The sequence below is a fragment of the Mycolicibacter hiberniae genome (assembly GCF_010729485.1).
GTDB lineage: Bacteria > Actinomycetota > Actinomycetes > Mycobacteriales > Mycobacteriaceae > Mycobacterium > Mycobacterium hiberniae.
Genome location: NZ_AP022609.1, coordinates 2739754 through 2797424 on the forward strand (window position 1 = coordinate 2739754; position 57671 = coordinate 2797424).

The following is a 57671-nucleotide window of genomic DNA, read 5'->3' on the forward strand; positions in this document are numbered from 1 at the left end:
TCTGCTCGCCCTTGAGCTCGACGGCTTGGTCTTTGTGCGCTTCGAGCGCCTTGGCCCAGGTGTCCAGGGTGCGCACGTAGTTCGAACCGATCATGTGGTGGCGGGTGATCGAGAAGCCGCAACGGGTCGCGTGGTCGTCCACCGTCGATATCTGCGGCAGTCGGCCGCCGGGGTAGATCTCGGTCAGGATGAAATGGATGAAGCGCAGCAGCGACATCGTCTTCTTCAGCCCGCGCCGCTCCCCTTCTTCGGCGGTGGGCACCACGATCGAGTGCAGCAGCATCACACCGTCGTCGGGCAGCACGCGGTGGCACATGGTGAAGAAGTCGTCGTAGCGCTCATAGGTGCCCACTCCGTCGGCGAAATGCTCGAAAGCTCCCAGCGACACGATGCGATCCACCGGTTCGTCGAATTCCTCCCAGCCCTGCAGCCGCACCTGCCTGGAGCGCGCGCTGTCCATTTCGGCGAATTTCTGCTCGCAATACGCCACTTGGTTTTCGCTCAAGGTCAGCCCGATGACGTTGACGTCGTACTTTTCGACGGCCCGCCGCATCGTGGAGCCCCACCCGGACCCGATATCGAGCAGGGTCATACCGGGCCGCAGGCCCAACTTGCCCAGAGCCAGGTCCACCTTGGCCATCTGAGCTTGTTCCAGCGTCATATCGTCGCGCTCGAAATATGCGCAGCTGTAGGTCATGGTGGGATCCAGCCAGAGCCGAAAGAATTCGTTGGAACGGTCATAGTGCGACCGGATGTGGTCGACATCCGGGGCCAGTTCGACGTCGCTCATATTTTTCCTCCGCTGAGAGTGCGGGCGCCGGCATGGGCGGAATGCCGTTGCGCCGTGATCGCGGGCCCCGACACCCTCGCCAACACGGCCGACCGATACCGGACGACCGGACACACGGATTCCCCGGCAACGAACTCGTCAAACCCGACAGTAGCCGCAAATCGAGGTCGAGCGGTGGCCGAATTGTGTCCGGCCACAACAATTGTCAGGCCGGTAAATAATGGCTAGCTGGTCCCGAGCGGGTCGATCGTCGCGGCCACGTAGAGCATCACCGTCGCCGCCGTCGTCATGGTGGCGAAATCCAGGCCCCGGTCGCGCAGCACCAGCAGACCTGCCCGGTCCTCGGACAGGACCAGCCGCAACACGGCCGCCACCCCGGTCCCGATTCCGATCAGCAGCGCTCCGCGCCGCCAGAAATTCGCCCCGGCCAGCACGAACGCCACGGTGAAGATCAAGCCGACCAGCAGGATCGGCCACTGTGCGGCGATCACCCTGCGGACAGCTGCGAGCTTCATCGCGTGCTCTCGACCCGTTCCACGACGTTGGTCAGCAGGAACGCCCGAGTCAGCGGCCCCACCCCGCCGGGGTTGGGCGACACGTGGCCGGCGACCTCCCACACGTCCGGGTGCACGTCACCGACCAGGCCGGCCTCGGTACGCGACACCCCGACATCGACGACGGCCGCGCCCGGGCGCACCATATCGGCGGTCAGCATGTGCGGCACTCCGACCGCGGCGACGATGATGTCGGCCTGGCGGGTCAGCGCCGGCAGATCGCGAGTTCCGGTGTGGCACAGCGTCACGGTGGCGTTCTCCGACCGGCGGGTCAGCAACAGCCCCAGTGGGCGCCCCACCGTCACGCCGCGCCCGATCACCACCACGTGGGCGCCGGCTATGGGCACCTCGTAACGGCGCAGCAGGTGCACGATCCCGCGCGGCGTGCACGGCAGCGCCGCCGGAGTGCCGAGCACGAGCCGGCCCAGGTTGGTCGGGTGCAGCCCGTCGGCGTCCTTGGCCGGGTCGACCCGCTCGAGTGCGGCGTTCTCGTCGAGGTGCTTGGGCAGCGGCAGCTGCACGATGTAGCCGGTGCACTCGTCGTTGGCGTTGAGCTCGTCGATGGTGTCGTTCAGCTGGGCCGGACTGGCATCGGCCGGCAGATCGCGGCGTATCGAGTTGATGCCGACCTTGGCGCAGTCGGCGTGCTTGCCGCGCACGTAGGCCTGCGAGCCGGGGTCGTCGCCCACCAGGACGGTGCCGAGCCCCGGCGTGCGCCCGGCCGCGGACAGCGCCGCCACCCGGGCCTGAAGGTCGACGAAAATCTCGTCGCGCGTGGCCTTGCCGTCCAACGTGATCGCACCCACGCCGCACATTGTGGCATGAAGCCGCCAGGTTACGGCCTGTCGTATGCGCCCACCCCGCGTGTTCGGCCCCGCAGGGCCACCACGGCGGCGGGTCACTTGTAGGCTCCCGCTATGGCTGCTCCCGACGTCTTCAGTCCCGCCAAACTCGGTCCGCTCACCCTGCGCAACCGGATCATCAAGGCGGCGACGTTCGAGAACCGCACGCCGGATGCGTTGGTCTCCGATGACCTCGTCGAATACCACCGGCTGCCGGCCGCCGGCGGGGTGGGCATGACGACGGTGGCCTACTGTGCGGTCTCCCGGGGCGGGCGCACCTCCAACGACGGGCTGTGGATGCGCCCCGAGGCCATCGCCGGGCTGCGGCGGCTCACCGACGCCGTGCACGCCGAGGGCGCCCTGGCCAGTGCTCAGATCGGTCACGCCGGCCCGGTCGCCGACGCCCGCTCCAACGGCGCGCGCGCCCTGGCCCCGGTGCGGTTCTTCAACCCGATCGGCATGCGCTTCGCCAAGAAGGCCACCCGCGGCGACATCGACGAGGTGATCGCCCAGCACGCCGACGCCGCCCGCTATGCCCTCGACGCCGGGTTCGACGCCGTCGAGATCCATCTCGGCCACAACTACCTGGCGAGTTCGTTTCTCAGCCCGCTGATCAACCGCCGCTCCGATGAGTTCGGCGGATCGCTGGCCAACCGGGCCAAGGTGGCCCGTGGCATCGTGGCGGCGGTGCATCGCGCGGTCGGCGGCCAGATCGCAGTGACGGCCAAGCTGAACATGACCGATGGGGTCCGCGGAGGTATCAGCCTCGACGAGGCGCTGACCACCGCGAAGTGGCTGCAGGACGACGGCGGCCTGGACGCGTTGGAGCTGACCGCCGGCAGCTCGCTGGTCAATCCGATGTACCTGTTCCACGGCGACGCCCCGGTGAAGGAGTTCGCCAAGGTCTTTCCGCCGCCGTTGAGCTGGGGCATGCGGCTGACCGGCAAGAAATTCCTGCGTTACTACCCCTATACCGACGCCTACCTGCTGGAGCACGCCCGACTGTTCCGCGCCGAACTGTCGATGCCGCTGATCCTGCTGGGCGGCATCACCAACCGCGCCACGATGGATCTGGCCATGGCCGAGGGCTTCGAATTCGTCGCGATGGCCCGGGCGCTGCTGGCCGAGCCGGACCTGGTCAACCGGATCGCCGCGGAGCCATCCACGCAGTCGGACTGCATCCACTGCAACCGGTGCATGCCGACGATCTACCGGCGCACGCAATGCGTCATTACCGGCGCACCGGACGCAACTCGCTAGAGTTGACTCGATGAGTCACCCAGCCCCGCCGGTGCTGACCGTCCGCTACGACGGGTCGCAAGGCACGTTCTCCGCTGGCCACGACGTGGTCATCGGGCGTGATTTGCGGGCCGACGTCCGCATCCCCCATCCGCTGGTCTCGCGGGCGCACCTGCTGCTGCGCTTCGAGCAGGGCCGGTGGCTCGGGATCGACAACGGCTCCCTGAACGGGATCTACGTCAACGGGCAGCGGGTGCCGGTCCTCGACATCCGCGACGGACAGGCCGTCAACCTGGGCAACCCGGACGGGCCCCGGCTGTCCTTCGAAATAGGCCGGCACCAGGGCCACGCCGGCCGGCCTCCGCAGACCGTCTCCCTTCAGGTTCCGCAGCCGGGCATCGCGCGCCCGGGCCGACCGGCGCCGCCGCCGGGCCGGCCCGTGCCGGCCGACCACACGCCCTACGCCGAGCCGCGCCCGGCCGGGCATGTTCAGCCGCCGCCCTACCGGCCGCCGACCGGACCGGCACCGTACCCGCCACCGCCGGCACCGCCGCGGCCACCGGCCTACCAGCCCGCTCCGCTGGGTCCGGCCGCAGACGCGGCACTACGCCCCGGCTATGCGCCGCCAGCGCCCCCCGCGGAGCCGTTCGGCCCGCACCAGCCGGCCACCCGGATGGCACCGGTGTCGTCGACACCCCCGGATGCGGGCAACCTCGCCACCCGGATGGTCGACATCCTGCGCCCGTCGTCGGCCGCGGCGCCGAACGCGCCGGCCGGGGCACTGACCATCGGCCGTGCCACCGACAACGACATCGTGATCTCCGACGTGCTGGCCTCCCGGCACCACGCCATGCTGGTTCCCACCCCGCTGGGCACCGAGATCCGGGACAGCCGCAGCATCAACGGAACATTCGTCAACAGCGTCCGGATCGGCTCGGCGATCCTGACCGAGGGCGACATCGTCACCATCGGCAACGTCGACCTGGAGTTCACCGGCGGCACCCTGCAGCGGCGCACCGAAGCCGCCGGGCGCGCCGGCGGCCTGGAGGCCCGCGACCTGTGCTTCGACGTCGAAGGCGGCAAGCGCCTGATCAACGACGTGTCGCTGACCGCCCGGCCGGGCACCCTGACCGCGATCATCGGCGGTTCGGGGGCGGGCAAGACGACGCTGGCCCGGTTGATCGCCGGCTACACGCGCCCCAGCAAGGGGTCGATCACCTTCGAGGGCCATAACATCCACACCGAGTACGCATCGCTGCGCAGCCGGATCGGGATGGTGCCCCAGGACGACGTGGTGCACCGTCAGTTGACCGTCAACCAGGCGTTGGGCTACGCCGCCGAGCTTCGACTGCCGCCCGACAGCAGCCAGGCCGACCGCGACCAGGCCGTGGCGCGGGTTCTCGAAGAACTCGAGCTGACCAAGCACGCCGACACCAGGGTGGACAAGCTCTCCGGCGGTCAGCGCAAGCGGGCGTCGGTGGCTCTGGAGCTGTTGACCGGCCCCTCGCTGCTGCTCCTCGACGAACCGACATCGGGCCTGGACCCGGCCCTGGACCGCCAGGTGATGCTGATGCTGCGGTCCCTGGCCGACGCGGGCCGGGTGGTGCTGGTGGTCACCCACTCGACCTCCTACCTCGATGTGTGCGACCAGATCCTGTTGATGGCACCCGGCGGCAAGACCGCGTTCATCGGTCCGCCCGACCAGGTGGAAAGCGCGTTGGGCACCCGCAACTGGGCCGATATCTTCGCCAACGTCGGCGCCGACCCCGACGAAGCCAACCGACGCTTCCTGGAGCGCGAAGGCAATCGGCGCGCCGCCCCGGACCCGGCCACGCCCCCCAGTGACCTCGGCAGCCCACCGGCTACCAACGTGCTCAAGCAGCTGTCGACCATCGCGCGCCGCCAGATACGGCTGGTGATCTCCGATCGCGGCTACTCGGTCTTCCTGGCGCTGCTGCCGTTCATCGTCGGATTGCTGTCGCTGACTGTGGAAGGCAGCCACGGACTGGGGATGCCCGGGCCCGACGCGCCCACCGAGCCGCGCTACGTCATGGTGCTGCTCAACATCGGCGCGGTGTTCATGGGCACCGCGCTGACCATCCGAGATCTGATCGGCGAACGGCCCATCTTCAAGCGAGAACAGGCGGTGGGCCTGTCCACCACCGCCTACCTCATGGCCAAAGTCGCGGTGTTCTGCGCATTCGCCACGGTGCAGGCCGCCATCGCGACCACCATCGTGGTGCTGGGCAAGGGCGGGCCGACCCAGGGCGCGCTGCTGCTCGGCAGCGCGAACTTCGAGCTGTTCCTGACGGTGGCCGGAACCTGCGTGGCTTCGGCGCTGCTCGGACTGTTGCTGTCGTCGTTCGCGGAGTCCAATGAGCAGATCATGCCGATGCTGGTGGTGTCGATCATGTCGCAGCTCGTGCTGTCCAGCGGCATGATCCCGGTCGGCGGCCGGATGGGGCTCGACCAGTTGTCCTGGCTGACCCCGGCGCGCTGGGGTTATGCGGCGGGAGCCTCGACGGTCGACCTCAACACGGTGGTCAATGTGCCGCAGGTTCCCAAGGACCAGTTGTGGGACCACACCAGGGGCACCTGGCTCAAAGACATGGCCATGATCTGTCTGCTGTCGGTGCTCTACACCAGCGGGGTGTGGTGGAAGATCCGGCTCAAGCGCTGAGTCAGGAGTCCTCCCCGCTGTCCAGCCGCAGCCCGCGGGCGGCGGCGTAGGCCAGTGCCTGGGTGATGTCGATCCGAGTGCCGGTCAACGACGCCGTGGTCCACAGCGTCGGGTCGACTCGCGCGCCCCGCAGGTCCGCCTCGTCGAGTCGGGTGCCGATGGTCCGTGCCCCCGCCAGGTCTGCGCCCCGCAGCACCGCCTTGCGCAGATCCGCCTCCACCAGGTTGGCTTCGACCAGCCGGCAGCCGCTCAGGTCCAGCTGCCGCAGATCGGCGCCGCCGAGCCCGGCCAGGGTGAAGTCCACCTCCTCGACCACCAGTGGGCGCATACGGCACTGCGCGAATTGCGAGCCGAGCATGCTGCAGCCGAAGAACTGCGCATGCCACAGCGAGGTCCGCTCGAAGCGGCAATTGCGGAACGCCGACCCCCGGTGCACCGATGCGCGCAGGTCGGCGCCGGTGAAGTCGCAGTCGTCGAACACCACCCGTTCGGTGCGCAACTCCGAGAGGTCGGCATCGCGAAAGTCGTGGCCGGCAAACGCCCGCCCGGACCAGTCCAGGGCCGCGCTCAAGCCTGCGGCGCCAGCGCCGACAACGCGTATTCGCTGATCGCGATGAGGGCGTCGCGGGCCGACCGGGAGTCGCGCGCGTCGACGCTGATCACCGGGATGGCGTCGGGCAGCGCCAGGGCCTGGCGCACCTCGGCGGCCGGGTAACGCGGCGCGCCGTCGAACTCGTTGACCGCGATCAGAAAAGGCAGCTTGCGGTGCTCGAAGAAGTCGACGGCGGCGAAACTGTCTTCCAACCGGCGGCAGTCCACCAGAATGATGGCGCCGATCGCGCCGCGTACCAAGTCGTCCCACATGAACCAGAACCGGCGCTGGCCGGGCGTACCGAACAGGTACAGCACCAGGTCGTCGGCGAGCGTGATGCGGCCGAAATCCATCGCCACCGTGGTGGTCCGCTTGTCCGGCGTGGCCTCCAGGCCGTCGACACCGAGCGAGGCGTCGGTGACCAGCGCCTCGGTGCGCAGCGGCATGATCTCTGAGACCGTGCCGACGAACGTGGTCTTGCCGACGCCGAATCCGCCCGCGATGACGATCTTCGTCGAGGCCGCACCTTTCGGGGCTGCCGGCCTGTCCGGGCGCCTCTCTGGGGGCCTATCCGAGGGCTCGTAGGCCACGAAGCGTCCTTCCTATCAGGTCTCGGCGTTCGTCATGGGTGGATGCCTCGGTCAGTGTGGCACGCACCCGTAGGTATCCCGACGTGACCAGGTCCCCCACCAGGACGCGGGCCACGCCCAGGGGCAGGTTCAGCCGAGCGGAGATCTCGGCGAGCGACGGAGCCGCCTGACATAGTTCGACGATCCGCCCACGCGGATCGCTGAGCGGCCATTGATGGGGCGGAGCCGTCGGTAGTGCCTGCAACGGGGCTTCCAGCGGCAGGGGAACCTCGGTGTGGGTTCTGCCGGCGGTCAGCGTGTAGGGACGCACCAGATTGGGCTCAGTTTCCAGGGGCTGCGGCGCGTTTCGGCGCGCCCACCCCGCGGGGCTGTCCGTCATCATTCACCGGCACCTCCCGTGGGGGTGCCCCGCGACGGGGCCGCGCGGCGCGACGACTGGACCACTGCTCCGACTCGTTCCACCAGGATCGCCATCTCGTAGCCGATCTGCCCGATGTCACTGGAGGTACTGGCCAGCGTCGCCAGGTGCGAGCCGTCCCCGACCCGCATCAGCAGCAGGTAGCCGTGCTCCATCTCCACCACCGACTGCAGTACCCGGCCGCCCTCGAAGAGCTGCGAGGCACCGGTTGCCAGGCTGGCCAGGCCGGACGCGACAGCGGCCAACTGGTCGGCCCGCTCGGTGGGCAGGTGCTCGCTGGCCGCGACGGTCAGACCATCGACGGACACCAGCACCGCGTGCGCCACCCCGGGGACCTCGCGCGCGAAGTTCGACACCAGCCAATCCAGGGAGGCGTCGGCGCTACGGCGGTGTCCGGTGGGGTCGGTGGGGAAAGTCATCGCTGGTTCTGTCCCTGGTCGGTGCCGGGACCGTGGTCCCGGACGTGCGATCGTGCGGCCTGGACCCCGCCGAAGTGGCTGTTGATCGAAGCGCGGATCGCCGCGGGGTCACGTTCCGGTGGCTCGTGTGCGGGTGGGGAGGGCGCGCCGTTGGATGTTACCGGCTGTTCGGGATCACCGGGATCGGGTGCCGGGGCAGGGGTGCCTGTGCCGGCCGTCGGCGGCTCGTCGGCCGCGGCTGAGCCGGGAACCAGCCGGGCACCGGGCTCCCGGACCGGAAGACCGTGTTCGGTGTGGGCAGTGACCGCCACGTTCTCCACATCGGCCGCCACCGACCAGCCGTGGTCCCACACCGTCTGCCAGTCCAGGTCGGCGCGCAGCCCGGGTTCATTCGGGTCGAGGCCCGCGGACTCGGCGAGCATCCGCTGATAGATCGAATCGGATTCGGGGGCGGGGCCGCCGGCCCGGGCACGGGCCGCGAAAAAGCCCGATGTGTCGGCCGGAGCGAACCTCTCGCCGGCCGGTTCCGGTGGGCGCTGCGGCTCGGGCGCTTCCGCGGCGCCCTCCTCGTCGGGCTCCCACCAAGTTTGCGGCGGCTCAGGGCGCGCCTGCGGCGCGGCGGCCGGCGGTGGCTGCGCGGGCCCCGCGGTGATACCGCTGGACCCCGGGGTGCGCTGCGGCAACAACGACGGGCCGGGTTCGGCAACCGCGACCTGCGCACGGTGCTCGTCCGGCTCATAGGGCTCGTCCGGCTCGGACCCGGGTTCGGGCATCGGGGGTGGCGGCGGCTCGGCGAAGCGGTCCTGCGGCGCTGCCGGCGCGGACGCCTCGACGGGCCGGGTGGTCAGCAGGTGCGGAGGCAGGTACACCTCGGCGGTGATGCCGCGGGCCCCCTGCGACGCCGGGAACAACCGGACCTCGATCTGGTGCCGGGCCGCCAGCCGGGAGATCACGAACAGGCCCATGTGGCGGGCGTTCTCCGGGCTGAAGTCCCCGCCGGCCGCCAGGCGCATGTTGGCCATCCGCAGGTCGGCGTCCGTCATCCCCAATCCGGCGTCGACCACCTCGACCACCACCCCGCCGTCGTTCTCGAAACCGGCGACCACCCGCACCGGCTCCGTGGGCGCCGAGTACCGCAGCGCGTTGTCCATCAGTTCGGCCAGCAGGTGCACGCAGTCGGCTGCGGCGGCGCCGATCACGGTGGCGTCGGGCACCAGCACCGTCTGCACCCGCTCGTAGCCCTCCACCTCCGAGGCGGCCGCGCTGATCAGGGTCGCCAGCGCAACCGGCCGGCCCCGTTCGTGCGGTGCCCGCGCACCGGCGAGCACCAGCAGGTTCGCGCCGTTGCGCCGCATCCGGGCGGCCAGATGGTCGAGGCGGAACAGGCTCTCGAGGCGGTCCGGGTCGTCCTCGTTGCGCTCCAGCCGGTCGATCAGGGCCAACTGCTGGTCCACCAGCGACCGATTGCGCCGCGACATCGTCTCGAACATCTCGTTGACCAGGCGCCGCAGCCGCGCCTCGTCACCGGCGAGCAGCAGTGCCTGGGCGTGCAGTTCGTCGACGGCATGGGCGACCTGCCCCACTTCCTCGGTGGTGTAGACGGGCAGCGGGTCGGGGTCGCGCTCCGAACCGGACTCACCGGCCCGCAGCCGGGCGATCTCCTGCTCGAGATCGGAGTGGGCGACCTTGAGCGCGCTGTCCCGCAAGGTGCGCAGCGGGCGCACCAGCGAGCGGGCCACCAGCCACACCGCCAGCAGTGTGGCGGCGATCGCGGCCAGCACCAGCACGATGTCGCGCACGGCGGCGGCACGCCGGTCGGCGGCCCGATCCTGCACCGCCGACGTCACCGCCACGGTGTTCTGGCTGATCAACCGGGAAGCGATCTGGTCGGTGGTGCGGATCGAGTCGCGCAGTACCGGATTGTTGGGCAGCACCTGCTCCGGGTCGGACATGATCGACAACCGGGTCACCAGCTGCTGTTGCAGCGACTTGGCGTCCGGGGAGTCCACGCCGAGCACCTCGGTCATGCCGAACAGGGTTGACGGCTCGGTGCCGGCCAGGGTCGTCATCGAGCTGCGCAGCTCTGGATCGGGAAGCTCGCCACCCCGGTTGAGCAGCAGTTCCTGCAGCATCATCTGGCCGCGCGCACCCACGGCCCGGCTCAGCGCCGCGGTTTGGGCCCGGATGCGCTCGCTGTCCACGCGCACCGACCCGTTGATGGTGTCCTCGGCGGTCAGCAGGATCGGTGCGTAACCGGTCACCTCGTCGCGCAGCCCGATACCGGTGGTCGACACCTGACTCAGCAACGCCTGGCCGCGCTCGATCAGCGTCTGAACCCCGGACCGCACGTCGGTCGCCACGTCGGTGTGCGCCAGCCGCGACCCGAGCTCGTACTTGCGGTTCTCGAAGTTCTTCCAGGCTCCCTCGGTGTCGCCGTCGGAGGATGCGGCCACCAGCGCGTCGTCCAGCGCCGACATGTAATTGGTGATGGCGGGGATCATCTGGGCGCGGTCGGCGACCAGTCGCAGCCCGCTGGACTCGGCGAGCGCGTCGGAGACCCGCAGCCCCCCGAACAGCCCGGCCAGGGCCAGCGGCAACAGCGCGATCGCGAACACCTTCCACCGCACCGGCCAGTTGCGCACCGACCACCGCGGCGGGCGTTCGACCGCCGCGGCCTCCGGCTCGTGACCGCCCTCGGCTGATTCCTCCTGGGTCTGGCCCACCCCGTCCGGGTGGTCAAAGAGTGTCACCGGTCGGCGGCCAGTTCGCCGGCCGCTCGGCTGAGATTCACCGTCTGCGCCTCATTCATAGGACTCTCCGGACATCGCACCCGCCCAACGGGTTGCGGTGTGATTCACGGCATAGCAATTGGACGAGTATGACAGTCAGCCGTAGGCATGACCAGAATTTTTACTGAACAGAACACTGGCCGAGACCTGCGCGTGTCTTGCCCGAGTCCGGTCGAGCAAACAGTCCGACGAGCTGTCATGATCAACGCCATGATCCGGGTGCTGTTCTATTCGCCCCGCATTCCGCCCAACACCGGCAACGCGATCCGGATGGTGGCGGCGACCGGTGCCGAACTTCATCTGGTGGAACCCATGGGTTTCGACCTGTCCGAGCCGAAGCTGCGGCGGGCCGGTTTGGACTATCACGACCTGGCCTGGGTTCGGGTTCACCCCTCGCTGCCGGCGGCGTGGGAGGCGCTGGGACCGGCCCGGGTGTTCGCGTTCACCGCGGGAGCCCGCACCCCCTACACCGACGTGCGCTACTCCCCCGGCGACGTGTTGATGTTCGGCCCCGAGCCCACCGGGCTGGACGAGGCGACGCTGGCCGACCCCCGCATCACCGCGCGGCTGCGCATCCCGATGCTGGCCGGGCGGCGCTCACTGAACCTGTCGAACGCCGCCGCGGTCGCGGTCTATGAGGTGTGGCGCCAGCACGGGTTCACCGGCGGGGTGTGAGGCCGGGAGTCACCAGGTGTCCCAGTGCGCCACCTGTTCGGCCGGCAGCCGCTTGGCCGGTTTGAAGTCGGTGCCCTTGGTGTAGGCGATCGGGAACAGACCGCCCTGGCTGTAGTTCTCGTACGGAATGCCGAGCACCTCGGCGGCCTGCCGCTCGCCGTCGCCGAGCAGGTGCAGGGTGGTCCAGCAGGAGCCGAGTCCGCGGTTGCGCAGCGCCAGGCAGTAGCTCCACGCGGCCGGGAACAGCGACGCCCAGAATGATGCGCTCAACCCCAGCGACCCATTCTCGGGCTTGCCCTCCAGGCACGGGATCAGCATCACGGGCACGTCCTGCAGGTTCTCGGCCAGATGTTTGGCCGAGTCGCCGATGTGCCCCATCCGTTCGCTGCGTACGTCGCCGTCGCCGTAGTCGGGCATCGCCCGATTCAGGTACGGCAGTGCGTTGGCGCGGTAGATGTCGGCGAGCGCCTGCTTCTTGACCGGGTCGGTGACGAACATCCACTGCCAGCCCTGGGCGTTGGATCCGGTGGGCGCCTGCAGGGCGATCTCCAGGCACTCCATCAGCACGTCGCGGGGAACCGGCTTGTCGAGATCGAGGCGCTTGCGGACCGATCGCGTGGTGGTCAGGACTTCGTCTGCGGACAAGTTCAGGTTCATGGGTGGAGGTTACCGTCGGGCTTGCTGCGGCGGTCCAGCTTCGGCTCTCCTGCGTCGAACCTCGCTGACCGCCGGGGGCTACCGAAAATCCCGGGACCGCGAACGCACGGCCAGTTCCAGGGCGCCCAGCCGATCGGCCAGCACGGTGACCGCCCCGCTGGCGTTCTGCACCCGTCCGCGGATCAGCAGCGCCGTCGCGGTCTGGGCCAGTCGTCGATACCGCGCCCACACCCCCGGTGTGCACAGCACATTGACCATCCCGGTCTCGTCCTCGAGGTTGATGAACGTGACCCCGCGGGCGGTCCCCGGCCGTTGCCGGTGGGTCACCGCTCCGGCCACCAGCACCCGGGTACCGTCCGCGACGGCACTCAGGCCACCGGCCGCAATCACCCCGAGTGCGTCGAGATCGGCGCGCAGGAACTGGGTCGGGAAGCTGTCACAGGAGATCCCGGTGGCCCATACGTCGGCGGCGGACAGCTCGATCTCGCTCATGCCGGGCAGGGCCGGGGTGTGCGTCGCGACACCCACTCCGGGCAGCCGGTCGGGACGCTGCCCCGCCGCCGACCCGGCCGCCCACAGCGCCTCCCGGCGTGACACCCCGAACCCGGCAAACGCCCCAGCGGTCGCCAGCGCCTCGACCTGTGGCACCGAAAGCTGCACCCGTGCAGTGAGATCCAGCATCGACGCGAACGGCCCGTGGACCTCACGGTCGGCCACCAACCGCTCGGCGAGATCGGTACCGATGCCCCGCACAGCGCCCAGCCCCAGCCGGACCTGCGTTCCGGCCTCGGCCAGGGTGGCGTGCGCCAGGCTGGCGTTGACATCCGGGCGGTGCACCACCACGCCGTGCCGGCGGGCGTCGGCGACCAGCGACTGCGGCGAATAGAAACCCATCGGCTGGGCCCGCAGCAGCGCGGCGCAGAACGCCGCCGGGTAGTGCAGCTTGAACCAGGCTGAGTAGAACACCAGCGATGCGAAGCTCATCGCGTGACTCTCCGGAAATCCGTAGTTGGCGAAGGCTTCCAGCTTCTCGTAGATCCGGTCGGCCACCTCGCCGGTGATGCTGTGGCACTGAGCCATGCCGTCGTAGAACCGGTCGCGCAACCGGCGCATCCGCTCTGGTGATCGTTTGGAGCCCATGGCCCGGCGCAGCTGGTCGGCCTCGCCCGCGGTGAACCCGGCGCAGTCGACCGCCAGCGTCATCAGCTGTTCCTGAAACAGTGGAATTCCCAGGGTTTTGTGCAGAGCTCTCGCCATACACGGATGCTCATAGGTCACCGGGTCGATACCGTTGCGGCGACGGATGTAGGGATGCACCGATCCGCCTTGGATCGGCCCGGGGCGAATCAGCGCCACCTCCACCACCAGGTCGTAGAACACCCGGGGGCGCAGCCGTGGCAGGGTGGCCATCTGCGCGCGCGACTCGACCTGGAACACCCCGACGGTGTCGGCGCGCGCCAGCATCTCATACACCGCCGGCTCGGACAGATCGATCGCGGCCAGATCCACCTCGACGCCGCAATGCTGTGCCACCAGGTCGATCGCATAGTGCAATGCCGACAGCATTCCCAGGCCAAGTAGGTCGAACTTCACCAAACCGATTGCCGCGCAGTCATCTTTATCCCACTGCAGCACGCTTCGCCCGGCCATCCGGGCCCACTCCACCGGGCACACGTCGGCAATCGGGCGATCACAGATCACCATGCCTCCGGAGTGGATGCCCAGGTGCCGCGGCAGATCGGCGACCTGGTCGGCCAGCTCGATCACCTGTTCGGGGATGCCCTGAAGATCGGAGTCCTCCCGGCCAGGTCGGCCCCATCGGCTCAGCTGCTTACTCCAGGCGTCCTGCTGCCCCGGCGAATAACCCAGTGCGCGGGCCATGTCCCGCACGGCACTGCGCCCCCGGTAGGTGATGACGTTGGCCACCTGAGCGGCGTGGTCACGCCCGTATTTGTCGTAGACGTACTGGATCACCTTTTCGCGCTCGTCGGACTCGATGTCGATGTCGATGTCGGGCGGACCGTCACGGGCCGGGGACAAAAAGCGCTCGAACAGCAGCCCGTTGGCCACCGGATCGACCGCGGTGATGCCCAGGGCGTAACAGACCGCGGAGTTGGCCGCCGATCCCCTGCCCTGACACAGGATTCCGCTGCGCCGACAGAACTGGGTGATGTCGTGTACCACCAGGAAGTATCCCGGAAATCCCAATTGGGCAATGACTTCCAGCTCGCGTTCGATCTGGGCATAAGCAGCCGGCGCGCGCCCGGGCGGGCCGTAGCGCCCGGCGGCGCCGTCCAGGGTGAGCTGCCGCAGCCAGCTGTCCTCGGTGTGCGGGCCCGGTACGGCAAACGGCGGCAGCCGCGGGGCGATCAGCGTCAGCGGAAAGGCGCACTGTTCGCCGAGTTCGGCTGCCGCCGGCACCGCCGCCGGATGCGCCGCGAACAATCGGGCCATCTCCGCGCCGGAGCGCAGGTGCGAGCCGCCCAGCGGAGCCAGCCGGCCGGCGGCGGCGTCCAGCGACTGGCGCGCCCGCACCGCGCCCAGCGCCATCGCCAGCCGGCCCCGCTCCGGCCGGGCGAAATGCGCGCCGGTGGTGGCCACCAGGCCCACCCCGAACCTGGGCGCCAGGCCGGCCAGCGCGGCGTTGCGCTCGTCGTCGCACGGTTCCCCATGCCGGGTCAGCTCCACGCGGACCCGCGCCGCGCCGAACCTGTCCACCAGGTCGGCCAGCGCACCCGCGGCCGCATCCGGGCCGCCGGTGGCCAGCGCATGACGGACGTGCCCTTTACGGCATCCGGTCAGAATCTGCCAATGCCCGCCTGCCGCCTCGGTCAGCGCGTCCAGATCGAAACGCGGCCTGCCCTTTTCGCCGGCCAGATGGGCGGCGGCGATCTGCCGCGACAACCGCCGGTAACCCTCCGGACCGCGGGCCAGCACCAGCAGGTGCGGGCCGGGTGGATCCGGGTGGTCGGTACGGGCCTTGGAAGAAGCGGCGCCAAAGGTGGGCTCCAGCGACAACTCGGCACCGAACACCGTGCCTATTTCCAGGCCCGCGGCCTGCAGCTCGGCGGCCGCCTCGGCAAACCGCACCACCCCGTACAGGCCGTTGTGGTCGGTCAACGCGATCGCCCGCAGACCCAGCCGGGCGGCCTCGGTGACCAGCTCCTGCGGGGTGCTGGCGCCGTCGAGAAAGCTGTATGCCGAATGCGCGTGCAACTCGGCATAGGGCACCGTGGGCCCCGCCCGCCGGAGGCGCCCGACCTGCGGGTCTGACGTACCGAGATGCGCTGACACACCACCCGTATCACCGGTGTGACGAGGCTTACCATCGAGCACCCGCTCCATTTCCGCCCAGCTCGGCGGCCCACTGCTCCAGCCCACACCGCTCAGGATATCGAACATACGTGCGAAATCGGGCCCGCCGGGTGTGAAAAAGAACTTTGATGCACTAATCTGTGTCAGATTCCGGCACGATGGGAAAGGGCCACTGCATTCATGTTCAGCGCCGTCAGACGCGCGTGGTTACCCCTGCTCATCGTCGCCGTTCTCGCGGTAGGGGGGTTCACTGTGCAGCGAGTCCGGGGCTTCTTCGGAGCCGACGACAGCGGTAGTGCAACCGTGCCGTTCGAGGACACCAAGCCGTTCCATCCCAAGGTTGTGGTCTACGACATCTTCAGCCCGGACGGGACCTACGCCGACATCAACTACCTCGACCTCGACGCCACGCCGCAGCGGCTCGACGGCGCCGCCCTGCCGTGGTCACTGACCCTGTCGACCACCAACCCCGCGGTGAGTCCCACCATCGTCGCCCAAGGTGACGGCACCACCATCGGCTGCCGCGTCACCATCGACGGGGAACTCAAGGAAGAACGCGTTTCCAGCAGCCCCGTCAGTGCCCAGACCTTCTGCATTGTGAAATCCGCATGAGCGACAACACCGGCTCCGAAACCCCGACCGACGCGCTGCCCGCCGCCCAACCGCCCAAGCGCGGCGGAATTCCGGCGTGGATCCGCCGGCTGGCGGTGCCCATCATCCTGATCTGGGTGGCAATCACCGTGCTGGTGAACGTCATCGTGCCGCAGCTCGACGAAGTCGGGAAGATGCGCGCGGTGTCGATGGCCCCCAAAGACGCTCCGTCGATGATCGCGATGATGCGCATCGGCAAGGTGTTCGACGAGTTCAAGTCGGACAGCTCGGGCATGGTGGTCATCGAAGGCGATGAGCCGCTCGGCGACGACGCACACAAGTACTACGACCAGTTGGTCGCCAAGATGGAGGCCGACCCCGTCCATATCGAGCACGTCCAGGACTTCTGGAGTGACCCGCTCACCGCGGCGGGGTCGCAGAGCCCGGACGGCAAAGCCGCCTACGTTCAGGTGTATCTGGCCGGCAACATGGGCGAGACCCTGGCCAACGAGTCGGTCGAGGCCGTCCAGCAGATCATCGCCGAGACCCCGGCACCCGAAGGCGTGCACGCCTACGTCACCGGCGGGGCCGCCCTCAACGCCGATCAGCACATCGCCGGCGACAAGAGCCTCAAGCTCATCACCGCGCTGACCTTCGTGGTGATCATCACGATGCTGCTGAGCATCTACCGCTCGGTCGGCACCGTGCTGTTAGTGCTGGGCATGGTGATCTTCTCGCTGAGCGCTGCCCGCGGCATCGTGGCCGTGTTGGCGTACTACAACATCATCGGCCTGTCCACGTTCGCGGTGAACCTGCTGGTGACACTGGCCATCGCCGCCTCCACGGACTATGCGATCTTCCTGCTCGGCCGCTATCAAGAGGCCCGAGCCCTCGGCGAGGACAAGGAATCGGCCTTCCACACCATGTATCACGGCACCGCGCACGTGATCCTGGGCTCGGGGCTGACCATCGCCGGGGCGACCTTCTGCCTGCACTTCACCCGACTGCCTTACTTCCAATCGCTGGGCGTTCCCCTGGCGATCGGCATGATGGTGGTGGTCCTCGCGGCGCTCACCTTCGGCTCCGCGGTGGTCGCGGTCGCCGGCCGCTTCGGCATGCTCGAACCCAAGCGGGCCATGCGGATCCGCACCTGGCGGCGGATCGGCGCACTGATCGTGCGCTGGCCGGGACCGGTGCTGGCCGCCACCACGGGGGTCTGCCTGGTCGGCCTGCTCACACTGCCGGGGTACCAGACGAACTACAACGACCGCCAGTACCTGCCGGACTACGTGCCGGCGAACATCGGCTACGCCGCCGCCGACCGGCACTTCTCCCAGGCCCGGATGAGTCCGGAGCTGCTGATGATCGAGACCGACCACGACCTGCGCAACCCGGCCGACTTTCTGGTGATCAACCGGATCGCCAAGCGGGTGTTCGAGGTGCCGGGCATCGGCCGGGTGCAGACCATCACCCGACCGCTGGGCACCCCGATCGAACACACCACCATCCCGTTCGCGATCAGCATGCAGGGCACCACTCAGCAGCTGAACATGAAGTACCAGCTCGACAGCATGAAGAACCTGCTCAAGATGGGCGACGACATGCAGGTCTCGATCGACAGCATGAAGCAGATGCTCGAGGTCACCCGCGAAATGTCGGCGACCACGCACAGCATGGACCTCAAGATGCACACCATGCTCGATGACATCCAGAAGATGCGCGACTCGATCGCCGACTTCGACGACATGTGGCGCCCGATGCGCAGCTACTTCTACTGGGAGCCGCACTGCTTCGACATCCCGATCTGCTGGTCCATCCGGTCGATCTTCGACGTGATGGACGGTCTCGACCAGATGACCGAGGATTTCGAAAAGGTGCTGCCCGACATCGACAACCTCGACCGGCTGATGCCGCGAATGCTCGAGATCATGCCGCCGATGATCGAAACGATGTCGAACATGCGCACCACCCAGCTGAAGATGCAGTCCACCATGGAGGGTCTGCAGCTTCAGATGGAGAAGATGTTGGAAGGCCAGAACGCCATGGGTAAGGCGTTCGACGAGTCCAAGAACGACGACTCGTTCTATCTGCCCCCGGAGGCGTTCGACAATCCCGACTTCAAGCGCGGCATGAAGATGTTCCTGTCCCCCGACGGGCATTCGGTGCGCTTCATCATCTCCCATGAGGGCGACCCGATGTCCGAGGAGGGCATCTCCCACGTCGCGCCGATCAAACACGCCGTGCACGAGGCCCTCAAGGGCACCCCGCTGGAGGGCTCGAAGGTCTACCTCGGCGGCACCGCAGCCATGTTCAAGGACATGAAGGACGGGTCGTCCTACGACCTGATCATCGCCGGCATCGCCTCGCTGTGCCTGATCTTCATCATCATGCTGCTGATCACCCGCGCGGTGGTGGCCTCGGCGGTGATCGTGGGCACGGTGTTGCTGTCGCTGGGCACCTCGTTCGGGCTCTCGGTGCTGATCTGGCAGCACATCATCGGCCTGCACCTGCACTGGATGGTGCTGGCGATGTCGGTGATCATCCTGCTGGCGGTGGGTTCGGACTACAACCTGCTGTTGGTCTCCCGAATGAAGGAAGAGCTGCACGGCGGTCTGAAGACGGGCATCATCCGCGCGATGGGCGGCAGTGGCTCCGTCGTCACCTCGGCGGGCCTGGTGTTCGCGTTCACGATGATGTCGATGATCGTCTCCGACCTGAAGGTGATCGGCCAGGTGGGGTCCACCATCGGGCTCGGTCTGCTCATCGACACCCTGGTGATCCGGTCGTTCATGACGCCATCGATCGCCGCGCTGTTGGGCCGCTGGTTCTGGTGGCCGCAGCGGGTGCCGTTGCGGCCGTCACCGACGGCGCAGCAGGTCGCGGCGCTGCGAACCGAGACCAAACCCGTCTCGGTGAGCTGACCGGTCGCTCAGGCCGGCCGCACGACAATGACCGGGGCGTGCGCCGACTGCACCACCTCCTGGCTGACCGAGCCCAGCAGCATGCCGGTGAAGCCGCCACGGCCGTGGCTGCCCACCACCACCAGCTGAGCCGCCCGCGACTGGTCGATCAGCTGGTCGGCGGGCCGGTCGTCGACCACCACGCGACGCACGGTGACGTCGGGGTAGCGCTCCCGCCAGCCGGCCAGCCGCTCAGCCAGAGCCAATTCGCTCTCCGACGCCAGCACGGCGGTGTCGAGGCCGGGAAAGTCCATCAGCCCGGTGTCGTGCCAGGCATACACCGCGATCAGTTCCACCCCGCGCAGCGATGCCTCTTCGAACGCCAGCGCCGTTGCGGCCTCCGACACCGGCGAGCCGTCGATGCCGACGACCACCGGAGCGGTGTCGGAGCGCTGATGGTCTTCGTGGATGACCGCGACCGCGCAGTCTGCGTGCCGCACCAGTGACGAGCTGACCGAGCCGAGCAGCAGGCGACGCATCCGCCCGTACCCGCGGGACCCGACCACCAGGCGGGCGGCCTCGCGGCTCATGTCGACCAGCATCGGGACGGTGGAACCCACCACGATCTCCGCGGAGACGTGCGTCGCCCCGGCCGCCGCGGCGATCTCGGCGGCCTCACGCAGGTGGCGTTCGCCCTGCTCACGCTGCCATTCGGTGTAGCCGGACGGCATCGGTGTCTCGGGGAACGTCATCACCACCGGGGAGGCCAGCACGTGCACCAGGGTCAGGGGCAGGTTGTGCAGCGCGGCGTCGCGCGCCGCCCAATCGACGGCCGTTGCCGACGACGGCGACCCGTCGACACCGACCAGGATTCCGGAAGTGGACGACATCGGCGCTCTCCTTGCGCTCAGGGACCTGACACCTACCACGCTAATGCCGACGAGGCTGTGGCACCGTGGTGGACATGGTGGGCATGTCGGTCACGGTCGACCCGCGTCGGCATGACGCGGTGCTGTTGCAGCTGGGCCCGGGCTGGGATCCGGCGGCGCTGACCGAGCGCCTGCACCGGGCCCGCGTGCGGGTGGGCACGGTGGCATCCGGGGCCGACCTGGTGCCCGCGGCCGCCGGTTTGGCGGTGCGGCCGGGCCGCGCCGTGGTGATCACCGATTCGGAGGCGGGCGTGGTGGCGGCTCGCAGTGCCGGATTCGCCTTGGTGATCGGGGTGGGGCGCGACGGCGGCGATGCGGTTGTGGACGGCCCGGATGCGGTGGGGGTGCGTCTCGGCGACCGCCCGATGTCGGCCTTGCCGGATGCGATGACGGCCTTGGCCGCCGGAGCGTTGCCCGACCTCGCTCATCCGGCGGTGTTCTTCGACTTCGACGGGACCTTGTCGGATATCGTCGCCGATCCCGACGCGGCCCAACCGGTGGCCGGCGCGGTGGATGCGTTGGCCGCGTTGGCCGCCCGGTGCCCGGTGGCGGTGCTGTCCGGTCGCGACCTGGCCGACGTCCGGGCCCGGGTGGGCCTGGACGGGATCTGGTATGCGGGCAGTCACGGCTTCGAGCTGACCGGTCCGGACGGCGCCCATCACCAGAACGACGCCGCCGCCGATGCGATGCCGGTGTTGGCCGGCGCGGCCGCATCGCTGCGTGACCAACTCAAGATGCCGGGGATCGTGGTGGAGCACAAGCGATTCGCGGTTGCGGTGCACTATCGCAACGCGGCCCGGGACCGCGTCGGCGAGACGATGGCGGCGGTGCGCGATGCCGGCCGGCGCACCGGTCTGCGGGTCACGACCGGCCGGGAGGTGATCGAGCTGCGTCCCGAGATCGACTGGGACAAGGGCCGTACGCTGCACTGGCTACTGGACCGCATGAACGAGGCGACTCCGGTGTCTGCGCCGCTGTTCCTCGGCGACGACATCACCGACGAAGACGCCTTCGACGCGGCGGCGCAGCTCTCGGGTGCCGGAATTGTGGTGCGGCACAACGACGACGGCGACCGCGCGACCGCAGCCCGGTATGCCCTGGACAGCCCGGCACAGGCGGCCGAGTTCACCGCACGACTGGCGAAGCGCCTCAGCGGCGACTGATCAGGGCTGGTATTCCGCCGCGCCGTCATCAAGCACCACTCGCAGGTTGGCGCCGTCCGGGCCGGCGGCCTCGGTGCGGAACACCGCCTTGCCCGGCTCGGTCCGCCAGATGGAGGTGGTCAGCGTCTCGCCCGGGAACACCGGGTCGGTGAACCGTGCCGAGATGGCGCTGACCCGGTTCGCGTCGCCGTCGCCGAGGTCGGCGACCAGCGCGCGGCCGGCGAAACCGTAGGTGCACAGCCCGTGCAGGATCGGCTTGGGGAAGCCGGCCAGGGTGGTGGCGAACCACGGGTCGCTGTGCAGGGGGTTGCGGTCGCCGGAGAGTCGGTACAGCAGCGCCTGATCCTCGCGGGTCACATACGAGATGCGGGAATCCGGATCACGTTCCGGGATTTCCGGGGCGACCGCCCGCTGCCCCGGGGCCCCACCGAAGCCACCGGCCTTGCGGATGACCAAAGTGGTCAGCGTCTCGACCAGGGGTTCGGCGGTCGTGACGTCGGTGCCGCGCGCCCGGAGCACCACGACGGCGTTCTTGCCCTCGCCCTTGTCCTGGATGTCGGCCACCTCGGCCACCACCTGCAGGCTTCCGGCGGGCGGCAGCGGCGCGAACAACCGCACCTGCTGCGAGCCGTGCAGCAGCAGCGCCGGGTTGAAGGTGCCGATCTTGCCGGCGGCCGCGAAGCCCATGCAGCAGATGACGGCGTAGGTGGGCAACACCTGCTGGGCGATACCGTGGCTGTTCTCGGTGGTGAACGCCAAGTCCGCCGTTCCGGCGCCGACCCCCAGCGCGTAGAGCATGGTGTCGCGATCGGTCCATTCGACCCGCACGGGATCGGTGGTCACGCCGATGGCTGTTGGGTCCAGTGCCACGGATTCTCCTTCACGTCGGAGGCGATTTGGTCCCACCATTTCAGCAGAAGGATTCGTGTCGGGGCCATCGATTAGGGCAGGCTGTCGGCATGAGGAAGCACACCGGGAACCGCGTTATCACTGTGGTCGCGATGCTGGCGGCGGCGCTGGCCTGCACTCTGGCGCTGGGTGGCTGTTCCACCACACCGCAACCGCGGATCATGACACTGACGCTGGTCCGCCATGCCGAGTCCGAGGCCAATGCCGCGGGCATCCTGGACACCTCGGTGCCCGGCCCGGGTCTGACCGACAAGGGGCGCGTCCAGGCTCAGGAGATCACAAACCAGCTCTCGGGCAACCGCCACGACGGGGTGTATGCCTCGTCGATGGTGCGTACCCAGCAGACCGCCGCCCCGCTGGCGCGTGAGCTCGGACGTCAGGTGGAGATCCTGCCGGGCCTGCGGGAGATCAACGCCGGCTGGTTCAGCGACAAGCCCGGATCCATGGTCAATTCCGTGTATTGGCTGGCCCCGCAGGCCTGGCTCCACGGTGACCGCAGCGCGACCATTCCCGGCTCCATTGACGGCAATCAGTTCAACGACGAGTTCGGTGCCGCCGTCCAGCAGATGTACGACGCCGGCGACAAGAATCCCGTGGCGTTTTCCCACGGGGCGTCCATCGCCACCTGGACGCTGATGAACGTCCGCAACCCCCGCGACGAGTTGCTGATCGACCACCCGCTGCCCAACATCGCCAAGGTGGTGATCACCGGCAGCCCGACCACCGGCTGGACGCTTGTGGAGTGGGACGGCATTCGCGCGTTCTCCCCCGGCGCGGCTGCGCGGCGGTGATCGGCACCGGCCCGCTGTCGACCCCGCTGTTGACTCCGCTGTTGACGTAGCCCCCACGACCGGTAACCATGACCGGTATGCATTATGTCGTTACCGGCGGTACCGGGTTCATTGGGCGACGCGCGGTGTCCCGACTGTTGGCGACCAGTCCCCAGGCGCAGGTATGGGTGCTGGTACGCCGTGCCTCGCTGAGCCGCTTTGAGACGCTGGCCTCGCAGGAGTGGGGCGAGCGCGTGAAACCGCTGGTCGGCGACCTGGCGGCGCCGAACCTCGGGCTGAACGACACGGCATTAGCCGAACTCGGTGATATCGACCACGTGCTGCACTGTGCGGCCATCTACGACATCACCGCCGGCACGGCCGAGCAGCAGGCGGTCAACGTCGAGGGCACGCGCGCAGTGATCGGGTTGGCGAAGCGACTGGACGCCACGTTGTCGCACATGTCCTCGATAGCGGTGGCCGGAGACTTCGCCGGCGAATTCACCGAAGACGACTTCGACGTCGGCCAACAGCTGCCGACCCCGTACCACCAGACAAAGTTCGAGGCCGAAGCGCTGGTGCGCTCGGCACCGGGACTGCGCTACCGGGTGTTCCGTCCGGCGGTGGTGGTGGGCGATTCCCGCACCGGCGAGATGGACAAAGTCGACGGACCGTATTATTTCTTCCCGCTGCTGGCCAAGCTGGCGGCACTGCCCCGGCTGACCCCGATGGCGGTACCCAACACCGGACGCACCAACGTCGTCCCGGTCGACTACGTCGTCGATGCGCTGGTCGATCTGATGCACGCCGACGGCTTAGACGGGCGCACCTTCCACCTCACCGCGCCGAGGTCGATCGGGCTGCCCGACATCTACCGGGCCATCGCGGCCGAGGCCGGGCTTCCGCCGCTGCGCGCCACGCTGCCCGCCGCGGTGGCGGCCCCGGTGCTCAACGTCGGCGGACGCACCCGGGTGTGGCGCAACATGGTGGCCACCCAACTGGGGCTTCCCGCCGAGGTGCTCGATCTGGTGGAGCTGCGGCCGACGTTCGTCGCCGACGCCACCCGTGCGGCGCTGGGTCAGCGCGTCCGGCTGCCCGAGTTCGGCGACTACGCGCCGAGGCTGTGGCGGTACTGGGCGCAGCATCTGGATCCCGACCGCGCTCGCCGCGACGATCCGGCGGGGCCGCTGGTCGGCCGGCACGTCGTCATCACCGGGGCGTCCAGCGGTATCGGCCGGGCCTCGGCCATCGCGGTCGCCGAGCGCGGCGGCACGGTCTTCGCGCTGGCCCGCAGCGGCTCAGCGCTCGACGAGCTGGTGGCCGAGATCCGGGCCGGCGGGGGGCAGGCGCATGCCTTCACCTGTGACGTGACCGATTCGGCATCGGTGGAGCACACCGTCAAGGACATTCTGGGCCGGTTCGGGCATGTCGACTACCTGGTGAACAATGCCGGCCGGTCCATTCGCCGCTCGGTGGCCAGCTCCACCGAGCGGCTGCACGACTACGAGCGCACGATGGCGGTCAACTACTTCGGTGCGGTGCGCATGGTGCTGGCGTTGCTGCCGCACTGGCGGGAACGGCGGTTCGGCCACGTCGTCAACGTCTCCAGTGAAGGAGTCCTGGCGCACAGTCCGCGCTACAGCGCCTACGTGCCCACCAAGGCGGCGCTGGATGCGTTCGCCGACGTGATCTCGACCGAAACACTTTCCGAGCACATCACCTTCACCACCATCCACATGCCCCTGGTGGCCACTCCGATGATCGCGCCGACGGGCAAGCTGCTCCCGGTCGGGGCGATCAGCGCCGAGCACGCGGCGGCCATGGTGATACGCGGCCTGATCGAGAAGCCGGACCGGATCGACACCCCGCTGGGGACGCTGGCCGAAGCCGGCAACTACTTCACCCCCCGGCTGGCGCGCCGGGTGCTGCACCAGGTCTACCTGGGCTACCCGGACTCGGCCGCGGCGCGCGGTGTGGCACTCCCTGAAACAACCGCTGCGGCACCCAGGACTCGACAGGTAGCACGCAGACCGAAGCGACCGTCGCGGGCGATCCCCCGGGTGCGGGTGCCCCGCCCGGTCAAACGGGCGGTGCGGTTGGTTCCGGGCGTGTACTGGTGAATCTGCTCTCGTGACACTGCCTGTCTTCGCCGACTTCGATACCGGCGTCGACGACGCGGTGGCGCTGGTGTACCTGCTGGCCAGCCCGGATGCCGAGCTTGTCGGGATCGCTGCAACCGGCGGAAACGTTGCGGTGCAGCAGGTCTGTGACAACAACCTGGCTCTGCTGGAACTGTGCGGGGCGACCGGTGTCCCGGTATCTCGCGGCGCCGACGCACCGCGCAGCGGCCCAGTCCACACCGGGCAGAACAGCCACGGCCCGCAGGGGCTGGGGTACGCCGAGCTGCCGCCCGGCACCGGACGGCTCACCGGATACGACGCCGCAACAGCATGGGGCACCGCCGCGCGGGAACACCCGGGACAGTTGATCGGGGTGGCCACCGGCCCGCTGACCAACCTGGCATTGGCGCTGCGAGCCGAACCGGCACTGCCCACGCTGCTGCGTCGGCTGGTGATCATGGGCGGTGCGTTCTCCGGCGAGCGGTCCGCCGGGGCTGAGTTCAACATCGGATTCGATCCGGAGGCGGCCGCCCAGGTGTTCGCGGCATGGGGAGCAGTTGCGCCGCAACGACTCCCGATCGTGTGCGGCCTGGATCTGACCCAGCACGTCGCGATCACTCCGACGATCCTGGCGCGGCTGGCCGGGCCGGCTGAGGACTCGGTGGTCCGGATGCTCCATGACGCGCTGCGCTTCTATTTCGAGGCCCACGAGGCGCGGGGCCACGGCTACCTGGCGTATCTGCACGACCCGCTGGCCGCAGCGGTCGCTCTGGAACCCACGCTCGTGACCACCCGCCCGGCCGCAGTGCGGGTCGCGCTTTCGCCCGATGCGCGCGGGCGAACGATTCCCGACTGGGACGCGCACCGGCCCAACGCGCTGATCGGGGTCGCAGTGGACCCGGCGGTGTTCTTCGACCGGTTCGTGCCACGAGTCGGCGCATTCGCCCGCCGGCGAGGTTGACCCGCCATGCCGCGCCGAGGTTGACCCTCCTGTCCCGCGCCGAGCGTGTAATCACGGCGATTTTCGGGGCGGATTCTCGCCGTGATTGCACGTTCGGCGCAGTGGACCGATGGCGCACCGCCGCACTGGCCCCGCCGAGTCATTCGTAGACCCCCTCCAGGTACCACCGCCGCAGCCGGTAGCACAACAGGAGCGCCTGCCCAGACCCCGCGCTCGGTGACCCACCCGCCAGCAGCACCTGGACCCGGGCGGTGCGCCCCGACCCCGGCCCCTCCCGCTGCGGGTCCCACCACCGTTCGTCGACCAACCAGGGGCCGGCCCACCAGCGCACCTCGTCGTCCCGCCCCCGAGCGACCAGCCACGCCGGGTCGGCGGAGAAGAATCCCCGGCTGCTCACCCGGATCGGATTGCGTTCGGCATCAAGCAGTTCCACGGGATCGTCGAGCAGTACCGCCGGCGACGGCTCGGGGAGCCGGCCGGGCCACGGCTGGCGCGGGTCGGCCAGCGGCACCGGCTCATCCCCCAGCGGGGTCAAGGTGATTCGCTCCGCGGGACCGCGACCACCGGAGAGCACCGGCACCCGGACCGCTTCGGGGCCGAGCAGTCCCTGCACGCGGATCAAGGCGCGCCGGGCCCGTAGCCGGTCCTCCTCACCGGGGCCACCCCAGAGCGGTAACTGCAGTGCCTCGGCCGCCGATGCCACCTCCACCGGTTGCAGCCGTAACAGCGTCACCGGGCCGGTGGGCCGGTCGGCGGCGACACGGCGGTTCAGCCAACCGTCCAGCTGCCAGCGCACCCGATCCGCGGTGGCCTCCTCGGTCAACGGCTCGGCGCACCGCCACACCCGGGTCAGCTCTTCTCCGGTTGCGGTGACGGCGTGAATGGCCAGCCGGGTACAGCCGACGCCGGCGGCCATCAGCGTCCGGTGCAGGGCAGCCGCCAGCGAGCGCCCGGCAAACGCCGCGGCGTCTACCCGCTCGATCGGGGGATCGCACGGCAGCACCGCCTCGAGGTCCGGTTCGGGCTCTCGCCCGGACGGTCCGCGTTGCGGCTCGGCGCGGGCGAACCGGTGCGCGGCGAGCGCGTCCGGGCCGAATCGCGAGGTGACATCCGAACGGGGCAGCGCGGCAAACTGCCCGATGGTCCGAATGCCCAAGCGCCACAGCAAGTCGATCAGAGCGTCCCGGCCCGGTCCGGACAGACTGGGCTCGGCGGCCAGCTGCCGGATCGACAGCGCCGACAAGAACCGGGCGTCTTTCCCGGGCGGCACCACGGCGCCGGCACGCGCGGCGAGCACGGCGGTGGAGAGGCCGTCGGCGATCCCGACCTGGCATTCGACATCGGTCGCGCCGACCGCGTCGATGAGGCGTTCGGCGGCTTGTTCCTCGGAACCGAAGGCCCGCACCGCGCCGCGCACCGACACCACCAGCAGCCCGGGCCGCAACACCTCGGCGGCCGGTATCAACTCGTCCACCGCGGCAAGGACCGGCTCGAACAACCGGGCATCACGATCGGCGTCGGCGGCCACCACGTGCAATGCCGGGCAGCGGGCCGCCGCCTCGCGGCGCCGCAGCCCACGCCGCACCCCCGCCGCGCGAGCGCCCGCCGAGCACGCGATCACCCGGTTGGCCAGGGTGACCGCAACCGGCGCGGTGGGCGGTAACCCCGCTGCGGCCGCCGCGGCGACCGCGGGCCAGTCCATGCACCACAGCGCCAGTACTCGGGAGTCGGGCATGCCAGGACCCGCTAGCCGATCCGGGCCCGCCCGGCCGCCCGCCCAGCGGCCCGCACCTCGAGGCGCACCGCGCCGATCCGGCCGAAGCCGCCAACGGCCGCGCAGCCCGCCATCGGGTGGCCGGTGGTCTCATAACCGCTCACCCGGGCGTCCAGTCGCAGCGCCGACCCCTGCCAGTCACCGCCGGAGACCAGCAGGGCACACCCGCGGTGGCGGGCACGGGCCAGCACGACCCGGGTGCGCGACGGCGGAACGCAGCGGCCGCCCAGGCCGAGCACCACCAGATCCATGCCGTCGATCAGCACCGCGGCCACCTCCACCGGGTCGTTGCCGGGATCCGGGATGACGGCGAGCCGGCTCAGGTCTGCGCCCATCTCCGCCGCGGCCAACAACCCGAGCTCCGGCTGGCCGACGATCGCCGCGTTCCCCCCGGCCGCCGTCACCGTGGCCACCACGCCCAGCGTCAGCGACCGGGCCCCCGAGAGCACCGCCACCGTGCCCCGGGGCAATCCGGCGGGCAGCACCTCGGCCAGCAGCGGCGGAACGGGCAGCACGGCGTCGGCAGCCGGGGCGACCGCAGCCCCCGGGACCGCGACGGGACCCGGCCGGCCGGCACCCACCTTCCCGGACACCGCCGCCATCTGCAGGCGCAGTTGTTTGAGCTGCTCAACACGGTTTTCCGGGATGACATGACGCTCCCCCACGCGCACCGCCGCCGTCATGATCGCCTCCGGCATCGCTCAAATCCGATTCGAAACTATGTTCGATTGACCCGAGTGAACACTCCCCCACCGACAAACGTCAAGCCGGACTTTTCAGCGCTGCACCAACGGCCTCGCAGGCCACATCCGTACCGCGGGGAAGCCGCTGATCTCCCGCTTTGGTACACAATTCAAAACATGTAACACTGTGCCACATGACCCAATCCGTGGAGACCGACGCGGCTACCGATGCCCTGCCCCTGGGACCACAGTCCCTGGTATGGCGCTACTTCGGCGACAACCGGATGTTCCTGATCGGGCCGCGCCCGGCAGTGCTGCAGAACATGCTCGCCGAGCTCGGCCAGGGCGTGCTGGACCACTCGGTGTTCTTCGCCGACACCGCTGCCCGCATCAAACGCTCGCTGCCGCCGATCTTCATGACCGTCTACGGCGAGGAGTCCGACAACTCCGGCCTGCAGGTGCGCGACTTCCACCACAGCATCAAGGGCAATATGCCCGACGGGAGCCGGTATCACGCGCTGGATCCCGAGACCTACTTCTGGGCGCACGCCACCTTCGTCGAGCAGGTGCTGTACTTCGCCGACACCTTCGTCAAACGGCTCACCCCGGACGAGAAGGAGCGGATCTACCTCGAGTCGAAGACCTGGTATCGCCGCTACGGCGTCAGCGACCGGGTGATGCCGGCCGACTACGCCGAATTCGAGCGCTACTGGAACCAGATGCTGGACAAGGTTCTCGTCGCCCACCCGACCGCCAAGTACGGAGTCGGCTACGTCACCAAGGGTTTCCCTTGCCCCAAGGGGGTGCCGCCGGCGCTGTGGCGGGCGATCTCGGTGATCTTCAATCCGATCGCGGCGTTTCTCACCACCGGCGGCATGCCGCCGAGCACCCGCGCCCAATTGGGCCTGCCCTGGAGCGACCGGCAGGAGCGGCGCTATCAGCGGTTCGCCGCGGTCTGCCGATCGCGGCCGGTCAACTGGGCATGGGATCATTTGCCGATGCGACTGCGCTACAACAAGTTCGCCTATGCCGGCTACGCCCGGGGCTGACCCGGCGACCACCGCCATCCTCGACGCCGCGGTCGTCGAGTTCGAACAGCACGGCTTCCGCCGGGTGGCCCTGGACGACGTGGCTCGCCGCGCCCGGGTCAGCCGCACCACCATCTACCGCCGGTTCGCCGGCCGCGACGAACTGGTCGCCGCGGTCATCGACCGGGAGAACGCCGCGCTCTACGCCGATATCGCAGCCGAGCTGAAAACCTCTGGCGCCCAGTCAAACTACTATGTCGAGGCATTCACCTCGGCGATCATGCAGTTTCGCCGGCATCGGGTTCTCAACCGGATGATCACCGACGAGCCGGCGCTGGCGCTGGAACTGGGACGGCGGCACTACGGCGCGATCGTGGAACGGATGTCCGAGGCACTGCAGGTGATCTTCCCGGCCGGTTTCGCCGAGCGCATCGGCCCGCAGGTGGTCACCGATCTGGCCGACACCATCCTGCGCTACGCGGCGATGGCGCTGTTGCTGCCCTCACGCGAACCGCTGGACTCCGCCGAGGACATCCGCAGATTCGCGACGCTGCATTTCCTGCCGAGCCTTCCCGCGGCGCTGCGCTCCACACCGATCTAGCGGTCTCCCCCGCCTCAGATCGCCGCACCGACTCCCATCGCGGCGGCCACCTCAGGCATGTAGCGCTGCGCGAGCAGGGTCGCGACGGCCTCCACCTCATCGGTCAGTGGATACATGTGGCGATATTGCAGAACTTGTTTGCCGATCAGCCCGAGCCGCTCGGTGAAGGTCGGCGTGCGGCCCGGATCCAGCAACGGGCTGTTGAACGGCGCGCAGTCGGAACGCTGAAACTCGAAGGCGGCGCTGATCCGCGGCGCGGCTCCCAGGCGGCTGCCGCGCCCGCCCCAGTGCAGGACTGCCTGATTCCAGGCGAACATGGTGCCCGCCGTGGCCGGCAGCGCCCGAATGTCCTGAAGATTGCGGACGATCGTGTTGTCCGGTCCGTCCCAGCGCCGCTCGACGAAGCGATCGTCGAGATGGGCGGGCAGCATGTACATGCACCCGTTGAGCGGGGTGGCATCGGTGAACGGCAGCCACACGGTCAGCGTCCGCGGCGAGTTGTCGTCATCGAGGGTCTCGATCACCCGGTCGCGATGCGGGCCCCAGCCCACGGCGTTGTCGCTGGGGTTGACGTGCCAGACCCAGAAGTCGGGCAACGCCTGATACCCCTGGCCCAGAACGCTGGTCAGGAACTCCGAAAGCCCCTGGAAAGCCAGCCACAGCTCGTCGTAGACGAAGGCGAAGGGCAGTGGGATCCCCTGCCGGAACAGCGTGGCGACGGTCCTGCGAATAGGCGCGATGGCCGCTTCGGGAAAGGCGTCGGGGACCTGGACGTAGCCCTCCCGCTTCAAGTTGGCCAGCTGGGTGTCGAGCTCGCCGACCGCGACGGACGGGCCGGGACCCCCGGTTTCGATCGACATCTCCGGGCACAGCTGCGCCCAGAATTCGCGACGCTGGGCTTCCTCAGCCGAAAGCAGAGCAATCATCGTGGCTACTCCCACTCAATAGTGCCGGGTGGTTTGCTGGTGATATCCAACACCACCCGGTTGACCTCGGCCACCTCGTTGGTGATCCGGGTGGAAATCCGCTCGAGCACCTCGTAGGGAACCCGAGTCCAGTCGGCGGTCATGGCGTCCTCACTGGACACCGGCCGCAGCACGATCGGATGGCCGTAGGTACGGCCGTCGCCCTGCACCCCCACCGAACGGACATCGGCCAAAAGCACCACCGGGCACTGCCAGATCTGGTGGTCCAGGCCCGCGGCGGTCAACTCCTCGCGGGCTATCGCGTCGGCCTGCCGCAGCGTCGCCAGCCGCTGGGCGGTGACCTCGCCGACAATCCGGATACCCAGCCCGGGGCCCGGGAAGGGTTGGCGAGCAACGATTTCCTCCGGCAGTCCCAGCTCACGACCGACCGCGCGCACCTCGTCTTTGAACAGCAGCCGCAGCGGCTCGACGAGGCTGAACTTCAGGTCGTCGGGCAGCCCACCGACGTTGTGGTGACTCTTGATGTTGGCGGTGCCGGCGCCACCGCCGGATTCCACCACGTCGGGATACAGCGTGCCCTGCACCAGGAACTCGACGTCGTGGTCGCCCAACGTGTCTCGCACCGCACCTTCGAACGCCCGGATGAACTGGCGCCCGATGATCTTTCGCTTGCCCTCCGGGTCGGACACCCCGCTCAGCGCCTCCAGGAACACCGTTGCGGCGTCCACGGTGACCAGCTTGGCTCCCGTCGCCAGGACGAAGTCGTTCTGCACCTGCTCGCGTTCGCCGGCCCGCAGCAGCCCATGATCGACGAACACACAGGTCAGCCGGTCGCCGATGGCACGCTGCACCAGTGCCGCGGCCACCGCGGAGTCCACCCCGCCGGAGAGCCCGCAGATGGCGTGGCCCTCGCCGATCTGTTCGCGCACCTGCTCGATCAGCGCATCGGCGATGTTGGCGGGCGTCCAGGACGCGTCGATGCCGGCGAACTCGTGCAGGAACCGGTTGAGCACACGCTGGCCGTACGGGGTGTGCAGCACTTCGGGGTGGTACTGCACCCCGGCCAGCCGGCGGGCACGGTTCTCGAACGCGGCCACCGGCGCACCGGCGGTGCGAGCCGCCACGGTGAACCCCTGCGGCGGTTGGGTGACCGCGTCGCCATGGCTCATCCATACCGGCTGGGTGGCCGGCAGGCCCGCGTGCAGCTCGCCTGCGGTCACCGTCAGCTCGGTGCGGCCGTACTCACTGGTGCCGGTGCGCTCCACGGTGCCGCCGAGTGCGGCCGCCATGGCCTGGAAGCCGTAGCAGATCCCGAACACCGGAATGTCGAGGTCGAACAGCGCCGGATCGAGCTGAGGGGCGCCCTCGGCGTAGACGCTGGCGGGTCCGCCGGACAGCACGATGGCCAGCGGATCGCGCGCAGCGATCTCCTCGACGGTCGCGGTGTGCGGGACCACTTCGGAGAACACCCGCGCTTCGCGGACCCGGCGGGCGATCAGTTGGGCGTATTGCGCGCCGAAGTCGATGACCAACACGGGGCGCGACGAGGGTGACGACACCGCACGGAGTCTAGTGGCGGTTAGAGTCAACGAACCAACGGCGCGCATGGCGGGAATGGAGATACACCGCTAGCGGAAGGAGATCGCCGCATCATCCGAACGCAGAACACGGTGCTGGGCCTGCCCGAGACGGTGCGAGCCTGCTTGTTCGACCTCGACGGCGTGCTCACCGATACCGCAAGCGTGCACACCCGCGCCTGGAAGGCCATGTTCGACGCCTACCTGGCGGCGCGTGCCCGGCGCACCGGCGGCGCATTCACGCCGTTCGACCCAGACAGCGATTACCGGCGCTTCGTCGACGGCCGGAAACGCGACGACGGGGTGCGCGCGTTCCTGGCCAGCCGCGGCATCACGCTGCCCGACGGCACCGACGACGACCCGTCGGACGCCGAGACCGTGCACGGGCTGGGCAACCGCAAGAACGAGGCGTTCCAGCTGACGCTGCGGGCCGACGGGGTGGAGGTGTTCGAGGGGTCCCGGCGCTACCTGGCGGCGGTCACCGCCGCGGGCCTGGCCACCGCGGTGGTGTCGGCCAGCGCCAATGCCGGTGAGATTCTGGCGCTGACCGGTCTTGACAAGTTCATCGGCCAACGAGTCGACGGCGTGACCCTGCGCACCGAACACATCGCGGGCAAACCCGCCCCCGATTCGTTCCTGCGGGCCGCGCAGCTGCTGGGCGTCACTCCCGCGGCGTGCGCGGTGTTCGAGGATGCGCTGGCGGGCGTGGCGGCCGGGCGGGCCGGCGGGTTCGGCTTCGTGGTGGGCGTCGACCGCGTGGGCCAGCGCGACGACCTGCTGAGCCATGGCGCCGACGTGGTCGTCACCGATCTGGAGGAACTGTTGTGAGAGAGCGCCGATGATCCCGCAGGACTACTTCCCGATCGAGCCGTGGCAGATCCGCGAGACCCGGCTCGACCTGGACCTACTCGGACAGACCGAGTCGCTGTTCGCGCTGTCCAACGGACACATCGGTCTGCGTGGCAACCTCGACGAGGGCGAACCGCACGGCATGCCCGGCACCTACCTGAACTCCTTCTACGAGGTGCGCCCGCTGCCGCACGCCGAGGCCGGTTACGGCTACCCGCAGGCCGGGCAGACCGTCGTCGACGTGACCAACGGCAAGATCATCCGGCTGATGGTCGACGACGAGCCCCTGGATGTCCGCTACGGGGAGCTGATCGATCACCAGCGCATCCTGGACATGCGCGCAGGCACTCTGACCCGCCACATCCACTGGCGCTCACCGGCGAAAAAGCAGGTCAAGGTGCACTCGACTCGGCTGGTGTCGCTGGCCCATCGCGGCGTCGCGGCGATCGAATACGTCGTCGAGGCGGTCGACGAGTTCGTCCGGGTCACCGTGCAGTCGGAGCTGGTCGCCAATGAGGACCAGCCCCCGACCTCCGATGACCCCCGGGTGGCGGCCATCCTGGAGAACCCGCTGGAGGCCGTCGAACGCGAGAACAACAACACCGGCGCGGTGCTGGTGCACCGCACCCGTGCGAGCGGACTGATGATGGCCGCGGCCATGGACCACGAGGTCGAGGTGCCCGGCCGGGTCCAGGTCACGACCATCACGATCCCCGACGTGGCGGCAACCACCATCGTGTGCGGGCTACGCCCGGGGCAGAAGCTGCGCATCGTCAAGTACCTGTCCTACGGCTGGTCCAGTGAACGATCCCGGCCGGCGCTGCGCGACCAGGCCATCGCCGCGCTGACCGGTGCCCGCTACAGCGGCTGGCAGGGGCTGCTCGACGCCCAGCGGGCATACCTCGACGAGTTCTGGGACGGCGCCGACGTCGAAGTCCACGGCGATCCGGACTGCCAGCAGGCGGTCCGCTTCGCGCTGTTCCATCTGCTGCAGGCCAGCGCCCGCGCCGAACGCCGCGCCATCCCCAGCAAGGGGCTGACCGGCACCGGTTATGACGGCCACACCTTCTGGGACAGCGAGAGCTTCATCCTGCCGGTGCTGATCTACACCGCTCCGCAGGCCGCCGCCGACGCGCTGCGCTGGCGGGCGACCACCCTGGACCTCGCGCGTGGGCGAGCCGCCGAGCTGGGGCTGGCCGGGGCGGCTTTCCCGTGGCGGACCATCCGAGGCCAGGAATGCTCCGGGTACTGGCCCGCGGGCACCGCCGCCTGGCACATCAACGCCGACATCGCAGCGGCGTTCGAGCAGTACCGGGTGGTCACCGGCGACAGCACCGTCGAGCAGGAATGCGGGCTGGCCGTGCTGGTCGAGACGGCGCGGCTCTGGCGATCGCTGGGTCACCACGACCGGCACGGGGTGTGGCACCTGTCCGGGGTCACCGGACCCGACGAGTACACCGCCGTCGTGCGGGACAACGTGTTCACCAACCTGATGGCCGCCCACAACCTGCGCACCGCCGCCGACGCCTGCGCCCGCCACCCCGATGCCGCCCACGAGCTGGGGGTCACCACCGAGGAGATGGCCGGCTGGCGCGACGCCGCCGAGGCCGCACACATCCCCTACGACGAGGAGCTGGGGGTGCACCCGCAGTGCGAGGGCTTCACCTCGGCCGCCGAATGGGACTTCGAGAACCACAACGCCTACCCGCTGCTGCTCAACGAGCCCTACGTACGGCTGTACCCGGCGCAGGTGGTCAAGCAGGCCGATCTTCTGCTGGCCATGCAGTGGCGCAGCCACGCGTTCACCGCTGAGCAGAAAGCCCGCAACGTCGATTACTACGAACGGCGCACCGTGCGGGACTCGTCGCTGTCGGCGTGCACCCAGGCGGTGATGTGCGCCGAGGTGGGGCACTTGGAGTTGGCCCACGACTACACCTACGAGACGGCGTTCATCGATCTGCGCGACCTGCACGACAACACCCGCGACGGCCTGCACCTGGCGGCGCTGGCCGGGGCCTGGCTGGCTCTGGTGGCCGGGTTCGGCGGCCTGCGTGAGGACACCGGCGTGCTGGCGCTGGACCCCGCACTGCCCGACGGGATATCACGGCTGCGGTTCCGGTTGCGCTGGCACGGATTTCGGGTGACGGTCGACGCCAGCCACAACGAGGTCACCTACACCCTGCGCGACGGCCCCGACGGGCGGCTGATGATCAACCATGCCGGCCAGGACGTCGAACTGAACACTCAGTCCCCGACGACGCTGCCGGTCCGCCGCCGCGAGCCGCTGTTGCCCACCCCGGTCCAGCCGCCCGGCCGCGCACCGACGCACCGCCGGGAGGTCGCGCGCTGATACCTCAGGCGATACCGGCGGACCAGCGCAGCGCACCCTTGGCGTGATCGGGCACCGCCGGGTTCTTCGGCGCGATCGGTTCCAGCCGCCGGTAGGGCTCGCCCTGGGCAGGCCGCAGATCGACCTCGTCCTTGTTGGGCCACAACGACGCGGCCCGCTCGGCCTGCGCGGTGATCGACAGTGAGGGATTGACACCGAGGTTGGCCGACACCGCCGCGCCGTCCATCACCGCCAGGGTCGGGTAGCCGTACACCCGCTGGTAGGGGTCGATGACACCGTGTTCGGGGCTGTCCCCGATCGCGGCGCCGCCCAGGAAGTGCGCGGTGAGCGGGATGTTGAACAACTCTCCCCAGGTGCCCCCGGCCACTCCGTCGATCTTGGCGGCGATCCGGCGGGTGACCTCGTTGCCGACCGGAATCCAGCTCGGGTTCGGCTCGCCGTGGCCCTGCTTGCTGCTGTAGCGGCGCAGGCCCAGCCGGCCACGTCTGGTGAACGTGGTGATCGAGTTGTCCAGATGCTGCATCACCAGGGCGATCACCGTGCGCTCACTCCACCGTCGCGGGTTGAGCAGTCGCAGGATGTGGCGCGGGTCTTCGCCGGCCTGGTCCAGCAGCTGTCTCCAGCGCGGCACATCGGTGCCTTGCGGGCCGGTGCCGTCGGTCATCAGGGTCTGCAGCAGCCCCATGGCATTCGAGCCCTTGCCGTAGCGCACCGGTTCGACATGGGTATCGGCGGTGGGATGAATCGAGGACGTGATCGCAACGCCGTGAGTCAGGTTCAGCTCCGGGTTGACGTTCAACGTTGCCGCACCCACGATCGATTCGGAGTTGGTGCGAGTGAGCACCCCCAGCTTGTCGGACAGCTTCGGCAGCTTGCCCCGGTCGCGCATCTTGAACAGCAGCCGCTGGGTGTTGTAGGTGCCGGCCGCCAGGATCAGGTGGCGCGCGGTGAAAGTCTTGCGTCGCCGCGCAAGTCCAGGACCGGTGCGCACCGTCTGCACTCGCCACAGCCCGTCGGCATCCTGCTCGAACGCCGTCACGGTGGTCATCGGATGCACTTGTGCGCCGGCGGACTCCGCGAGGTAGAGGTAGTTCTTCACCAAGGTGTTCTTGGCGCCCCATCGGCAGCCCGTCATGCACTCGCCGCATTCGAGGCAGCCGGTGCGTTTCGGACCGGCGCCGCCGAAGTACGGGTCGGCCACCGTCTTGCCCGGCGCCTTGCCCCCGCGGGCGCCGTCCGGGCCGAAGAACACGCCGACCGGGGTGGCCACGAAGGTGTCACCGACCCCCATCTCGTCGGCGACCTCCTTGACGATGCGGTCGGCGTCGGTGAACGTCGGGTTCTTGACCACACCGAGCATCCGCTGCGCCTGGTCGTAGTGCGGCATCAACTCGGCGCGCCAGTCGGTGATGTGTGCCCACTGCTTGTCGGCGAAGAAGGGTTCCGGCGGCACATAGAGGGTGTTGGCGTAATTCAGCGAGCCGCCGCCGACTCCGGCACCGGCCAGCACCATCACGTTGTTGAGCAGATGGATGCGCTGAATGCCATAGCAGCCCAGCTTCGGCGCCCACAGGAATTCCCGCAGGTGCCAGGAATTCTTGGCGAAGTCCTCATCGGCGTAGCGGCGTCCCGCTTCCAGAACGCCTACGCGGTACCCCTTCTCGGTCAGCCGCAGCGCACTCACGCTGCCGCCGAAACCCGAGCCGATGATCAGGACGTCGTAGTCAGGTCGGCTATCCAACTCCATAACACCCCAGTATGGACCTACTGGCGGGTAACCGGGCCGGGTAGGCCGCGAATCTCACTCGGACCGCCGGTCAGGAACCGACGGTCAGCCCCACCTTCTGGAATTCCTTGAGATCGCAGTAGCCGGCCTTGGCCATCGAGCGGCGCAGCCCGCCGACCAGGTTAAGCGAGCCGAACGGGTCGTCGGAGGGCCCCTCGAGAACCTGCTCGAGGCTGGGGCGCTCGCCGTAGGCGAACTGCATCAGCGCACCGCGCGGCAGCGACGGGTGGGCGGCAGCCGACGGCCAGTACCAGCCGTCGCCCTGCGCCTCGGCCGCGGCGGTCAGCGGCGTGCCCAGCACGACTGCGTCGGCGCCGCAGGCGATCGCCTTGGCCAGGTCGCCGGAGGTGTGGATATCGCCGTCGGCGAGCACATGCACGTAGCGTCCGCCGGTCTCGTCGAGGTATTCGCGGCGCGCGGCGGCCGCATCGGCGATCGCCGTGGCCATCGGCACCGAGATGCCCAGCACCTCATCGGACGTGGTCACTCCGGAGGTGGAGCCGTAGCCGACGATCACCCCGGCAGCGCCGGTCCGCATCAGGTGCAGCGCGGTGCGATGGTCGATCACCCCGCCTGCCACCACCGGGATGTCCAGCTCGGAGATGAAGGTCTTCAGGTTGAGCGGTTCGCCGGCCCCGTCGCGATCCACCGCGACCCGCTCGGCGGAGATGATGGTGCCCTGGATAACCAGCAGGTCGACCCCGGCCGCCACCAGCGCGGGGGTCAGCGCCGCGGCGTTCTGCGGACTTACCCGTACCGCGGTGGTCACTCCGGCCTCGCTGATGCGCGCTACCGCGGCGCCGAGCAGCTCGGGGTCCAAGGGGGCGGCGTGCAACTGCTGCAGCAGCCGGATCGCCGCCGAGGGCTCGGGTTCCTTGGCGGCGGCCTCGATCACCTGGGCGATCTTGGCTTGCACGTCGGCGTGCCGGCCGATGAGACCCTCGGCGTTGAGCACGCCCAGGCCGCCGAGCCGGCCCAGCTCGACGGCGAACTCCGGGGAGACCAGCGCATCGGTGGGGTGGGCCAGCACCGGCATCTCGAACCGGTAGGCGTCCAGCTGCCAGGCGGTGGACACGTCCTTGGAGGAGCGGGTACGCCGGGACGGCACGATGTTGATGTCTTCGAGCTCATAGGTGCGACGGGCGGTGCGGCCCATGCCGATCTCAACCATGTCACGCATGCGGGGTCACCCTTATCTTTCCGCGAAACCGACATTCTGCAGCACAAGCACGGGTGGCGACCCGCAAAACGTCGGTTTCGGCGCTTAACGCACGTAGTAGTTCGGCGCTTCGACGGTCATGGTGATGTCGTGCGGGTGGCTTTCCTTCAAGCCGGCGGCGGTGATCCGCACGAACTGCGCCTGCTGCAACTGTTCGATGGTGGCCGAACCGGTGTAACCCATCGCCGCCCGCAGCCCGCCGGTGAGCTGGTGGATGACGGTGCTCAGCGGCCCCCGGAACGGCACCCGGCCCTCGATGCCCTCGGGCACCAGCTTGTCCTCGGAGAGCGCGTCGTCCTGGAAGTAGCGGTCCTTGGAGTAGGACTTGGCGCCGCCCCGGCCCTGCATGGCGCCCAGCGAACCCATGCCGCGGTAGCTCTTGAACTGCTTGCCGTTGACGAAGATCAGGTCGCCGGGCGATTCGGCGGTGCCGGCCAACAGCGAGCCCAGCATCGTCGTCGACGCGCCGGCCGCCAGCGCCTTGGCGATGTCACCGGAGTACTGCAGCCCGCCGTCGGCGATCACCGGCACTCCGGCCGGGGCACAGACGGCCACTGCCTCCATGATGGCGGTGATCTGCGGGGCACCTACCCCGGCGACCACCCGGGTGGTGCAGATTGAGCCGGGGCCCACCCCGACCTTCACCGCGTCGGCACCGGCTTCGACCAGCGCGGCGGCTCCCCCGCGGGTGGCGACGTTACCGCCGACCACCTCGACGCGCTCACCGACTTCGGCTTTGAGCTTGCCGACCATGTCGAGCACACCGCGGTTGTGGGCATGGGCGGTGTCGACGATCAAGACGTCGACACCGGCGTCCACCAGGGTCATGGCCCGCACCCAGGCATCGTCGCCGACGCCGACCGCGGCCCCGACCAGCAGCCGGCCATCGCTGTCCTTGGTGGCCAGCGGGTGCTGTTCGGTCTTGACGAAGTCTTTGACCGTGATCAGCCCGGTCAGCTTCCCGCGGCCGTCGACGATCGGCAGCTTCTCGATCTTGTGCCGGCGCAGTAGGCCCAGCGCGGCCTCGGCGGAGACGCCCTCCTGCGCGGTGATCAGTGGCGCCTTGGTCATCACCTCGGCGACCGGCTTGTTCTGGTCGACCTCGAAGCGCATGTCCCGGTTGGTGATGATCCCGACCAGAGAGCCGTTGTTGTCGACGACGGGCAGCCCGGAGATCCGGAAGCGGGCGCACAGCGCGTCCACCTCGGCCAGGGTGTTCTCCGACGTGCAGGTCACCGGGTCGGTCACCATCCCCGCCTCGGATCGCTTCACCGTCTCCACCTGGCCGGCCTGCTCGGCGACCGGCAGATTGCGGTGCAGCACGCCCATGCCGCCGGCACGGGCCATCGCAATCGCCATGCGCGCCTCGGTGACGGTGTCCATCGCGGAGCTGACCAGCGGCACCCTGAGCGCAATGTTGCGGGTGAGCCGGCTGGCGGTGTCCGCGGTAGCCGGCACCACATCGGAGGCCGCCGGGAGCAGCAGCACATCGTCGAAGGTCAGCCCCAGCATGGCGATCTTCGGGGACTGGCCGTCGAGCGCACCGCCGGCGTACACCGCGTCATCGATCGGTCCGGCGGCGTACTGGCCGGTCATTTGGGCACTGACTTCCGGTTTGGACAACCAACGGCCATCTGGGAGCCTCCACTACAAAGCCGGGGTGAGAAGACCATCCTAATCGCGGCGCGCCGGCGCCTTCGCCCGCCACCAACTTGACCGCCGCGCGGGGTGTGCCGCCACCTGCCGCTGGCGTTCGGTCATGGCGACTGCGTACCCTGAGGGGCGTGCGTGACCACCTGCCACCCGGTTTGCCGCCGGACCCGTTCGCCGACGATCCTCACGACCCGTCTGCCGCGCTGGACGCCGTCGAACCGGGCCAGCCGCTGGATCCGCAGGAGCGCAGTGCGGTCGAGGCAGACCTCGCCGATCTGGCGGTCTACGAAGCATTGCTGGCCCACAGGGGAATTCGCGGCCTGGTGGTGTGTTGCGACGACTGCCAGCAGGATCACTACCACGATTGGGACATGCTGCGCGCCAACCTGCTGCAGCTGCTCATCGACGGCACCGTCCGCCCGCACGAGCCGGCCTACGACCCCGAGCCCGACAGCTACGTGACGTGGGACTACTGCCGCGGCTACGCCGACGCGTCGCTCAACGGGGCGACCTCGGAAGCCGACGGCTACCGCTGATCACCGCGGCTGCCAGTTCCCGCCCCGGTGGCCCACCAGCCCCGCGGCGTCTTCACGCAGCTCCCGCAGTTCCGCAGCGGTCCACCTAGGGCTGCCGATGTCGGCCAGCATGCAGGCCAGCGCCCACCTCAACGGCACCAGCCCCAGCCGCCCGGTCTCTGCGATCGCGTCCTCGGCCACCACCCGCGCCCGGTCGACGTTGCCCGCGCAGCACAGCGCCCCGGCCAGCACCACCTGACTTTTCACCCGGTGTCGCGCCATGCCGTCGCCGACGAGCGCCGCGGCCCGCTCGGCATTGCGCACCGCGGCCGGCCCATCGCCGGTGACCATCGCCAGTTCCGCGGCCACCCAATGCCGGCGGACCGCCAGGCGCGGCGGCGCGGCGGCCGACTCGGGGGCCAGCCGGGCCAGCAGTGCGGCCGACGCCGCAAACCGCCCGACACCCAGGGCGTCGGCCGCCAACCCCACCAGCGCGTCGGCACGGGCGACGGGATCGTCGCCGGCCAGTGCCAATGCCCGGCCGTCGAAGCCGCGGGCCAGATCGTGCCCGCCGAGTTGGCGCAGGAAAGAACCGCGGGTGCTATTGGCCTGGGAGGCCAGCGGCCCCGCCGGAACCGCGCGTAACAATGCGTTCAGATCGGCAGCGGCGCTGGCGTACCGACCCTGGCCGCCGGCGGCGACGGCACGCAACCACCGCTGCCGGGGATTGGCCGCTTCAGGCAAGGGCCAGCAGCCCGGTTCGTCTCCGAAGGCGGCTGCTGCCAGAACAGCTTCTGAGTCCTCGATCATCGCTGGGCGACGTTACGCGCAGGTGACATACCTTCACCAATCCACAGAATGCGGAATAACATCCACTCTCACGGAATGTCCACTCGTTTAGGCCAGCCTTTCTTAATCCTCGCGTAGGTATTACTTCAGATCGTTTGGTTACCGTCCCCACGGCGCCGGAATTCTGCCGGCGCTGTTTTACGCGCAGCACCTGAAGATAACGCTCGCCAGGCCGTCCTCCGTGAGACCCGGCCCGACCAGCGTTTGGAGAGGGGTTCCCCATGCCACAGGTTGAGCAGTTGCCGGGCCGCAACGCGGACGTATGGGATTGGCAGCTCCGCGGAGCGTGTCGGGGAGTCGACTCGTCGGTGTTCTTCCCGCCCGACGGAGAACGGGGCCGTGCGCGGGCACAGCGGGAACAGAATGCCAAAAAGTGGTGCCGCGCTTGCCCGGTGCTCGAGCAGTGCCGCGCGCACGCGCTCGCCGTGGGCGAACCCTATGGCATCTGGGGCGGCATGTCCGAAGCCGAGCGGCACGCGGCGTTGCGCTGCAACTTGCGGCCCAGCGGCTAACTACTTCCCCGACCGGTGCGGCGGCGTCACGTCCGCGGCCCGTGGGTATCCCCGAGCAGCCCCCGGAATTTCCCGGGGGCTGTTCGCCCCCCGGCAATGCGGGTGGATCGGTCGCGTCTCGGCGAAGCGTGCACCGCCCCGCGCGCACGTCGTCCCGACGCCGACCGCGGCGACGGCACCGGCCAAAACGTTCGCACCACACGGCGCGGCTACCGCGCCGTGTGGTGCGAACGTCAGCTCAGCCGTGCGGCGCCTCGGATATTTTGCTGTCCGGTTTGCCCAGGGTCTTGCAGTAGGTCGACACCGACAGCCGCGTTGCCGAGACCTCCAGCGCGGCCGGATCGGTGCCACTGCGGTCTTTGAGCATCTTGGTTATCTCGTCGTCCTGCTTCTTCTCGTCGTGATCGACGAAGTCCTTGCATCGGGTGTCGCCGCCGGTGTTGATCACCTCAGAGGCCGAACACGCACCGGAGAACATGACTCCCAGCGCAAGGGCTGCCAACGCAACATTTTTCATCATGGCGGCTCCTTACACCTCGCGCCCGAAGACTCGCAGCAGCCAGAGCAGAATGACCGCTCCCAGGACCGCGGTGAACAAGGTGAACCACCAGCCGCCGCTCGCGGTGTCGACGACGAAACTGAGCAGGAATCCCCCGATCAGGGCTCCGACGACACCCACGACTACATCGGTGAGCAGGCCATACTTGGTTTTCATCACAATGCCCGCGATCCAGCCGGCAATAGCGCCGATCACGATATAGCCGATCCACCCCACACTGGTCAACGTTGTGGAACGTGCCAGGAATTCGGTGGCCGCCATTGCGTCCATGGTGATCTCCTTTTCAACACCCTGAGCGCCGCAGTGGTCGGCGCCGCGGTGGATTGATACCCCATTTCGTCGGTGGCTAATCACCGGTCACTTGAGTGTGTCCGGACGGGGCCAAAAAATGAATTGATAATCAATGCAATGCATTCGCCACCCCGGGTGCGGTGTTGACAAAGATGTTCCGCGGGAGCTGTCCGGGACGTCCTGAGCAGTGTTCGCGGTGTTACTCGGCGACCTCGGGCAGGTGGTAGGCGAAGGACTTCTCCTGGCGCTGCTTCATCTTCTCCAGGCACTGGTGGTGTTTGCGGGCGTGATAGGCCAGGGGGAAGTAGGTGAGCCGGTCGGGCAGCACGCGGTAAGCGATCCGAATGACGGTGTAGACACGGGTGAGTTTGCGCTCTTCCGCCGGGCTCCAGCCGACACCGAGCTTCGCGCGCAGCCGTGGGTCCAGCAGCCCGACCACCGACAGGTAGTTGAACCGCATCACCGGCCGCAGAGCGGTCCGAATCAGCGGCGCCATCAATTTCGGCACCTTCGGGGGCAGCTCGGTGGTACCGGCCTGCAGGTCGGCGAGCAAACGCAGCGCCTCGGGCGTACCGCGCAATGTGCCGACCATGCGCTCGAAGTAATCGGCCATTTCCCGCTGCGACTCGGGGTAACCCCGCATTGGCACGTGCAGCAGCCGGGCCAACCTGCGGTTGTCGCGCAGCAGTTCGTCCTTTTCGGCGTCGGTGAACTCGCGGCCGATCAATAAGCGGCCCGCCTGGGCGTTGATGATGTAAGCGGTGGCGATCACCCACTGATAGGCCTCCGGGTTCAAGGCGCTGATCTGCTTGCCGGTTTCGGCGCTTTTCATGGTGATCGGCTTGTGCAGCGCCCGGACCCGGTCCCCTTCGGCCCTGGCCTCCGTTCCGCCGTAGGTCCAGCGCAACACCGAGTCGACGGACCGGATCGCCCGGCCGGCCGAATCGCCGTGGAAGGCCGCCGAATAGCGGCCGGTGACCTCGGCGATGATCGGATGCATGGCCTGCATCATGAACGCCGCGCCCTCCAGGATCAGGTAGGTCCAGCGACCGGTGTGCTCGGCGGCCAGCGAATCCGGCGGAACCAGCTCGATCTCCGCGCGCTCCTCGAGGTCGGCGGCCGGCCGGTCGGCCTGGAGATCGGGCGTGGAGGTCATTGGCGTCCCCTGTCGTCGACGTGCTGGCGCGCCGACGCTAATGTGCACATACGGTCGCATACAAGTCGCGTTAGGAACTTTGGTGAACCCAAGTAATCCCAGTTCAAAGCGTCGAAAATCACCACAGCAGGCGCGCTCCCGTGAGATGGTCGCAAAAATAGTGGCGTCGACGACCGCCCTGCTGCACCGTCATCCGCCCGAGGAGATCACCACCAATCTGATCGCCGAGACGGCCGATATCAGCAAGGGCTCGATCTACCAGTATTTCGCGAACAAGGAGCAGATCATCGATGCCGCGGTGGAGCGGCTGGCCGCCGAACAGGCGCCCGCGATCGAGGGCATGCTCCGGGCGATCACCCTGGACCGGCCGGCCGCGGCGATGGAGGCGTCGATCGACATCCTCATCGACTACACGATCGCCAACCGCCGGCTGATCCGCTATCTGGCCCAGCGGCCCGACAACCTGCGGGCCTTCGCGAACGTCTCCGGGCTCAACGCCACCCTGCTGGCGATGACCACCCTGCACATGAGCCACTACCGCAGCCACTACCGCGGCGAACTGAGCCCGAGCGCGCTGGCCTGGTTGTTCTTCAACATGGCCGTGGCGACCACGATGCGCTACATCGAGTCCGACGATCCCATCTCGCTCGACGAGCTGCGCGCCGGCCTGAAGTTCGCCTCGACCGGCCTGCTGGCCAGTTCCGGCTAGGGTCAGCCCGCGCCCGCGGCGATCACCTCGTTGACCTCGACGGCCCGCTCGGCCATTTCGGCATGCGCCCTGTCGAGGGATTCGGCCTGGTCCTCGTCGGCCTTCATCAGCGCGTCGATGTCGAATCCGGCCATGTCGAGCACCCCCATGTCCCGGAACGCCTTGCGCACCTTGGGTCCCCACAACCCGATGTCCTTGACGATCGGCACGATCCGGCTGAACAGATGTGAGCGGAACTGAATCATCAGCGGTGACGCGTCGACCCACTCGGCGCACTCCTTGACGTTCATGCCCAGGGTTTCGAACACCTCTTCACCACGGAACCGGTCGCGCATCAGATAGCACGCGTCCACCACGAACTCTTCGCGCTCGTCGCGTTCTGCCTCGGTCAGTGCAGAGTAGTAGTCCTTCAAGGAGATTCGCCCGAACGCGACGTGCCTTGCCTCATCCTGCATGACGTAGGCCAAGATCTGCTTGGCCAGCGAGCCCTCCGCCGACACGTCACGCAGCACGCCGAACGCGGCCAGCGCAAGCCCCTCGATGAGGACTTGCATGCCCAGATAGGGCATGTCCCAGCGTGAATCGCGCAACGTGTCGTCCAGCAGGGCGGTCAGGTGCGTGTTGATCGGGTAGACCATCTCGGCCTTGTCCTGCAAGAACCGTGAGAAGGCCTCGACGTGCCGGGCCTCGTCCATGGTTTGGGTGGCCGCGTAGAACTTCGCATCCAAGTCCGGAACGACCTCGACGATCTTGGCCGCGCACACCATCGCGCCCTGCTCGCCGTGCAGAAACTGCGAGAACTGCCAGGACTGATGGTGCTGGCGCATCTCGGCGCGACGCGCCTCGTCTGCGGCGTCCCACATGGGGCTGCCGAACAGCGGATGGAAGTCGTCCGGCAACCCGAGCGGATTCATCGGGTCGACGTCTTGGTTCCAGTCGATGCGCGACTGGGCATCCCACTGCTTGTCCTTGCCCTTTTGGTACAGCGACAGGAGCCGTGACCGCCCCCCGTCGTATTCCCACGTGAAGCACGCGTCGCCGGCGCTGGCGGCCTGCCACGAATAGGGTTCGGGCACCGTCGTGTATTTATCCCTCGTGGTCATGAGCTGCCGCCTTCTTGCCGGGGTGCGACCGGTGATCGTATGACCTGTCTCACACTGCGCCGCGCAGGGCGGGGCGTCAAGCACGACGCGGATTCCGCAGACTCCCCCGTGTCACGCCCTCCACACCGCCCGAGCCAAAGGCGTCTGGTCGGCGCGGGGGGCGGCCGGCCGGGGCTATGTCGTGGACGCCTGCGCCGCCGACCAGCTGGGCGGGCGCTTCTCGACAAAGGCCGCGACGCCCTCGAGCGCGCTCGGATCCATCATGTTGCGGGCCATGGTCGCGGCCGCGTCCGCATAGGCCGACTCGATGCCGGTTTCGATCTGGCGGTAGAACAGGGCCTTACCCATGGCGACGGCGGCAGCCGGTTTCGCGACGATTCCGGCGATCAGCGCCTCGACCTCGTCGTCCAGCGCCTCGGGTGCCGCCACCTTGTTGACCAGCCCCAACACGCGGGCCTGCTCGGCGGTGATGAATTCACCGGTCACGAGCATCTCGAAGGCAGCCTTTCGCGGCACATTGCGCGTCAGCGCCACCCCCGGAGTCGCGCAGAAGAGCCCGACGTTGATGCCGCTCACCGCGAAGCGCGCGTCCTGGCCGGCCACCGCGAGATCGCACATCGCGACGAGCTGACAACCCGCAGCAGTGGCGAGCCCCTGGACCCGCGCGATCACCGGGACCGGCAGGCGCTGGATCGCGAGCATCACGGCGGTGCACTGCGCGAACAGGCTCTGATAGTACTCCAACGACGGCTGGGCCCGCATTTCCTTCAGATCGTGGCCGGCGCAGAAGGCCTTGCCGGATGCCCCCAGCACGACCGTGCGCACCGCCGCGTCATGACCCAATGCGTCAATGGCTTCGGCCAGCGCCGCGAGCATCGCCTCGGAGAGCGCGTTGAAGGATTGTGGGCGGTTCAGAGTCAGCGTCACGACGCCGCGGTCATCGCGGTGTTGCAAGAGCAGCGGTTCTTCCATCGCGTCGACCTCACTCGATTGCCGCTGCGGTGATCTCGTGCTCGGCGCAGCGTGGGACGTCTCGATCCTGCCAGCGAACGTCTTCGAGACGCCAGCACCGGCCGCGATCACGAACTACCGGCGCACTCGAGTAGCACGAGAACGCCCCCGCCGGCGCGAGGCTTGTCCCCCAACCGCCGTCTCGGTTCTGCCCGATGCCCCACTGTCACGGACCGGTTGGCCGCTGCGCACAATTCAGTCGGGGCGGATCTCCGTGGGATCTAGGCCGAAAACCTGCACCGCAGCCGACTTGCCCTTCACGGAGTACGATCCCCGGTCGATCAGCCCGGACGGCCGAACGGCCAGGGCGTCGACAGTTTGCCGGGTGAGCAGAATGGCGTCACCTGTCTTCTTGGTCAGCTGCTCGACGCGGGACGCGACGTTTGTCGTGTCGCCGATCACCGCGAACTCGAGATGTCCTCCCGCACCGATGGTTCCGGCGATCACCTTTCCGGTGTTGATCCCGATACCGATCCGCAGATCGCCGCCGAACCGATCAGTCACCCGGCGATGAATCGCGACGGCGGCCGACACCGCGGCGTCGGCATGATCGTCGAGGGCATTCGGCGCGCCGAAGACGGTCATGGTGCCGTCGCCGAGGAACTTGTTGACATGCCCGCCCGCGTCGAGTACTGCGGGCACCACGATCTCGAGTACCGCGTTGAGCCGCGCGACGGTGTCCTCCGCGGAATGGACCTCGGCGAACGCGGTGAATTCCCGGATGTCGATGAACATCACGCTCACCTCGCGGCGCTCACCCATGAAGGCATCGTCACCCTGTTCGAGCAGCCGCGCCGACAGAGCCGGATCGACATAGGTCCCAAATGCCACCTGAAGTCGTTGCCGCTCAGCCAAACCCGCCTGCATGCGGTTGAACGATGCCGCCAGCGCGCCCAGGTCATCGTCTTGGACCACCGGCAGTCGGTGGCTGTAGTCCCCGCCTGCCACACGCTCAGTGCCTCGTGCGAGGTCGCGTATCGGCAACAGGGATTGGGAGAATGCGGCACCGACCGTGATCGGAATCGCGTAGCCGAGCGTCATCGCGATCCCGATCACGACGGCACGCACAGGATCCGCACCGGTCCGCAGAAACACCGCTCCCAACATCGCGCCGGACACGGCGTTCTGGAAGACGCCCGCCAGCATGGCCGTGTTTGTCCAAGCGGCAAAGGTCGGCCGGGAGCGGGGCATGCAGTCACCGGTTTCGGTGTCGCCGGCGATGGCTATCCGCACGGGTCGCATCGCGCCCTCCACGAAGCTGCGCACACCGACCAGCTGGACGGCCGTTCCGATAGCCGCGCCCAGGATCGCGTACTGCACCAGCCGCGATCCCGTCGCCCCGGCAATCGCTCCAACGACGACCGCTGCCAGGGCCACCATGAGGCCGGTACCGACGATTGCCCGGGTGACGGTGGTCCGGGCCCAGCGGTAGTTGGCTTCCAGTGCCGTTGCGGGATCGACCCGATGGCCGGCTGCCCACTGCTCGATGAGGCGGGCGCCGCCCAGCCCGGGAAGCACATTCACGAATGCGACCACCGGCACACAGGCCACGATGAACACGGCCGCTTCGACGTAGTGACTGTCCCCCTCGAAGGCCACGATGACAAACGCCGAAACAAGGAGTACTGCGAGCACAATGCCGCAGGTGACCACGTAGATAGCCCAGGAGTACCTCGCCGCGAATCGATCCCAGGTCCATTGCCAGATGCGATCCATGCCCATAACGAAACACCCCCGGCCATGAACGGGGGGCGTTTCGCGTGGGTGCACTACCCAGTTTCGAAAACGACATGGTCGCCGCAACCTCTCATCGAGAGTGCTGCGACGACCATGTCAACCCGTCCGTTTCGAACCGGGGGGCGTCGTCAGGAACTACCTAGTGGGCGTGCCCGTGATGCCCGTGGCCGGCGTGCGGATCGACCTCGACGGGCTTCTCCACGACTGCGGTTTCCGTGGTGAGCACCACCGGCGACACGTCGACACCGTCGGCGACCTTGGGACGTCACCAGGACACCAAGCGCCGTCGACACCTTGGTTGCAGCGCGCGGCGGAAAATACGCCGACGCCCAGCTTCTCGTCGCCGCTCAGCGAGGAGGCCAGCTCCGCCAGCGCTGCACGGGCCTGGACCAGCGCCACGCCGCCGCCGGTGACGATGCCCTCCTCGACCGCGGCCTTGGCCGCCGCCACCGCGTCTTCGACCCGGTGCTTGCGCTCCTTGAGCGCGGTCTCGGTCGCCGCCCCCACCTTGATCACGGCGACGCCACCGGCCAGTTTGGCCAGCCGCTCCTGCAGCTTCTCCCGGTCCCAGTCGGAGTCGGTCGCCTCGATTTCGGCGCGCAGCTGCTTGACCCGCCCGGCGATGGCCTCGGCGGTCCCGGCACCGTCGACGATCACGGTGTCGTCCTTGCTGACCACCACCCGGCGTGCCGTGCCCAGCACATCCAGGCCGGAGTCGCGCAAGGTCAGGCCCACGTCGGGGTTGATCACCTGCGCGCCGGTGACGATCGCCAGGTCCTCCAGGAACGCCTTGCGCCGGTCGCCGAAGTAGGGCGCCTTGACCGCAACGGCCTTGAGCGTCTTGCGGATCGCGTTGACCACCAGGGTCGACAGCGGCTCGCCCTCGACGTCCTCGGCGATGATCAGCAGCGGCTTGCCCGCCGCGGCGACCTTTTCCAGCAGCGGCAGCAGGTCCGGCAGCGAGCTGATCTTGTCGCGGTGCAGCAGGATCAGCGCGTCCTCCAGCACGGCTTCCTGCGCGTCGAAGTCGGTGACGAAATACGCCGACAGGAAGCCCTTGTCGAAGCCGACGCCGTCGGTGATCTCCAGCTCGGTCGACAGCGTCGAGGATTCCTCCACGCTGACCACGCCGTCGCTGCCCACCTTGGTCATCGCCTCGCCGACCAGCTCACCGATCTCCTCGTCGCGCGAGGACACGTTGGCCACCTGCGCGATCGACTCCTTGCCCGAGACCGGGGTGGCCGCGGCCAGCAGTGCCTGCGAGACCGCGTCGGCGGCCTTGGCGATGCCGGAGCCCAGCGCAATCGGGTTGGCGCCGGCCGCGACGTTGCGCAGGCCGCCGGAGATGATGGCCTGGGCCAGCACCGTGGCGGTGGTGGTGCCGTCGCCGGCCACGTCGTTGGTCTTGGTGGCCACCGACTTGACCAGCTGCGCGCCGAGGTTCTCGAACGGGTCTTCCAGGTCGACGTCCCGGGCCACGGTGACGCCGTCCATGGTCACCGTGGGGCCGCCGAAGGACTTGGCCAGCACCACGGTGCGTCCCCGCGGGCCCAGCGTCACCCGGACGGCGTCGGCGAGCTTGTTCACGCCGGCTTCCAGCGCCCGGCGCGCGGCCTCGTTGAACTCAATCTGCTTGCTCATAGGTGTTGCGCCCTTTTCTTTACGCGTGCCGCCCCGGACATCACCCGTATTACGGGGATCTCCGGGGCGGGCACGGTGGTTGCTTCGTGGCTACTTGGCGACGACGGCCAGCACGTCACGCGCGGACAGGATCAGGTACTCCTGGCCGCCGTACTTGATCTCGGTGCCGCCGTACTTGCTGTACACGACGACGTCGCCCTCGGCGACGTCCAGCGGGATCCGCTTGCTGCCGCTCTCGTCCCACCGGCCGGGACCGACGGCGACGACGGTACCCTCCTGCGGCTTCTCCTTGGCAGTGTCCGGAATGACCAGACCGGAAGCGGTCGTGGTCTCGGCCTCGTTGGCCTGAACGAGGATCTTGTCCTCGAGTGGCTTGATGTTCACGCTCGCCACGATTGGAGCCCTCCACATTGTCTGGGATGCGACCCGGCATACGCCGAGCCCATCGGAACGTACTTACTTAAGGTGTTCGGCATTCGTGCCAGCCCTCGCGTCGTCGTCGCGGGTGCCGAGCGAGAAACCGACCGACTGCCACCTAGCACTCTATACATGAGAGTGCTAGCACTCAAGGAGACCCCGCTGCGAATCGATCAGCGGATCTGGCCCGCCACCACCGGCAGGCCGGGATTGGTCGCCACGTCCAGCGGCGACGGCGCCGCTCCGGCGGCGATCAGGTGCGCGGCGAACGACCCGATCATCGCCCCGTTGTCCGTGCACAACCGCAACGGCGGGATCCTCAGCGTCAACCCGGCCGCCTCGCAGCGCTGCTCGGCCAGCTCGCGCAGCCGGGAATTGGCGGCCACCCCGCCGGCGATCAGCAGGGTGCCCACGCCCAGGTCGGTGGCCGCGCGCACCGCCTTGGCGGTCAGCACGTCGGCAACCGATTCCTGGAATCCGGCCGCCACATCGGCCGGCGAGAACGCCGGATCGGTGGCGTTCTTCTCGATGTAGCGCGCCACCGCCGTCTTGAGCCCCGAGAAGCTGAACACATAGGGAGCGTCGCGTGGGCCGGTCATCCCGCGCGGGAACCACACGGCCTCCCGGTCACCGGTGCGAGCCAGCTCGTCCAGGGCCCGCCCACCCGGATAGCCGAGCCCGAGCAGTCTGGCCACCTTGTCGTAGGCCTCCCCCGCTGCGTCGTCGACGGTGCTGCCCAGCTCGGCGATCGGCGCCCCCAGCGACCGCACGTGCAACAGGTGGGTATGACCGCCGGAGACCAGCAGGCTCACGCACTCCGGCAGGGGGCCGTGCGCATAGACGTCGGCGGCCAGGTGACCGCCCAGGTGGTTGACGGCGTAGAACGGGACTCCCCAGGCCGCCGCGTACGCCTTGGCGGCGGCGGCGCCCACCAGCAGCGCCCCCGCCAGCCCCGGGCCGATGGTGGCCGCGACCACGTCAGGTCTGTCCACCCCCGCTGTCGCCAGCGCCCGCCGCATGGTGGGGCCCAGGGCCTCCAGATGTGCCCGCGAGGCGATCTCGGGTACCACCCCGCCGAACCGGGTGTGCTCGGAGACGCTGGAGGCCACCTCGTCGGCCAACAGCGTCACCGTCCCGTCGGAGTTCAGCCGGGTGATCCCGACACCTGTTTCGTCGCAGGAGGATTCGATGGCCAGCACTATCGTCATGAGGTCGCTCCCCGGCGCATCGTGTAGGCGTCTGCTCCGTTGCGGTAGTAGCGCCTGCGGACTCCGGTCTGGGCGAATCCGACGTCGCGGTACAGCGCGATGGCCGCAGCGTTGTCGGTTCGGACCTCCAGGTGCACGGTGCCGCCGTCGGCGTACTCCAGCAGGTCGGCGAGCAGTCGGCGGCCGATGCCGCGCCCCTGATGCGCCTTGTCCACCCCGATGGTGTGCACCTCGTACTCGAACGGCGGGGTGCGTCCCAGGCGGGCGACTCCGGCGTAGCCCACCAGCGCGTCGCCGATCCGGGCGGCGACGTAGTGATGGTCACGGGTTCCGATCGCCCGCAGGAACGCCTCCGCCGGCCACGGGTCGTCCCCGCCGAACAGTTGAGCCTCCAGCTCGGCGCAGCGCACCGCGTCGCCGCCCGTCAAGGGTCCCAGTGTCACCGGCGGTTCAGCGAGGCTCGCCGCAGGCGAGGCGAAGCTGGGACCGCCGTTCGGCACCGGCGGTTCAGCGAGGCTCGCCGCAGGCGAGGCGAAGCTGGGACCGCCGACCGACGGCTTGGCGTCTGGGCGGCGCAGGTACAGCGGCACCAGCGAGTCCGGAGGATTCTCCCAATCCTGTACCGCGGCAACCAGTCCCGCAGGACTCGGGTAGGCGATGTCCATGGTCGACAGACCGAACAGACCGGCGTGCGCGGGCGAGCCCGCGACGGCGACGGCATCGGCGGGATCGACGTCGGCGGGGGCACCCACGTCCGGCCCGGCCACCCGGATGCCGTCGCGATAGCGGGCCCAGTAGACCTCCCGGCGACGCGCATCGGTGACCACCAGAGCGGTGGACTCGGTGCGCACCCCGATCGCGTCCAAGCTGCACACGCCATACACCGGGATGTCCAGGGCGTGACCGTAGGCCGCAGCGCTCGCCATCCCGACGCGCAAGCCGGTGAACGGCCCGGGCCCGCAGCCCACCACGACTGCGGCCAGGTCGGCCATTTCCAGACCGGCGTCGGCCAGTGCGGCCAACACGTTGGGGGTGAGCCGTTCGGCATGGGCGCGGGCGTCTTCGGTGACCCGCTCGGCCAGCACCGTGCGCCGGTCGGTCGCCACCAGGCCCGCGGTCACGGCCGGGGTGGAGGTGTCGATGGTCAGAATCGCTGAGCTCACGCCTGATACCACCGCCACGTCGCCGTGCGCGTCTCGGAGTCCGCCGCACGGTCCAGCCGGATGTCGAGGTGCCGATCGGAGAGCCGCTCGGCCAGCCCCTCGCCCCACTCCACCACCACCACGGCGTCGTCGAGTTCGGTGTCGAGGTCCAAGGAGTCCAGCTGCGCCGGCAGGTCCAGGCCCGTCTCGTCGAGCAGACGGTACAGGTCGACGTGAATCATCGCCGGGCTGCCCGGCCGGCGGGCCCGGTGCTCGCGGGCCAGCACGAACGTCGGCGAGGTGACCGGGCCGTCGACGTCGAGTGCTGCCGCGATTCCCTTGGCCAGCACGGTTTTTCCAGCCCCCAGCGGGCCGGACAGCACCACCACGTCACCGGCGCGCAGCGCAGCGCCCAGCCGCGCCCCCAGCGCGACGGTGTCCTCGGCTGTGGCCAGGGTGGCCTCCTGCCGCTCAGCCACCGCGGCCCACCCTGCGGCGCAGCCGGCGGCTCAGCATGACCCGGCGCGGGGTGGCCCGCTCCACCAGTCGCACCAGCGCCTCATCGATGACATCGGGTTCCTCCAGCTGCACCAGATGCCCGGCTCCGGGCACGATCACCAGCTCACAATCCCACAGGGTGGCCGCCATCGCCCGCGAGTACCCCGCCGGGGTGAGCAGGTCGCGATCGCCGCAGGCGACCAGGGTCGGGATCTTGGCCAGCGTCGCCAGCGCGGCGCTCTCGTCGTGCACCTCCAAGGCGTGCAGAAAGCCGACCATGGTGGCGACCGGGGTGGCATGCATCATCTCCTCGGAGTAGGCCACCACGCTCGGGCTGATCCGATCCGTTCCGTAGGAGGCGGCCCGCAGGATCGGCGCGATCACCCCGCGGGCCGCACCGCGACCGCGCTGCACCAGTTTCGGCGCATACCGCACACTGAACTGCACGGCTTCCAGCGCCGGATTGCGCAGGATCTCGCCCAGCGGGGACCGGGAAACCCCCTTGGCGGCTGAGGCGATCAACGCCGCGCCGACGATCCGGTTGCCGTAGTGCTGCGGAAACTGCCGCGCGTGCGCCAACACCGTCATGCCGCCCATCGAGTGCCCGACCAGCACCACCGGGCCGCGCGGCACCGTCGCGGCCAGCACCGCCTCCAGGTCCTGGCCCAGCCGCGCCACGGTGTAGGTCTCCGATGGCGCGACGCCGGAATCGCCGTGGCCGCGCTGGTCGTAGAAGACCATGCGCACCTGATCGCCCCACTCGGCCGCCAGTCGGGCCCGCTGAAAGTGGAAGGCCCCCATCCGCAGACAGAATCCGTGCGCGAACACCACCGTCAACGGCGCGTTGCGCGGCCCGACGTCGCGCACCGCCAGTTCGACGCCGTCGTCGGTGACCACCACCGAACTGTGGTCCTGGCCCAGGACGGCGAAGTCCTCGGCGGCATAGGCGTCCTCGGCGGTGGTGCGTCGGGTCACCGACCGGAAGACGGTGCTCCCGGCGATGGTGCCGACGGCCGCCACACCTGCCATCCCCGCCAGCCAGCCGCCTGCCCGGGCGCGGTTGCGCTTAGCGGCCATCAGCGCCCCGATACGTTCTGGCGACCCGCCCGCGCGGGCTGTTGACCACCTCGTAGTGAATGCTGCCGAGCGTATCGGCCCAGTCCTGGGCCAGCGGCTCGCCGTGCGCCCCGGACCCGAAGAGGATGACCTCGTCGCCTTCCCGGACGTCGACGGGGCCGGGTCCCAGGTCGACGACGAACTGGTCCATGCACACCCGGCCCACGCTGCGCCGGCGCCTGCCGTTGATCAGCACGTCGAATCGCCCGCTCAGCGGTCGAAACACCCCGTCGGCATAGCCCATGGGCACCAGCGCCACGGTGGTGTCGGCCGGGGCGATCCAGGTCTGACCGTAGGAGACGGCTTCGCCGGCCTTGATCGGGCGAACCAGCACCACCGTCGATTTGAGGGTCATCGCCGGAATCAGGCCCATGTCACCGTGCTCGGGGATCGGACTCAGGCCGTAGAGGGCTATTCCGGGCCGCACCATGTCGTAGGCCAGATCGGGGCGGGTCATCACGGCAGCCGAATTGGCCAGATGCGCGACCGGGACGGTCAGGCCGTGTTCACCGGCGATGCGCAGCAGCTCGGAAAACCTTCGGGCCTGAATATCGTTGACCGGGCTCGCGGCCTCGTCGGCGCAGGCCAGATGCGACATCAGCCCGCGTACCCGCACGGCGTCTTCGGCAGCGGCCCGCCGAAGTGCGCTCACCAGGGCCTCGAAGTCGGCCAGCCCCACCCCGTTGCGATTCATGCCGGTGTCCGCCTTGACGGTGACCGTCGCGGTGCGCCCGGTGGCCGCCACCGCCTCGAGCAGCTCGTCGAGCTGGCGCGCCGAGGAGACGGCGATCTGGACGTCGGCGGCCAGCGCGGGAGCGAAGTCGGTGTGCGGTCCGTGTAGCCAGGCCAGCACCGGTGCGTCGATACCGGCTGCGCGTAACGTCAGGGCCTCGTCGACGGTGGCGACCCCGAGCTCGGCGGCCCCCGCGGCCAGCGCCGCGCGCGCCACCGGGGCCGCACCATGGCCGTAGGCGTCCGCCTTGACCACAGCCATCAGCGCGGCGGGGCCGGCGTGCTCGGCGAGCACCCGCACGTTGTGGGCGATGGCGTCCAGGTCCACCAGCGCTTCGGCGAGCAGGCCCGACGTTCGGGATACGGCAGTCATGTCAGCCTCGATTGTCCCAGAACCGGCGCGGTACCCCCTGCCCCGCGCCCGGCAGCGGGCACCGGCCGCTTGCCGGTTCCGGCGGATCAGTGCGCAAAATGCTGCTGATCGTCGTAGTGTCCCGCAGGTTTGATGCGGTCCAGCGCGGCCACCGACTTGGCGATGTCGTCGAACAGTGCCCGGGCAAGATCGGCGGACAGGCCCTCCCGGACCACCACCCGCAGCACCGTGACGTCCTCGGCGCCCTCGGGCATGGTGTAGGCGGGAACCTGCCAGCCGAAGGTCCGCAACTCGTGCGAGACGTCGAACTCGGTGTAACCGCGGTCACCGGCCAGCCGGAAACTCACCACCGGGATCGCCGAGCCGTCGCTGATCACCTCGAAATGTTCGCTGCCCGACAGCTGGTGCGACAGCCAGCGAGCGGTGTCGGACAACGTCCGCATCACCTCGGTGTAGCCGGCCCGGCCCAGCCGCAGGAAGTTGTAGTACTGGCCGACGACCTGGTTTCCGGGCCGGGAGAAGTTGAGCGTGAACGTCGGCATGTCACCGCCCAGGTAGTTCACCCGAAACACCAGCTCCTCGGGCAGGTGTTCGGCGGACCGCCACACCACGAACCCGATGCCGGGATAGGTCAGCCCGTACTTGTGGCCGCTGACGTTGATCGACACCACCCGCGGCAACCGGAAGTCCCATTTGAGGCTCGGGTGCAGGAACGGCACGACGAACCCGCCGCTGGCCGCGTCCACGTGCACCGGTACGTCGGGCCCACCGCCGGCGGCCAGGGCGTCCAGCGCCGCGCAGATCTGCTCGACGGGTTCGAGCTCGCCGGTGTAGGTGGTGCCCAGGATGCCCACCACCCCGATGGTGTCCTCGTCGACGGCGTCGACCACCTGCTCGGGAGTGATCACATAGCGGCCCTGCGCCATCGGCAGATAGCGCGGCTCGACGTCGAAGTAGCGGCAGAATTTCTCCCACACCACCTGGACGTTGGCGCCCATCACCAGGTTCGGGGTGCGGTTGCGCCAGCCGTCTTTGACCTTCTGGCGCCACCGCCACTTCAGCGCCAGCCCGCCCAGCATCACCGCCTCACTGGACCCGACGGTGGACACCCCGATCGCACTGGCGGGATCGTCGTCGCGCAGGTCCTCGGCGTGGAACAGATCGGCGACCATCGACACGCAGCGGCGTTCGATTGCCGCCGTCGCGGGGTATTCGTCCTTGTCGATCATGTTTTTGTCGAACGACTCCGCCATCAGCCGCGACGCCTCGGGGTCCATCCAGGTGGTGACGAAGGTGGCCAGATTGAGCCGGGAACTGCCGTCGAGCATCAGCTCGTCGTGGATGAAGCGGTAGGCGGCCTCGGAGTCCATCGGGTCGTCGGGCAGTCGCAGCGCCGGGATCGGTGCGGTGAACATGCGGCCGGTGTAGGCCGGCGCGATGGAGTGTGCCGGCATGGACGGGTGGGAATGGGACACTGCGACTCCTCTATAGCTGGGCCAGGGCGGTGCGGATGTGGGCCAGGATGCGCGACGCCGACGTCGGGGTGTCGCCGGGCCCGGGGTCGGCGGCCGACGCCGCCGCGGCGCGGGTGTGCACGAAAGCGGCGGCCGCGGCGGCCTCGGCGGCGGGCAGTCCGGAGGCCAGCAGCGCGCCGATCATCCCGGACAACACGTCACCGGAGCCCGCGGTGGCGGCCCAGGAGGCGCCGGCCGGGTTGAGGTAGACCGGGCCGGACGGGTCGGCGATGACGGTG

General features: G+C 69.0%; 50 protein-coding genes and 1 pseudogene (2 of these 51 only partly in view). 16 read left to right on the top strand and 35 right to left on the bottom strand.

Annotation, left to right across the window (positions count from 1 at the left end):
* From G6N14_RS12935 to G6N14_RS12945, 3 genes are all read right to left on the bottom strand, one after another.
* Positions 1 to 790, bottom strand: the 5' portion of a protein-coding gene (locus G6N14_RS12935; RefSeq protein ID WP_085135152.1) for a cyclopropane mycolic acid synthase family methyltransferase. It extends 101 nt beyond the left edge of the window; 790 of the gene's 891 nt are visible here — the first part of the coding sequence; it begins with the start codon at positions 788 to 790; the stop codon falls past the left edge of the window.
* A gap of 224 nt (positions 791 to 1014) precedes the next feature.
* A complete protein-coding gene (locus tag G6N14_RS12940; RefSeq protein ID WP_085135153.1) occupies positions 1015 to 1305 on the bottom strand; it encodes a DUF3017 domain-containing protein in 291 nt (96 codons plus the stop codon).
* Positions 1302 to 2150, bottom strand: a complete 849-nt coding sequence (locus tag G6N14_RS12945) for a bifunctional methylenetetrahydrofolate dehydrogenase/methenyltetrahydrofolate cyclohydrolase (RefSeq protein WP_085135259.1) — start codon at positions 2148 to 2150, stop codon at positions 1302 to 1304. Before G6N14_RS12945 ends, G6N14_RS12940 begins: the two co-directional genes overlap by 4 nt.
* A 111-nt stretch (positions 2151 to 2261) precedes the next feature.
* On the opposite strand from G6N14_RS12945, the gene G6N14_RS12950 reads away from it, so the two are divergent.
* Together G6N14_RS12950 and G6N14_RS12955 are read left to right on the top strand one after the other, a co-directional pair.
* Positions 2262 to 3446 carry an NADH:flavin oxidoreductase gene (locus G6N14_RS12950; RefSeq protein ID WP_085135154.1) on the top strand — a complete coding sequence of 395 codons (1185 nt, stop codon included), beginning with the start codon at positions 2262 to 2264 and terminating at the stop codon, positions 3444 to 3446.
* A 10-nt stretch (positions 3447 to 3456) separates the two neighbouring features.
* Positions 3457 to 6105, top strand: coding sequence for an ATP-binding cassette domain-containing protein (locus G6N14_RS12955; RefSeq protein ID WP_085135155.1), 2649 nt, complete (start codon positions 3457 to 3459; stop codon positions 6103 to 6105).
* A gap of 1 nt (position 6106) precedes the next feature.
* Here the strand turns inward: G6N14_RS12955 and G6N14_RS12960 are convergent, their stop codons facing one another.
* From G6N14_RS12960 to G6N14_RS12980, 5 genes are read right to left on the bottom strand one after another with little or no spacing between them, the layout of a single operon-like run.
* The gene (locus G6N14_RS12960; protein ID WP_085135156.1) at positions 6107 to 6676 is read right to left on the bottom strand and encodes a pentapeptide repeat-containing protein; all 570 of its coding nucleotides are present in this window, start codon (positions 6674 to 6676) and stop codon (positions 6107 to 6109) included.
* On the bottom strand, positions 6673 to 7206 hold the full coding sequence (locus G6N14_RS12965; protein ID WP_085135260.1) for a GTP-binding protein: 534 nt from the start codon (positions 7204 to 7206) through the stop codon (positions 6673 to 6675). Before G6N14_RS12965 ends, G6N14_RS12960 begins: the two co-directional genes overlap by 4 nt.
* Before the next feature lie 58 nt (positions 7207 to 7264).
* Entirely contained in the window at positions 7265 to 7666 is a 402-nt protein-coding gene (locus tag G6N14_RS12970) for a DUF742 domain-containing protein (protein WP_109559766.1), read from the bottom strand.
* Positions 7666 to 8124: a roadblock/LC7 domain-containing protein gene (locus G6N14_RS12975; protein WP_085135158.1), complete on the bottom strand. Its 459-nt coding sequence runs from the start codon at positions 8122 to 8124 to the stop codon at positions 7666 to 7668. The genes G6N14_RS12970 and G6N14_RS12975 overlap by 1 nt, the downstream gene beginning before the upstream one ends.
* Entirely contained in the window at positions 8121 to 10874 is a 2754-nt protein-coding gene (locus tag G6N14_RS12980) for a sensor histidine kinase (protein ID WP_085135159.1), read from the bottom strand. The genes G6N14_RS12975 and G6N14_RS12980 overlap by 4 nt, the downstream gene beginning before the upstream one ends.
* A 249-nt stretch (positions 10875 to 11123) precedes the next feature.
* On the opposite strand from G6N14_RS12980, the gene G6N14_RS12985 reads away from it, so the two are divergent.
* The gene (locus tag G6N14_RS12985) at positions 11124 to 11588 is read left to right on the top strand and encodes a tRNA (cytidine(34)-2'-O)-methyltransferase (protein ID WP_085135261.1); all 465 of its coding nucleotides are present in this window, start codon (positions 11124 to 11126) and stop codon (positions 11586 to 11588) included.
* A gap of 9 nt (positions 11589 to 11597) precedes the next feature.
* Here the strand turns inward: G6N14_RS12985 and G6N14_RS12990 are convergent, their stop codons facing one another.
* Both G6N14_RS12990 and G6N14_RS12995 read right to left on the bottom strand, forming a co-directional pair.
* Positions 11598 to 12245, bottom strand: a complete 648-nt coding sequence (locus tag G6N14_RS12990) for a nitroreductase family protein (protein ID WP_085135160.1) — start codon at positions 12243 to 12245, stop codon at positions 11598 to 11600.
* A gap of 78 nt (positions 12246 to 12323) precedes the next feature.
* A complete protein-coding gene (locus tag G6N14_RS12995; RefSeq protein WP_085135262.1) occupies positions 12324 to 15626 on the bottom strand; it encodes an error-prone DNA polymerase in 3303 nt (1100 codons plus the stop codon).
* 114 nt (positions 15627 to 15740) lie between these two features.
* Here G6N14_RS12995 and G6N14_RS13000 point away from each other — a divergent pair, with 114 nt between their 5' ends.
* A complete protein-coding gene (locus G6N14_RS13000) occupies positions 15741 to 16172 on the top strand; it encodes an MmpS family transport accessory protein (RefSeq protein ID WP_085135161.1) in 432 nt (143 codons plus the stop codon).
* A complete protein-coding gene (locus G6N14_RS13005; RefSeq protein WP_085135162.1) occupies positions 16169 to 19072 on the top strand; it encodes an MMPL/RND family transporter in 2904 nt (967 codons plus the stop codon). Before G6N14_RS13000 ends, G6N14_RS13005 begins: the two co-directional genes overlap by 4 nt.
* 8 nt (positions 19073 to 19080) lie before the next feature.
* On the opposite strand, the gene G6N14_RS13010 is transcribed toward G6N14_RS13005, so the two are convergent.
* Positions 19081 to 19941 (bottom strand): universal stress protein, encoded by an 861-nt coding sequence (locus G6N14_RS13010; protein ID WP_085135163.1) that lies wholly within the window; start codon positions 19939 to 19941, stop codon positions 19081 to 19083.
* Positions 19942 to 20024: 83 nt separating this feature from the next.
* Between G6N14_RS13010 and otsB the strand changes: the two genes are divergently transcribed.
* Positions 20025 to 21143 (top strand): trehalose-phosphatase, encoded by a 1119-nt coding sequence (gene otsB, locus G6N14_RS13015; protein ID WP_085135263.1) that lies wholly within the window; start codon positions 20025 to 20027, stop codon positions 21141 to 21143.
* Here the strand turns inward: otsB and G6N14_RS13020 are convergent, their stop codons facing one another.
* Positions 21144 to 22013: a MaoC/PaaZ C-terminal domain-containing protein gene (locus G6N14_RS13020; protein ID WP_085135164.1), complete on the bottom strand. Its 870-nt coding sequence runs from the start codon at positions 22011 to 22013 to the stop codon at positions 21144 to 21146.
* 89 nt (positions 22014 to 22102) lie between these two features.
* On the opposite strand from G6N14_RS13020, the gene G6N14_RS13025 reads away from it, so the two are divergent.
* The 3 genes from G6N14_RS13025 to G6N14_RS13035 all read left to right on the top strand — a co-directional run bounded on the left by G6N14_RS13025 (position 22103) and on the right by G6N14_RS13035 (position 25903).
* The gene (locus G6N14_RS13025; RefSeq protein WP_085135165.1) at positions 22103 to 22843 is read left to right on the top strand and encodes a histidine phosphatase family protein; all 741 of its coding nucleotides are present in this window, start codon (positions 22103 to 22105) and stop codon (positions 22841 to 22843) included.
* Positions 22844 to 22920: 77 nt separating this feature from the next.
* Positions 22921 to 24942: an SDR family oxidoreductase gene (locus G6N14_RS13030; RefSeq protein ID WP_085135264.1), complete on the top strand. Its 2022-nt coding sequence runs from the start codon at positions 22921 to 22923 to the stop codon at positions 24940 to 24942.
* A gap of 10 nt (positions 24943 to 24952) precedes the next feature.
* Entirely contained in the window at positions 24953 to 25903 is a 951-nt protein-coding gene (locus tag G6N14_RS13035) for a nucleoside hydrolase (RefSeq protein WP_085135166.1), read from the top strand.
* 139 nt (positions 25904 to 26042) lie between these two features.
* Here the strand turns inward: G6N14_RS13035 and G6N14_RS13040 are convergent, their stop codons facing one another.
* Positions 26043 to 27638 carry a DNA polymerase Y family protein gene (locus G6N14_RS13040; RefSeq protein ID WP_085135167.1) on the bottom strand — a complete coding sequence of 532 codons (1596 nt, stop codon included), beginning with the start codon at positions 27636 to 27638 and terminating at the stop codon, positions 26043 to 26045.
* Positions 27639 to 27649: 11 nt separating this feature from the next.
* Positions 27650 to 28360, bottom strand: coding sequence for a DnaE2-dependent mutagenesis accessory factor ImuA' (locus G6N14_RS13045; protein ID WP_085135265.1), 711 nt, complete (start codon positions 28358 to 28360; stop codon positions 27650 to 27652).
* Between the two features lie 194 nt (positions 28361 to 28554).
* Here G6N14_RS13045 and G6N14_RS13050 point away from each other — a divergent pair, with 194 nt between their 5' ends.
* Together G6N14_RS13050 and G6N14_RS13055 are read left to right on the top strand one after the other, a co-directional pair.
* Positions 28555 to 29409 (top strand): oxygenase MpaB family protein, encoded by an 855-nt coding sequence (locus tag G6N14_RS13050; protein WP_085135168.1) that lies wholly within the window; start codon positions 28555 to 28557, stop codon positions 29407 to 29409.
* On the top strand, positions 29387 to 29989 hold the full coding sequence (locus G6N14_RS13055) for a TetR/AcrR family transcriptional regulator (RefSeq protein WP_085135169.1): 603 nt from the start codon (positions 29387 to 29389) through the stop codon (positions 29987 to 29989). Before G6N14_RS13050 ends, G6N14_RS13055 begins: the two co-directional genes overlap by 23 nt.
* A gap of 14 nt (positions 29990 to 30003) precedes the next feature.
* Here the strand turns inward: G6N14_RS13055 and G6N14_RS13060 are convergent, their stop codons facing one another.
* Together G6N14_RS13060 and guaA are read right to left on the bottom strand one after the other, a co-directional pair.
* Positions 30004 to 30915, bottom strand: a complete 912-nt coding sequence (locus tag G6N14_RS13060) for a phytanoyl-CoA dioxygenase family protein (RefSeq protein WP_085135170.1) — start codon at positions 30913 to 30915, stop codon at positions 30004 to 30006.
* 5 nt (positions 30916 to 30920) lie between these two features.
* Positions 30921 to 32474, bottom strand: a complete 1554-nt coding sequence (gene guaA, locus G6N14_RS13065) for a glutamine-hydrolyzing GMP synthase (protein WP_085135171.1) — start codon at positions 32472 to 32474, stop codon at positions 30921 to 30923.
* A gap of 111 nt (positions 32475 to 32585) precedes the next feature.
* On the opposite strand from guaA, the gene G6N14_RS13070 reads away from it, so the two are divergent.
* Positions 32586 to 33320 carry a beta-phosphoglucomutase family hydrolase gene (locus tag G6N14_RS13070; RefSeq protein ID WP_085135172.1) on the top strand — a complete coding sequence of 245 codons (735 nt, stop codon included), beginning with the start codon at positions 32586 to 32588 and terminating at the stop codon, positions 33318 to 33320.
* Positions 33321 to 33330: 10 nt separating this feature from the next.
* Positions 33331 to 35691 carry a glycoside hydrolase family 65 protein gene (locus G6N14_RS13075; RefSeq protein WP_085135173.1) on the top strand — a complete coding sequence of 787 codons (2361 nt, stop codon included), beginning with the start codon at positions 33331 to 33333 and terminating at the stop codon, positions 35689 to 35691.
* 4 nt (positions 35692 to 35695) lie between these two features.
* On the opposite strand, the gene G6N14_RS13080 is transcribed toward G6N14_RS13075, so the two are convergent.
* From G6N14_RS13080 to guaB, 3 genes are all read right to left on the bottom strand, one after another.
* A complete protein-coding gene (locus G6N14_RS13080) occupies positions 35696 to 37438 on the bottom strand; it encodes a GMC family oxidoreductase (protein ID WP_085135174.1) in 1743 nt (580 codons plus the stop codon).
* A gap of 70 nt (positions 37439 to 37508) precedes the next feature.
* On the bottom strand, positions 37509 to 38657 hold the full coding sequence (locus G6N14_RS13085) for a GuaB3 family IMP dehydrogenase-related protein (RefSeq protein WP_085135175.1): 1149 nt from the start codon (positions 38655 to 38657) through the stop codon (positions 37509 to 37511).
* Positions 38658 to 38741: 84 nt separating this feature from the next.
* A complete protein-coding gene (guaB, locus tag G6N14_RS13090) occupies positions 38742 to 40208 on the bottom strand; it encodes an IMP dehydrogenase (protein WP_207569388.1) in 1467 nt (488 codons plus the stop codon).
* A 272-nt stretch (positions 40209 to 40480) separates the two neighbouring features.
* Here guaB and G6N14_RS13095 point away from each other — a divergent pair, with 272 nt between their 5' ends.
* On the top strand, positions 40481 to 40885 hold the full coding sequence (locus G6N14_RS13095) for a DUF5319 domain-containing protein (protein WP_046189125.1): 405 nt from the start codon (positions 40481 to 40483) through the stop codon (positions 40883 to 40885).
* Here G6N14_RS13095 and G6N14_RS13100 read toward each other — a convergent pair whose 3' ends face one another.
* Positions 40886 to 41674 (bottom strand): hypothetical protein, encoded by a 789-nt coding sequence (locus tag G6N14_RS13100; RefSeq protein WP_085135177.1) that lies wholly within the window; start codon positions 41672 to 41674, stop codon positions 40886 to 40888.
* Positions 41675 to 41934: 260 nt separating this feature from the next.
* Here G6N14_RS13100 and G6N14_RS13105 point away from each other — a divergent pair, with 260 nt between their 5' ends.
* The gene (locus tag G6N14_RS13105) at positions 41935 to 42225 is read left to right on the top strand and encodes a WhiB family transcriptional regulator (protein WP_085126524.1); all 291 of its coding nucleotides are present in this window, start codon (positions 41935 to 41937) and stop codon (positions 42223 to 42225) included.
* A gap of 238 nt (positions 42226 to 42463) precedes the next feature.
* On the opposite strand, the gene G6N14_RS13110 is transcribed toward G6N14_RS13105, so the two are convergent.
* From G6N14_RS13110 to G6N14_RS13120, 3 genes are all read right to left on the bottom strand, one after another.
* Complete coding sequence (locus tag G6N14_RS13110; protein ID WP_085135178.1) at positions 42464 to 42745, bottom strand: hypothetical protein; 282 nt, start codon at positions 42743 to 42745, stop codon at positions 42464 to 42466.
* A gap of 9 nt (positions 42746 to 42754) precedes the next feature.
* Positions 42755 to 43054, bottom strand: a complete 300-nt coding sequence (locus G6N14_RS13115) for a GlsB/YeaQ/YmgE family stress response membrane protein (RefSeq protein WP_085135179.1) — start codon at positions 43052 to 43054, stop codon at positions 42755 to 42757.
* A gap of 220 nt (positions 43055 to 43274) precedes the next feature.
* Positions 43275 to 44231: an oxygenase MpaB family protein gene (locus tag G6N14_RS13120; RefSeq protein WP_085135180.1), complete on the bottom strand. Its 957-nt coding sequence runs from the start codon at positions 44229 to 44231 to the stop codon at positions 43275 to 43277.
* A 145-nt stretch (positions 44232 to 44376) separates the two neighbouring features.
* Here G6N14_RS13120 and G6N14_RS13125 point away from each other — a divergent pair, with 145 nt between their 5' ends.
* Positions 44377 to 44940: a TetR/AcrR family transcriptional regulator gene (locus G6N14_RS13125; protein ID WP_085135181.1), complete on the top strand. Its 564-nt coding sequence runs from the start codon at positions 44377 to 44379 to the stop codon at positions 44938 to 44940.
* A gap of 2 nt (positions 44941 to 44942) precedes the next feature.
* On the opposite strand, the gene G6N14_RS13130 is transcribed toward G6N14_RS13125, so the two are convergent.
* From G6N14_RS13130 to G6N14_RS13185, 12 genes and pseudogenes are all read right to left on the bottom strand, one after another.
* Positions 44943 to 46043, bottom strand: coding sequence for a ferritin-like domain-containing protein (locus tag G6N14_RS13130; RefSeq protein ID WP_085135182.1), 1101 nt, complete (start codon positions 46041 to 46043; stop codon positions 44943 to 44945).
* Positions 46044 to 46217: 174 nt separating this feature from the next.
* On the bottom strand, positions 46218 to 47015 hold the full coding sequence (locus G6N14_RS13135) for an enoyl-CoA hydratase (RefSeq protein ID WP_085135183.1): 798 nt from the start codon (positions 47013 to 47015) through the stop codon (positions 46218 to 46220).
* 234 nt (positions 47016 to 47249) lie between these two features.
* Complete coding sequence (locus tag G6N14_RS13140) at positions 47250 to 48770, bottom strand: adenylate/guanylate cyclase domain-containing protein (protein ID WP_085135266.1); 1521 nt, start codon at positions 48768 to 48770, stop codon at positions 47250 to 47252.
* Positions 48771 to 48930: 160 nt separating this feature from the next.
* Positions 48931 to 50432 (bottom strand): annotated as a pseudogene (gene groL, locus G6N14_RS13145) (chaperonin GroEL).
* 90 nt (positions 50433 to 50522) lie between these two features.
* The gene (groES, locus tag G6N14_RS13150) at positions 50523 to 50825 is read right to left on the bottom strand and encodes a co-chaperone GroES (RefSeq protein WP_085135185.1); all 303 of its coding nucleotides are present in this window, start codon (positions 50823 to 50825) and stop codon (positions 50523 to 50525) included.
* A gap of 197 nt (positions 50826 to 51022) precedes the next feature.
* Positions 51023 to 52057 carry a tRNA (adenosine(37)-N6)-threonylcarbamoyltransferase complex transferase subunit TsaD gene (gene tsaD / locus G6N14_RS13155; protein WP_085135186.1) on the bottom strand — a complete coding sequence of 345 codons (1035 nt, stop codon included), beginning with the start codon at positions 52055 to 52057 and terminating at the stop codon, positions 51023 to 51025.
* Entirely contained in the window at positions 52054 to 53220 is a 1167-nt protein-coding gene (gene tsaB, locus G6N14_RS13160) for a tRNA (adenosine(37)-N6)-threonylcarbamoyltransferase complex dimerization subunit type 1 TsaB (RefSeq protein ID WP_085135187.1), read from the bottom strand. Before tsaB ends, tsaD begins: the two co-directional genes overlap by 4 nt.
* The gene (gene tsaE / locus G6N14_RS13165; protein WP_085135188.1) at positions 53217 to 53678 is read right to left on the bottom strand and encodes a tRNA (adenosine(37)-N6)-threonylcarbamoyltransferase complex ATPase subunit type 1 TsaE; all 462 of its coding nucleotides are present in this window, start codon (positions 53676 to 53678) and stop codon (positions 53217 to 53219) included. Before tsaE ends, tsaB begins: the two co-directional genes overlap by 4 nt.
* Positions 53671 to 54774, bottom strand: a complete 1104-nt coding sequence (locus G6N14_RS13170; protein WP_085135189.1) for an alpha/beta fold hydrolase — start codon at positions 54772 to 54774, stop codon at positions 53671 to 53673. The genes tsaE and G6N14_RS13170 overlap by 8 nt, the downstream gene beginning before the upstream one ends.
* Positions 54764 to 55918, bottom strand: a complete 1155-nt coding sequence (gene alr / locus G6N14_RS13175) for an alanine racemase (RefSeq protein ID WP_085135190.1) — start codon at positions 55916 to 55918, stop codon at positions 54764 to 54766. The genes G6N14_RS13170 and alr overlap by 11 nt, the downstream gene beginning before the upstream one ends.
* An 86-nt stretch (positions 55919 to 56004) precedes the next feature.
* Positions 56005 to 57393 carry a glutamate decarboxylase gene (locus G6N14_RS13180; RefSeq protein WP_085135191.1) on the bottom strand — a complete coding sequence of 463 codons (1389 nt, stop codon included), beginning with the start codon at positions 57391 to 57393 and terminating at the stop codon, positions 56005 to 56007.
* Positions 57394 to 57403: 10 nt separating this feature from the next.
* Positions 57404 to 57671: the final stretch of an NAD(P)H-hydrate dehydratase gene (locus G6N14_RS13185; RefSeq protein ID WP_085135192.1), read on the bottom strand. 1154 nt of this gene lie beyond the right edge of the window; only the last 268 of its 1422 coding nucleotides appear in the window; its start codon lies beyond the right edge, outside the window — the gene reads right to left on this strand; its stop codon occupies positions 57404 to 57406.

Bases quoted from the DNA above. Each gene is read 5' to 3' on its own strand.
- G6N14_RS12940 (WP_085135153.1), bottom strand. From the start codon at position 1,305: ATGAAGCTCGCAGCTGTCCGCAGGGTGATCGCCGCACAGTGGCCGATC.
- G6N14_RS12950 (WP_085135154.1), top strand. From the start codon at position 2,262: ATGGCTGCTCCCGACGTCTTCAGTCCCGCCAAACTCGGTCCGCTCACC.
- G6N14_RS12955 (WP_085135155.1), top strand. From the start codon at position 3,457: ATGAGTCACCCAGCCCCGCCGGTGCTGACCGTCCGCTACGACGGGTCG.
- G6N14_RS12970 (WP_109559766.1), bottom strand. From the start codon at position 7,666: ATGACGGACAGCCCCGCGGGGTGGGCGCGCCGAAACGCGCCGCAGCCC.
- G6N14_RS12975 (WP_085135158.1), bottom strand. From the start codon at position 8,124: ATGACTTTCCCCACCGACCCCACCGGACACCGCCGTAGCGCCGACGCC.
- G6N14_RS12985 (WP_085135261.1), top strand. From the start codon at position 11,124: ATGATCCGGGTGCTGTTCTATTCGCCCCGCATTCCGCCCAACACCGGC.
- G6N14_RS12990 (WP_085135160.1), bottom strand. From the start codon at position 12,245: ATGAACCTGAACTTGTCCGCAGACGAAGTCCTGACCACCACGCGATCG.
- G6N14_RS13000 (WP_085135161.1), top strand. From the start codon at position 15,741: ATGTTCAGCGCCGTCAGACGCGCGTGGTTACCCCTGCTCATCGTCGCC.
- G6N14_RS13005 (WP_085135162.1), top strand. From the start codon at position 16,169: ATGAGCGACAACACCGGCTCCGAAACCCCGACCGACGCGCTGCCCGCC.
- G6N14_RS13010 (WP_085135163.1), bottom strand. From the start codon at position 19,941: ATGTCGTCCACTTCCGGAATCCTGGTCGGTGTCGACGGGTCGCCGTCG.
- otsB (WP_085135263.1), top strand. From the start codon at position 20,025: ATGTCGGTCACGGTCGACCCGCGTCGGCATGACGCGGTGCTGTTGCAG.
- G6N14_RS13025 (WP_085135165.1), top strand. From the start codon at position 22,103: ATGAGGAAGCACACCGGGAACCGCGTTATCACTGTGGTCGCGATGCTG.
- G6N14_RS13030 (WP_085135264.1), top strand. From the start codon at position 22,921: ATGCATTATGTCGTTACCGGCGGTACCGGGTTCATTGGGCGACGCGCG.
- G6N14_RS13040 (WP_085135167.1), bottom strand. From the start codon at position 27,638: ATGCCCGACTCCCGAGTACTGGCGCTGTGGTGCATGGACTGGCCCGCG.
- G6N14_RS13045 (WP_085135265.1), bottom strand. From the start codon at position 28,360: ATGACGGCGGCGGTGCGCGTGGGGGAGCGTCATGTCATCCCGGAAAAC.
- G6N14_RS13050 (WP_085135168.1), top strand. From the start codon at position 28,555: ATGACCCAATCCGTGGAGACCGACGCGGCTACCGATGCCCTGCCCCTG.
- G6N14_RS13055 (WP_085135169.1), top strand. From the start codon at position 29,387: ATGCCGGCTACGCCCGGGGCTGACCCGGCGACCACCGCCATCCTCGAC.
- G6N14_RS13060 (WP_085135170.1), bottom strand. From the start codon at position 30,915: ATGATTGCTCTGCTTTCGGCTGAGGAAGCCCAGCGTCGCGAATTCTGG.
- G6N14_RS13075 (WP_085135173.1), top strand. From the start codon at position 33,331: ATGATCCCGCAGGACTACTTCCCGATCGAGCCGTGGCAGATCCGCGAG.
- G6N14_RS13080 (WP_085135174.1), bottom strand. From the start codon at position 37,438: ATGGAGTTGGATAGCCGACCTGACTACGACGTCCTGATCATCGGCTCG.
- G6N14_RS13085 (WP_085135175.1), bottom strand. From the start codon at position 38,657: ATGCGTGACATGGTTGAGATCGGCATGGGCCGCACCGCCCGTCGCACC.
- guaB (WP_207569388.1), bottom strand. From the start codon at position 40,208: ATGCTGGGGCTGACCTTCGACGATGTGCTGCTGCTCCCGGCGGCCTCC.
- G6N14_RS13100 (WP_085135177.1), bottom strand. From the start codon at position 41,674: ATGATCGAGGACTCAGAAGCTGTTCTGGCAGCAGCCGCCTTCGGAGAC.
- G6N14_RS13105 (WP_085126524.1), top strand. From the start codon at position 41,935: ATGCCACAGGTTGAGCAGTTGCCGGGCCGCAACGCGGACGTATGGGAT.
- G6N14_RS13110 (WP_085135178.1), bottom strand. From the start codon at position 42,745: ATGATGAAAAATGTTGCGTTGGCAGCCCTTGCGCTGGGAGTCATGTTC.
- G6N14_RS13115 (WP_085135179.1), bottom strand. From the start codon at position 43,054: ATGGACGCAATGGCGGCCACCGAATTCCTGGCACGTTCCACAACGTTG.
- G6N14_RS13120 (WP_085135180.1), bottom strand. From the start codon at position 44,231: ATGACCTCCACGCCCGATCTCCAGGCCGACCGGCCGGCCGCCGACCTC.
- G6N14_RS13125 (WP_085135181.1), top strand. From the start codon at position 44,377: ATGGTCGCAAAAATAGTGGCGTCGACGACCGCCCTGCTGCACCGTCAT.
- G6N14_RS13130 (WP_085135182.1), bottom strand. From the start codon at position 46,043: ATGACCACGAGGGATAAATACACGACGGTGCCCGAACCCTATTCGTGG.
- G6N14_RS13135 (WP_085135183.1), bottom strand. From the start codon at position 47,015: ATGGAAGAACCGCTGCTCTTGCAACACCGCGATGACCGCGGCGTCGTG.
- G6N14_RS13140 (WP_085135266.1), bottom strand. From the start codon at position 48,770: ATGGATCGCATCTGGCAATGGACCTGGGATCGATTCGCGGCGAGGTAC.
- tsaD (WP_085135186.1), bottom strand. From the start codon at position 52,057: ATGACGATAGTGCTGGCCATCGAATCCTCCTGCGACGAAACAGGTGTC.
- G6N14_RS13170 (WP_085135189.1), bottom strand. From the start codon at position 54,774: ATGGCCGCTAAGCGCAACCGCGCCCGGGCAGGCGGCTGGCTGGCGGGG.
- alr (WP_085135190.1), bottom strand. From the start codon at position 55,918: ATGACTGCCGTATCCCGAACGTCGGGCCTGCTCGCCGAAGCGCTGGTG.